Annotated in this window: 55 protein-coding genes, 2 tRNA genes and 1 pseudogene (2 of these 58 only partly in view); 33 read left to right on the forward strand and 25 right to left on the reverse strand. The window is 59.9% G+C overall.

The genetic code is table 11. The features are described from left to right. The 3 genes in view from PFLQ2_RS05475 to PFLQ2_RS29095 are tightly spaced (at most 34 nt apart) and all read right to left on the reverse strand, a layout consistent with a single transcriptional unit that may run on beyond the window. On the reverse strand, positions 1-552 hold the 5' portion of the coding sequence (locus PFLQ2_RS05475; protein WP_003185301.1) for an SOS response-associated peptidase. 72 nt of this gene lie to the left of the window's left edge; 552 of the gene's 624 nt are visible here — the first part of the coding sequence; it begins with the start codon at positions 550-552; the stop codon falls past the left edge of the window. Between the two features lie 34 nt (positions 553-586). Beyond that, entirely contained in the window at positions 587-847 is a 261-nt protein-coding gene (locus PFLQ2_RS05470) for a putative signal transducing protein (protein WP_003185303.1), read from the reverse strand. A 10-nt stretch (positions 848-857) separates the two neighbouring features. Further along, entirely contained in the window at positions 858-1,040 is a 183-nt protein-coding gene (locus PFLQ2_RS29095; protein ID WP_003185305.1) for a CPXCG motif-containing cysteine-rich protein, read from the reverse strand. Between the two features lie 139 nt (positions 1,041-1,179). On the opposite strand from PFLQ2_RS29095, the gene PFLQ2_RS05465 reads away from it, so the two are divergent. Next, positions 1,180-2,346 carry a 1-acyl-sn-glycerol-3-phosphate acyltransferase gene (locus tag PFLQ2_RS05465; protein WP_033046273.1) on the forward strand — a complete coding sequence of 389 codons (1,167 nt, stop codon included), beginning with the start codon at positions 1,180-1,182 and terminating at the stop codon, positions 2,344-2,346. A 63-nt stretch (positions 2,347-2,409) separates the two neighbouring features. Here PFLQ2_RS05465 and PFLQ2_RS05460 read toward each other — a convergent pair whose 3' ends face one another. Further along, positions 2,410-2,694, reverse strand: coding sequence for a hypothetical protein (locus tag PFLQ2_RS05460; protein ID WP_033046275.1), 285 nt, complete (start codon positions 2,692-2,694; stop codon positions 2,410-2,412). A gap of 362 nt (positions 2,695-3,056) precedes the next feature. On the opposite strand from PFLQ2_RS05460, the gene PFLQ2_RS05455 reads away from it, so the two are divergent. Beyond that, positions 3,057-3,263, forward strand: coding sequence for a hypothetical protein (locus PFLQ2_RS05455; protein WP_003185312.1), 207 nt, complete (start codon positions 3,057-3,059; stop codon positions 3,261-3,263). A 127-nt stretch (positions 3,264-3,390) separates the two neighbouring features. Here PFLQ2_RS05455 and PFLQ2_RS05450 read toward each other — a convergent pair whose 3' ends face one another. Beyond that, entirely contained in the window at positions 3,391-3,975 is a 585-nt protein-coding gene (locus tag PFLQ2_RS05450) for a YajG family lipoprotein (protein WP_003185314.1), read from the reverse strand. Between the two features lie 205 nt (positions 3,976-4,180). On the opposite strand from PFLQ2_RS05450, the gene PFLQ2_RS05445 reads away from it, so the two are divergent. Continuing rightward, the gene (locus tag PFLQ2_RS05445; RefSeq protein WP_003185316.1) at positions 4,181-4,414 is read left to right on the forward strand and encodes a hypothetical protein; all 234 of its coding nucleotides are present in this window, start codon (positions 4,181-4,183) and stop codon (positions 4,412-4,414) included. 738 nt (positions 4,415-5,152) lie between these two features. After that, positions 5,153-6,658, forward strand: coding sequence for a malate dehydrogenase (quinone) (mqo, locus tag PFLQ2_RS05440; protein WP_003185318.1), 1,506 nt, complete (start codon positions 5,153-5,155; stop codon positions 6,656-6,658). Between the two features lie 59 nt (positions 6,659-6,717). Here the strand turns inward: mqo and PFLQ2_RS05435 are convergent, their stop codons facing one another. The 3 genes from PFLQ2_RS05435 to PFLQ2_RS05425 all read right to left on the reverse strand — a co-directional run bounded on the left by PFLQ2_RS05435 (position 6,718) and on the right by PFLQ2_RS05425 (position 8,202). Then, positions 6,718-7,179 (reverse strand): hypothetical protein, encoded by a 462-nt coding sequence (locus PFLQ2_RS05435; protein WP_003185320.1) that lies wholly within the window; start codon positions 7,177-7,179, stop codon positions 6,718-6,720. 188 nt (positions 7,180-7,367) lie between these two features. Then, complete coding sequence (locus PFLQ2_RS05430) at positions 7,368-7,655, reverse strand: PA4642 family protein (RefSeq protein ID WP_003185321.1); 288 nt, start codon at positions 7,653-7,655, stop codon at positions 7,368-7,370. Positions 7,656-7,716: 61 nt separating this feature from the next. Further along, positions 7,717-8,202 carry a hypothetical protein gene (locus tag PFLQ2_RS05425; protein WP_003185323.1) on the reverse strand — a complete coding sequence of 162 codons (486 nt, stop codon included), beginning with the start codon at positions 8,200-8,202 and terminating at the stop codon, positions 7,717-7,719. 326 nt (positions 8,203-8,528) lie between these two features. Between PFLQ2_RS05425 and dauA the strand changes: the two genes are divergently transcribed. Further along, entirely contained in the window at positions 8,529-10,271 is a 1,743-nt protein-coding gene (gene dauA, locus PFLQ2_RS05420; protein WP_003185325.1) for a C4-dicarboxylic acid transporter DauA, read from the forward strand. 123 nt (positions 10,272-10,394) lie between these two features. Here dauA and PFLQ2_RS05415 read toward each other — a convergent pair whose 3' ends face one another. Together PFLQ2_RS05415 and PFLQ2_RS05410 are read right to left on the reverse strand one after the other, a co-directional pair. After that, on the reverse strand, positions 10,395-10,868 hold the full coding sequence (locus tag PFLQ2_RS05415; protein WP_003185327.1) for a WbuC family cupin fold metalloprotein: 474 nt from the start codon (positions 10,866-10,868) through the stop codon (positions 10,395-10,397). Between the two features lie 3 nt (positions 10,869-10,871). Then, positions 10,872-11,429, reverse strand: a complete 558-nt coding sequence (locus tag PFLQ2_RS05410; protein ID WP_003185329.1) for a hypoxanthine-guanine phosphoribosyltransferase — start codon at positions 11,427-11,429, stop codon at positions 10,872-10,874. A gap of 162 nt (positions 11,430-11,591) precedes the next feature. Between PFLQ2_RS05410 and upp the strand changes: the two genes are divergently transcribed. Beyond that, positions 11,592-12,230: a uracil phosphoribosyltransferase gene (gene upp / locus PFLQ2_RS05405; RefSeq protein ID WP_003185330.1), complete on the forward strand. Its 639-nt coding sequence runs from the start codon at positions 11,592-11,594 to the stop codon at positions 12,228-12,230. A 2-nt stretch (positions 12,231-12,232) separates the two neighbouring features. After that, on the forward strand, positions 12,233-13,507 hold the full coding sequence (locus PFLQ2_RS05400) for a uracil-xanthine permease family protein (protein WP_003185332.1): 1,275 nt from the start codon (positions 12,233-12,235) through the stop codon (positions 13,505-13,507). A gap of 116 nt (positions 13,508-13,623) precedes the next feature. On the opposite strand, the gene hemH is transcribed toward PFLQ2_RS05400, so the two are convergent. Further along, entirely contained in the window at positions 13,624-14,649 is a 1,026-nt protein-coding gene (hemH, locus tag PFLQ2_RS05395; protein ID WP_003185335.1) for a ferrochelatase, read from the reverse strand. Between the two features lie 13 nt (positions 14,650-14,662). Further along, the gene (locus tag PFLQ2_RS05390) at positions 14,663-15,562 is read right to left on the reverse strand and encodes a TIGR01777 family oxidoreductase (protein ID WP_003185336.1); all 900 of its coding nucleotides are present in this window, start codon (positions 15,560-15,562) and stop codon (positions 14,663-14,665) included. Positions 15,563-15,758: 196 nt separating this feature from the next. Between PFLQ2_RS05390 and PFLQ2_RS05385 the strand changes: the two genes are divergently transcribed. The 6 genes from PFLQ2_RS05385 (at position 15,759) to PFLQ2_RS05360 (ending at position 21,508) form a co-directional block, all read left to right on the forward strand. Next, positions 15,759-16,745, forward strand: a complete 987-nt coding sequence (locus PFLQ2_RS05385) for an NAD(P)/FAD-dependent oxidoreductase (RefSeq protein WP_003185338.1) — start codon at positions 15,759-15,761, stop codon at positions 16,743-16,745. A 171-nt stretch (positions 16,746-16,916) separates the two neighbouring features. Beyond that, positions 16,917-17,879 carry a YbgA family protein gene (locus PFLQ2_RS05380; RefSeq protein ID WP_003185340.1) on the forward strand — a complete coding sequence of 321 codons (963 nt, stop codon included), beginning with the start codon at positions 16,917-16,919 and terminating at the stop codon, positions 17,877-17,879. Then, a complete protein-coding gene (locus PFLQ2_RS05375; protein ID WP_003185342.1) occupies positions 17,879-18,817 on the forward strand; it encodes a MerR family transcriptional regulator in 939 nt (312 codons plus the stop codon). The genes PFLQ2_RS05380 and PFLQ2_RS05375 overlap by 1 nt, the downstream gene beginning before the upstream one ends. 12 nt (positions 18,818-18,829) lie before the next feature. Continuing rightward, positions 18,830-20,281, forward strand: a complete 1,452-nt coding sequence (phrB, locus tag PFLQ2_RS05370; protein WP_003185345.1) for a deoxyribodipyrimidine photo-lyase — start codon at positions 18,830-18,832, stop codon at positions 20,279-20,281. 120 nt (positions 20,282-20,401) lie between these two features. Further along, on the forward strand, positions 20,402-21,175 hold the full coding sequence (locus PFLQ2_RS05365) for an SDR family NAD(P)-dependent oxidoreductase (RefSeq protein ID WP_003185347.1): 774 nt from the start codon (positions 20,402-20,404) through the stop codon (positions 21,173-21,175). 27 nt (positions 21,176-21,202) lie between these two features. Continuing rightward, positions 21,203-21,508, forward strand: a complete 306-nt coding sequence (locus tag PFLQ2_RS05360) for a YkgJ family cysteine cluster protein (RefSeq protein WP_003185348.1) — start codon at positions 21,203-21,205, stop codon at positions 21,506-21,508. 48 nt (positions 21,509-21,556) lie between these two features. On the opposite strand, the gene PFLQ2_RS05355 is transcribed toward PFLQ2_RS05360, so the two are convergent. From PFLQ2_RS05355 to hemA, 6 genes are all read right to left on the reverse strand, one after another. Then, positions 21,557-22,075 (reverse strand): acyloxyacyl hydrolase, encoded by a 519-nt coding sequence (locus tag PFLQ2_RS05355; RefSeq protein WP_003185350.1) that lies wholly within the window; start codon positions 22,073-22,075, stop codon positions 21,557-21,559. A gap of 114 nt (positions 22,076-22,189) precedes the next feature. Beyond that, positions 22,190-22,981 (reverse strand): glutamate racemase, encoded by a 792-nt coding sequence (gene murI, locus PFLQ2_RS05350; RefSeq protein ID WP_003185352.1) that lies wholly within the window; start codon positions 22,979-22,981, stop codon positions 22,190-22,192. Then, a complete protein-coding gene (locus PFLQ2_RS05345) occupies positions 22,974-23,729 on the reverse strand; it encodes a molybdopterin-synthase adenylyltransferase MoeB (protein ID WP_003185354.1) in 756 nt (251 codons plus the stop codon). Before PFLQ2_RS05345 ends, murI begins: the two co-directional genes overlap by 8 nt. After that, positions 23,723-24,553: a peptide chain release factor N(5)-glutamine methyltransferase gene (gene prmC, locus PFLQ2_RS05340; protein ID WP_003185356.1), complete on the reverse strand. Its 831-nt coding sequence runs from the start codon at positions 24,551-24,553 to the stop codon at positions 23,723-23,725. The genes PFLQ2_RS05345 and prmC overlap by 7 nt, the downstream gene beginning before the upstream one ends. Positions 24,554-24,567: 14 nt before the next feature. Next, positions 24,568-25,650, reverse strand: coding sequence for a peptide chain release factor 1 (gene prfA / locus PFLQ2_RS05335; protein ID WP_003185358.1), 1,083 nt, complete (start codon positions 25,648-25,650; stop codon positions 24,568-24,570). Next, the gene (hemA, locus tag PFLQ2_RS05330) at positions 25,647-26,936 is read right to left on the reverse strand and encodes a glutamyl-tRNA reductase (protein WP_003185360.1); all 1,290 of its coding nucleotides are present in this window, start codon (positions 26,934-26,936) and stop codon (positions 25,647-25,649) included. The genes prfA and hemA overlap by 4 nt, the downstream gene beginning before the upstream one ends. Before the next feature lie 172 nt (positions 26,937-27,108). On the opposite strand from hemA, the gene PFLQ2_RS05325 reads away from it, so the two are divergent. The 9 genes from PFLQ2_RS05325 to PFLQ2_RS05285 all read left to right on the forward strand — a co-directional run bounded on the left by PFLQ2_RS05325 (position 27,109) and on the right by PFLQ2_RS05285 (position 35,444). Continuing rightward, a complete protein-coding gene (locus tag PFLQ2_RS05325) occupies positions 27,109-28,833 on the forward strand; it encodes a tetratricopeptide repeat protein (RefSeq protein ID WP_003185363.1) in 1,725 nt (574 codons plus the stop codon). Between the two features lie 4 nt (positions 28,834-28,837). After that, positions 28,838-29,455 (forward strand): lipoprotein insertase outer membrane protein LolB, encoded by a 618-nt coding sequence (gene lolB, locus PFLQ2_RS05320; RefSeq protein ID WP_003185367.1) that lies wholly within the window; start codon positions 28,838-28,840, stop codon positions 29,453-29,455. Between the two features lies 1 nt (position 29,456). Further along, positions 29,457-30,308: a 4-(cytidine 5'-diphospho)-2-C-methyl-D-erythritol kinase gene (ispE, locus tag PFLQ2_RS05315; RefSeq protein ID WP_003185370.1), complete on the forward strand. Its 852-nt coding sequence runs from the start codon at positions 29,457-29,459 to the stop codon at positions 30,306-30,308. A 37-nt stretch (positions 30,309-30,345) separates the two neighbouring features. Then, positions 30,346-30,420: transfer RNA gene (locus tag PFLQ2_RS05310), tRNA-Gln, on the forward strand. 47 nt (positions 30,421-30,467) lie between these two features. Then, positions 30,468-31,409, forward strand: coding sequence for a ribose-phosphate pyrophosphokinase (locus tag PFLQ2_RS05305; RefSeq protein WP_003171603.1), 942 nt, complete (start codon positions 30,468-30,470; stop codon positions 31,407-31,409). A gap of 142 nt (positions 31,410-31,551) precedes the next feature. Next, the gene (locus PFLQ2_RS05300) at positions 31,552-32,154 is read left to right on the forward strand and encodes a 50S ribosomal protein L25/general stress protein Ctc (RefSeq protein WP_003185372.1); all 603 of its coding nucleotides are present in this window, start codon (positions 31,552-31,554) and stop codon (positions 32,152-32,154) included. Between the two features lie 166 nt (positions 32,155-32,320). Next, the gene (gene pth, locus PFLQ2_RS05295; protein ID WP_003185374.1) at positions 32,321-32,905 is read left to right on the forward strand and encodes an aminoacyl-tRNA hydrolase; all 585 of its coding nucleotides are present in this window, start codon (positions 32,321-32,323) and stop codon (positions 32,903-32,905) included. A 22-nt stretch (positions 32,906-32,927) separates the two neighbouring features. Continuing rightward, entirely contained in the window at positions 32,928-34,028 is a 1,101-nt protein-coding gene (gene ychF, locus PFLQ2_RS05290; protein WP_003185376.1) for a redox-regulated ATPase YchF, read from the forward strand. 207 nt (positions 34,029-34,235) lie between these two features. Then, a complete protein-coding gene (locus tag PFLQ2_RS05285) occupies positions 34,236-35,444 on the forward strand; it encodes an MFS transporter (RefSeq protein WP_003185378.1) in 1,209 nt (402 codons plus the stop codon). 89 nt (positions 35,445-35,533) lie between these two features. Here the strand turns inward: PFLQ2_RS05285 and PFLQ2_RS05280 are convergent, their stop codons facing one another. The 6 genes and pseudogenes from PFLQ2_RS05280 to PFLQ2_RS05260 form a co-directional block, all read right to left on the reverse strand. Beyond that, positions 35,534-37,597, reverse strand: coding sequence for a type I secretion target (locus PFLQ2_RS05280; RefSeq protein ID WP_003185380.1), 2,064 nt, complete (start codon positions 37,595-37,597; stop codon positions 35,534-35,536). 275 nt (positions 37,598-37,872) lie between these two features. Then, entirely contained in the window at positions 37,873-38,460 is a 588-nt protein-coding gene (locus PFLQ2_RS05275; RefSeq protein WP_003185382.1) for a hypothetical protein, read from the reverse strand. Between the two features lie 4 nt (positions 38,461-38,464). Beyond that, on the reverse strand, positions 38,465-38,908 hold the full coding sequence (locus PFLQ2_RS05270; protein ID WP_033046277.1) for a DUF3592 domain-containing protein: 444 nt from the start codon (positions 38,906-38,908) through the stop codon (positions 38,465-38,467). Between the two features lie 100 nt (positions 38,909-39,008). After that, positions 39,009-39,926: a methyl-accepting chemotaxis protein gene (locus PFLQ2_RS31070; protein ID WP_371261231.1), complete on the reverse strand. Its 918-nt coding sequence runs from the start codon at positions 39,924-39,926 to the stop codon at positions 39,009-39,011. Next, positions 39,921-41,183, reverse strand: a pseudogene (locus PFLQ2_RS31075) (HAMP domain-containing protein); the annotation flags it as partial. The gene PFLQ2_RS31070 and the pseudogene PFLQ2_RS31075, both read right to left, overlap by 6 nt. 612 nt (positions 41,184-41,795) lie before the next feature. Continuing rightward, positions 41,796-43,013, reverse strand: a complete 1,218-nt coding sequence (locus PFLQ2_RS05260; protein ID WP_003185389.1) for an MFS transporter — start codon at positions 43,011-43,013, stop codon at positions 41,796-41,798. Positions 43,014-43,345: 332 nt separating this feature from the next. Between PFLQ2_RS05260 and PFLQ2_RS05255 the strand changes: the two genes are divergently transcribed. From PFLQ2_RS05255 to PFLQ2_RS05215, 11 genes are all read left to right on the forward strand, one after another. Continuing rightward, positions 43,346-45,403, forward strand: coding sequence for a methyl-accepting chemotaxis protein (locus PFLQ2_RS05255; protein ID WP_033046612.1), 2,058 nt, complete (start codon positions 43,346-43,348; stop codon positions 45,401-45,403). Positions 45,404-45,506: 103 nt separating this feature from the next. Beyond that, a tRNA-Met gene (locus PFLQ2_RS05250) sits at positions 45,507-45,583 on the forward strand. 166 nt (positions 45,584-45,749) lie between these two features. Beyond that, positions 45,750-46,991, forward strand: a complete 1,242-nt coding sequence (locus PFLQ2_RS05245; RefSeq protein WP_003185392.1) for a tyrosine-type recombinase/integrase — start codon at positions 45,750-45,752, stop codon at positions 46,989-46,991. A gap of 282 nt (positions 46,992-47,273) precedes the next feature. Next, positions 47,274-48,113, forward strand: coding sequence for a hypothetical protein (locus PFLQ2_RS30730; RefSeq protein WP_003185394.1), 840 nt, complete (start codon positions 47,274-47,276; stop codon positions 48,111-48,113). Between the two features lie 101 nt (positions 48,114-48,214). Then, the gene (locus PFLQ2_RS05240; RefSeq protein WP_003185397.1) at positions 48,215-48,496 is read left to right on the forward strand and encodes a helix-turn-helix transcriptional regulator; all 282 of its coding nucleotides are present in this window, start codon (positions 48,215-48,217) and stop codon (positions 48,494-48,496) included. Continuing rightward, positions 48,493-48,798, forward strand: a complete 306-nt coding sequence (locus tag PFLQ2_RS05235; protein ID WP_003185399.1) for a hypothetical protein — start codon at positions 48,493-48,495, stop codon at positions 48,796-48,798. The genes PFLQ2_RS05240 and PFLQ2_RS05235 overlap by 4 nt, the downstream gene beginning before the upstream one ends. Before the next feature lie 528 nt (positions 48,799-49,326). After that, positions 49,327-49,617 (forward strand): hypothetical protein, encoded by a 291-nt coding sequence (locus tag PFLQ2_RS28195; RefSeq protein ID WP_033046280.1) that lies wholly within the window; start codon positions 49,327-49,329, stop codon positions 49,615-49,617. Next, positions 49,614-49,883, forward strand: a complete 270-nt coding sequence (locus tag PFLQ2_RS05230) for a DUF3077 domain-containing protein (RefSeq protein WP_003185405.1) — start codon at positions 49,614-49,616, stop codon at positions 49,881-49,883. The genes PFLQ2_RS28195 and PFLQ2_RS05230 overlap by 4 nt, the downstream gene beginning before the upstream one ends. Further along, on the forward strand, positions 49,880-52,774 hold the full coding sequence (locus PFLQ2_RS05225) for a DUF927 domain-containing protein (protein WP_003185406.1): 2,895 nt from the start codon (positions 49,880-49,882) through the stop codon (positions 52,772-52,774). The genes PFLQ2_RS05230 and PFLQ2_RS05225 overlap by 4 nt, the downstream gene beginning before the upstream one ends. Before the next feature lie 91 nt (positions 52,775-52,865). After that, complete coding sequence (locus PFLQ2_RS05220; RefSeq protein ID WP_003185409.1) at positions 52,866-53,708, forward strand: hypothetical protein; 843 nt, start codon at positions 52,866-52,868, stop codon at positions 53,706-53,708. A gap of 66 nt (positions 53,709-53,774) precedes the next feature. Then, entirely contained in the window at positions 53,775-53,963 is a 189-nt protein-coding gene (locus PFLQ2_RS05215; RefSeq protein ID WP_003185411.1) for a hypothetical protein, read from the forward strand. A gap of 198 nt (positions 53,964-54,161) precedes the next feature. Here the strand turns inward: PFLQ2_RS05215 and PFLQ2_RS05210 are convergent, their stop codons facing one another. Beyond that, positions 54,162-55,993, reverse strand: the 3' portion of a protein-coding gene (locus PFLQ2_RS05210) for a CHAT domain-containing protein (protein WP_003185413.1). It continues 1,987 nt past the right edge of the window; only the last 1,832 of its 3,819 coding nucleotides appear in the window; the start codon falls outside the window, past its right edge — the gene reads right to left on this strand; it ends in the stop codon at positions 54,162-54,164.

The raw sequence follows: 55,993 nt of genomic DNA on the forward strand, positions 1-55,993 counted from the left end.
CAATTGCGCCGGCTCGCTGGCCAGCAATCCTTGCAGTGCATGCAGCGGCGTCTCGGGGTCGAGCCACAGGCGCTGGCCCTCTTCGTCAAGGATCAACGGCCGGCGCTGACCCGCCGCCGGCTGGGTGATGACCGCCGTGCTCAGCCACACCTGCTCCTGGACCGGATACGCCTCCCAGATAGCGGCGAAGAACACTGACGAGCCCTCCCCCGGCGTCAGCCAATACGGCCGCTTGCGGGTGCCGCCGCGCCATTCGTAGAAGCCGTTGGCCGGCAGCAGGCAGCGACGCAGCCGCAGGGCTTCACGGAACATCGGCTGTTCGGCCACGGTTTCGGCCCGGGCATGGGCCGGGGTGCGGGACAGGTCGGTCAGCCACGGTGGCGTCAGCCCCCAGCGCGCGCGCGCCAGTTCACGCTGTCCCTCGGCACCGGCTCGCAACATCAGCACCGAATCGTTGGGCGAAATATTCCATTGGGCCTTCTGGTCGGCGGGAAAGCCGGGCAAGGCCGCGAAGGTCGGATTCCAGCGAAACAGGGCGTAACGTCCACACATGCGCAACACAACTCTTGATCAAACGGCCGCCAGCCTAGCAGACCAGCGTCCCGGGGTAACTGTCCGGCTCATCGCCAGGCAACGGCATCGCCGCATTGTACGCAGCGATCAACTCACGGGCGTATTGCGCCTGGTCGTCCTCCACTGCCAGTCCCAGCAAGCCCTGCATGGGCAACTCCCCTGCGCCACCCAGCAGATCCCGGCCCATCAAGTGCGCCGTGATGCCTTCGCTGGCGAGCATGCCTTGCAACAACTCGCCTTCCATCAGGTTTTCCAGCTCGTAGATTCGCTGCATGGGCGCCCCGTCATTCGTTTTCGCTGAAGACCTCAAGATGCCATTCCTCATCATGGACCTGCAGGACAAAGGTGATTGGCTTGCAACACACCTGACAATCCTCGATATAAGTCTGGTCGCCGCCGGACAGATCGACGCAAGTCTCCACTTCCTCACCACAATACGGACAATCATAAAGAGCAGTTTCCAGCATCGCGGTCTCCCAGGTGACTTGTGCGTATAATCGCCGGTCTATTTGCAGGGCTATTTTTGTCTGGCTTACTTTTCAGGCCGTGCCCCGTCGTTTTTTCGATCGAACCTTTACTTACCCTAGCCGTTTCCAACAAGAGAGCATGATGGGCGAATTCGATGCCATCCGACCTTACGACGACAGCGAAGTACCAGCGGTGCTGGCACGGCTGCTCGGCGACAAGGCGTTTCTAGATATCCTCACCCACTTCCGCTTCCCACGCCTGGCCGGCGCCTTCGGCTGGATGCTCAAACCCCTTATAGCGCAAAGATTGCGCCGTGAGTTTGCCGGTGTGACGTCGGTCGCCACCTTGCAGGACAAAGTGGAGTTCTACGTCGACCACACCATCGAGCGGGCCACCGATGGCGTCACCTACACCGGGGTTGAGCAATTCAAGTCAGGCAGTGCGTACCTGTTCATCGCCAACCACCGCGACATCGTGATGGACCCTGCCTTCGTCAATTACGCCGTGTACCACGCCGGCCTGCCGACGCCGCGCATCGCCATTGGCGACAACCTGCTGCAAAAGCCTTTTGTCAGCGACCTGATGCGCCTGAACAAAAGCTTCATCGTGCACCGCTCCATCACCGGACGGCGGGAGAAAATGGCGGCCTACCAGTTGCTGTCGGCGTACATCAATCATTCGATCCGCAACGATTGCGCCTCGATCTGGATCGCCCAGGCAGAAGGTCGGGCCAAGGACGGTGATGACCGTACCGAATCGGCGATCCTCAAAATGTTCCACATGAGTCGCAAGGATGAGCCGTTCGGTGAGGTGATCCAGTCACTGAACCTCACGCCGGTGTCGATCAGCTACGAATACGACCCGTGCGACCAGGCCAAGGCTCGCGAGCTGTACATCCGCGCCACCACCGGCACCTACACCAAGGCACCGGGCGAGGACGACGTGAGCATTGCCACGGGTATCACCGGTTATAAGGGTCGGGTCCATGTGAATTTCGCCGCGCCGATCACCGAGCTGTTCGAAGACACCAAGCAACTGGCCCTGGAAATGGACCGGCAGATCCTTGGCGGCTATCGGCTATTCCCGGTGCATTACCTGGCTTATGCCCAGTGGGCCGACGCCGACCCGCAATTGCAGGTTCCCACGGCAGGCGAAGTATTTGGCGCCGACGAACTGGCCAAGGCCGAGCAGGAATGGCAGCGCCGGCTGGACGCTTGCCCACCGGAACACCGGCCGTTCCTGGTGCTGCAATATGCGACACCGGTGCGCAATCAGTATCGGGTCAAGGCCGGGCTGGCACTGTAAGGCCTTTTCTAGAGGGGCTGCTTCGCAGCCCAGCGGGAGCAAGCTCCCTCGCCACGGGCTAGCTCAGCGGATCTGCGTGCTGATCCACGACACCAGCAACGCCAGCGCCAGGCAGCCGAAACCGAACCGGTAGAAAAACCGGTTCATCCGCTGGGTCGCCAGGTCCAGCAACGCTTCGAATCGTTCATTGCTTGCGCTGTTACGCGCTTCGAGGCAGGCCCGCGCCCGTTGTTCACGACGATGCGTCGCGTGCAACACCCAACCGCCAGGGCAGGCAAACAGCAACGCGAGCAGGTTGATCAGTTTGGCGGGGTGGGCAGCGAACAATGAAAACAGATGCAGCGACATCATGAACCTCAAGCGATAAACGGACACAACGCGCCCGGGACCTACGAACAGGGCGCGGATTCTACCGAAAGCCCGCCGCCCTGCCCTGCTTTTTCCGACCGGTAACGATCAGCTGGGGTAATGCCTGGTGACTTCGTGGCGAGGGAGCTTGCTCCCGCTGGGATGCGCAGCAGCCCCAAAAAACGACTTGCGCGATTAACCTGACACACCGAGACGCTAGCCGGGGCTGCTGCGCTGCCCAGCGGGAGCAAGCTCCCTCGCCACAGGGTCCGCAATCAAGCCTTGGGTTAATTTCGCCCGTCACGGTTTCGTCATCTGAATAGGCCACTCTGTCGCCCTTTCAAACCCGCACGGAACCCGACATGTTGCACGCCGAGAATCAGGATCGCCTCTACCTCATCAGCCCGAGCGACGAACAACAGAACCTCGTCGACAGCTTGTCCTTCAACGTCCAGGACCGGCACTGGCTGGTGTATTGCGCCCTCGGTGGCCATCAACATGCCGACCTGCCGGAAACCGACCTGCTGACCGGGATCAGTGTGCTGGAGTTCTACTCCCAGGCAGCCTAAGCATCCCCAAGAAACGACTGTGGGAGCGAGCTTGCTCGCGATGGCGGCGAATCAGTCGACATAAAAGTCACTGACATTGCGCTATCGCATGCAAGCTCGCTCCCACAGGTGGCAAGGGGCTCAGTGCTTACTCAGCCAGCACCTGACCAATGGTCGGGTCCTTGAACAGCCGGGTCAGGGCATCGCTCAACACATCGCTGACCAGCTTGGTATTGGTGTCCTGGTTGGGCGCCATACCGAAGCGCTGATCCAACGAAGCACCGTAACGACCACTGTAGCGGCGGCTGGCGTTCTGCACATCGGAGCGGAATGTCGCGCCAATGGTCGCCTCAGTCACGTACATGCCTTCCTTGGGCGACTGATACTTGAGCTCAGCCAGGGTCACGGTCAATTGCGGAGCGTTCAAGGCATTGGCTGTCGGGGTGAAGCCCAGCAGACGCACCGCTGCTTCGGCCTGGGCCTGCAACTTGGGCAGGATCTGCGCGCCCTGCACGGTGATCACGCTGGTTTCCGGATACAGGCCGCCACGGGTACCGAGCGTCGGCGACGGACGACCGTCCACCACCCGCACCACCACCGGCTGGCCACGGCCCACAGGCGCCAGTTGGGCGTTGAGCTTGGGCTCCGGGTTAAGTTGTTGCGGGCTGTGGGCGCAGCCGACGAGGGTCAGACTGGTCACAGCGATCAAACCGAACAACAGGCGTTGCAACATGCTCTTCTCTCCAGAATCGGGCACAAACAGGCCGGCAGTATAGCGGTGCGCCATCGCGTGGAACTAGCGCCTTGCGATGAATACTGAAATGTCTGACATGGGCCGTGGTTACCGGTTCCTGTCACTCCATTGTCACGGTCCTTACACCGGCATGTCATGGCCCTTTGTCAGGCTTACCACAAGCTCCCTGACCCGGTATCCGCTCATGCGCTTCCTTATTTCCCTGTTCACCCCGCGCCCGCATCACCGCAGCTTCGCCCTGCTCGACCGCAATGGCCGCTGCCAGGCCTTCAAGCAATGCAACCTGCAGCCCATGGGCGAAGGCTGGGTGGAAATCGAAGAGATCCGCCTCAACTGGCTGCACCAGCCGTTGCCTGCCAGCGCCCGCGTGCAGCCACTTCGCGCTCGCGCACGCAGCCGACAGTTGTTGACCATCTGACCGGACGCCTAATAAAAGTCATTAAACACGACCATTTCCCTGCGTTTCTTCGATACAATCTCCCCCCGATTATAAGGACGTCTCCTGATCGGGCCTCGCAACACCGCTGATGCGCTGGTATTGGCACTTCGCACCGCCCACAGAGAGCCGCCCACACAGATCGAGTGAAGCTGGCGCGCTTGCTGTTCTCTCAGGCAAATCACCACTTTTCGCGAATCTGCAGAGCTGTCATTACGCTCGGTCACTGAGCTGTCTGCCCGTTTTGCCTGTCATGTACTACATGGGGGCAACCAAACCGGGCGCAGTGCCAGGCTGGGACAGCCCTTTTTTGAGGTTCACGTCTTCAAAAGAGCGTGAAAAAACGGGTTTTCACAACTTCACGAGAGTGTGGCGAGCAAATGAAGAGTTTTGCGTCTGAACAAGCACCATTAGCGTCTGGAACAGCCCAACGACACAGGACCGGATATCGTTCAAGAACCGGCGCCTGAAGCCTGTCCGCTACGGATTTGGTTGCACGAACGGATGTCTCGGCCATAAGTCGAATTGCCGGCCCGGCGCTTAAATGAGTTCATAGGACTCTTGAGGCCAGGCTGCATGCATCCGCAGTAGTTGCGAAAAATTGCGAAGATTCGGACATGGCGATCCTGGCCATGGGTACCTGGGGCGCAACCGACCTGCCCCGTCACTCCTGGCCGCTATGCCGACAATTTGGTGCTGCAGATTTTGGAGACGCGTTAAATGGCGCATAACGAAGCAGTCGACGTAGTTCTGGTAGGGGCCGGCATCATGAGTGCCACCCTGGCCGTACTGCTCAAGGAGCTCGACCCCGCGATCTCGCTGGAAGTCGTCGAGCTGATGGATTCCGGTGCCGCGGAAAGTTCCAACCCATGGAACAACGCCGGCACCGGTCACGCCGGGCTGTGTGAGCTGAACTACACACCCCAGGCAGCCGATGGCAGTGTCGACATCAAGAAGGCCGTGCACATCAACACCCAGTTCGAGGTGTCGAAGCAGTTCTGGACCTACCTGACCAAAAAGGGCACGTTCGGCTCATCCAAGTCCTTCATCGCGCCGGTACCGCACCTGAGCTTCGTCCAGGGTGAGAAAGGCGTGTCGTTCCTGAAGAAGCGTTTCGAGCTGATGCGCCAGCATCATGCCTTCGCCGACATGGAATACACCGAAGACAAGGCCCAGATGGCCGAGTGGATGCCGCTCATGATGCCCGGCCGGCCGACTGATGAAGTCATCGCCGCCACCCGCGTCCTGAACGGTACCGACGTCAACTTCGGCGCCCTGACCAATCAGTTGCTCAGGCACCTGGGCAGCGCGCCGGACACCCAGATCAAATACTGCAAGCGCGTCACCGGCCTCAAGCGCAACGGCAGCGGCTGGACCGTCAGCATCAAGGACGTCAATTCCGGCAGCACCCGTGAAGTCGACGCCAAGTTCGTATTCCTCGGCGCCGGTGGCGCGGCATTGCCGCTGCTGCAAGCGTCGGGCATCGAGGAAAGCAAGGGCTTTGGTGGCTTCCCGGTCAGCGGCCAATGGCTGCGTTGCGACAACCCGGAAGTGGTCAAGCACCACCAGGCCAAGGTCTACAGCCAGGCCGCGGTGGGCTCGCCGCCCATGTCGGTGCCGCATTTGGACACCCGCGTGGTCGATGGCAAGAAATCCCTGCTGTTCGGGCCATACGCCGGTTTCACCACCAAGTTCCTCAAGCACGGTTCGATCATGGACCTGCCATTGTCGGTGCGTGCCGGCAACATCGGCCCGATGCTGGCCGTGGCCCGGGACAACATGGACCTGACCAAGTACTTGATCAGCGAAGTGATGCAATCCATGGAGCAGCGCCTGGAATCCCTGCGTCGCTTCTATCCCGAAGCGAAAGCCGAGGACTGGCGCCTGGAAGTGGCCGGGCAGCGGGTCCAGATCATCAAGAAAGATCCAAAGAAAGGCGGCATCCTGCAGTTCGGTACCGAGCTGGTGGCGGCCAAGGACGGCACCCTCGCCGCCCTGCTTGGCGCCTCGCCGGGCGCCTCGGTGACCGTCTCGATCATGCTGGACCTGATCGAGCGCTGCTTCCCGGACAAGGCCAAGGGTGAATGGGCCACCAAGCTGGCGGAGATCTTCCCGGCCCGGGAGAAAGTGCTGGAAACTGACGCGGCGCTGTATCGCAAGATCAATGCGCAGAACAACATCGCGCTGGAACTGGTTGAAGACAACAAGGCTCAAAGTTACGCCTGACACTGCGTACTTATAAAAAGCCTCCCGTGCAAACGAGAGGCTTTTTATTCTCCACGTGATTAGTTCATACTGAACTTGATGCGCGTTCCACCATGACGAACGTAATCGTCGTTATCTTCAACTTCAAATAACTCTGCGATACAGGCGCCTGCTGGTTTCGCTTCAACCCAGCGACGATAGGGCATTATCTGCTCATCACTCACCGACGCTTTAGCGATATGCCCGAAACTGAAATGACAAGTGCGGGCTCCTTGGGTGTAGGTAAATGACACCCGCTCGGCGCGCGACTGGGGCAGGTAATAGGTTAGTTCCTGGCTCTCACCGGGGCTTACCGAAAAGCTGTGGCCTGCATTTTCCGGGGCCAGAGACCACGTGAAATCGCTGTCCGGAACAATGACCGCTGAGGTTGCGTTGAATATCTCCACATTGACGATCTCATCGAACGCATTGGAAACCGCACTTGCAAGACAGCCAATCAAAGCCAATAAAACCCCGGCGATACATCTACTTTTATCTTCCATAATAAATAAAGCTCCATTTAAACGATTGAAATGAAACCACTTGGCCTCAACGCAAAAGTAATGGAAACCTGGATAAAACGAAACAGCCCGAATGGTGACATAACCTTTCGGGCCGAGTTGAATAAATCATTGGGATACTGCTAGAACATTCACACACCCCGAAGAGCGTGGACATTCACTCCATGCGCTCAGCCGCGCGCGTTATTGATCAACTCAATGTATTCCTCGGCGTTACGCTGGTCCTGGATCAGCGCAACGAAATCATTGCCGTGCTCGTCCTTGCCATTGAGGTCGTAACCGGCCTCGATGAAGAACACCAGGAACCGCTCGAAATCGTCGAGCCGCAGGCCACGATAGCCCTTGATCAGTTTGTGCAACGACGGCGACGTGGCATCGACCGGCTCGAAATTGAGGAACAGCTTGATCTGTTCATCGCCAATCTCATCACCAATCACTTGTTTCTTGTCTTTACGCATTGCCGGCTCCAGCTCGCACAGTTCACGGGGCGGGCAGTTTACCCCCGCCAGGCCCCAGGGCTCAACGCGGGCGTTCGGCGCCGGTGTGCAGGTCGGCCCAGATATGGCCATTGGCGTAGACGAGGAATTGCACGTAGACCGTATCATTGCGCAACAGATCGATGACCACCCGATACTGGGCCTGTGGATAAGACAGGGTCAGGGTCTTGCTCGCCTCGTCGAAGACCGGTTTCTTCAGGCTTTTGCTTTCGCCGTCGAAGTTGAGGATCACCTGGCTGATGGAGGCGCCCTTGTTCAGCGGCTTGCCCTTGAGGCGCACCAGCAACGGCGAAGTGACCGGTATCGGCTGCTGGTTGGACTGGCGCTGGTTGCCCAGCACCACCGAATACTCGGTCACTTGCAGCAACTGCTGCTGTTCAGGCTGTTCCTGGCGCACCACCAGGTCATCGGGCGGCAGGAACTGGCTGTGCATCGGCGCGGCCATGGTCGCCAGGGGCAGGCTGGATATCAGCAGCAAAGCGGCACAACGGCGGATCGATACACTCATGACAGGCTCCGGGGTCTTGGCCTGGCACTCTAGCATGAGCACGGACGATACAAATAAGCGATCCAGGTCAATACATCCACGCAGCGGGCGCGGCATACTCAGGGAGCCATCAGCCCCGCTGCAAGTCGCTGACACCTTGTGGCGAGGGAGCTTGCTCCCGCTGGGTGGCGAAGCCGCCCCAAAATGGGTTGACTCAGTTCTTCAGACGGAGTGCGTCAGCCGGTTTTACGACGGCTACGCCGCCGAGCGGGAGCAAGCTCCCTCGCCACAGGGGATTGTGCCCGGCAGATCCGAATGCAGTGTCCCGTTCATTTCGTGGAGTGCCCATGTCTTTCTCCGCCCCTCCGTTGTTCGCCGCCTGGCGCCAAGCCTGGCGCGCCGGTTATACCCTCGAGCGCCTGCGTGGCGATCTCGTCGCCGGGCTGACCGTCGGTATCATCGCCATTCCCTTGGCCATGGCCCTGGCCATCGCCGTCGGCGTGCCGCCACAACATGGGCTCTACACCGTGCTGGTCGCAGCGCCGCTGATCGCCCTCACCGGCGGCTCGCGGTTCAACGTAAGTGGGCCGACGGCAGCGTTCGTGGTGATCCTGCTGCCCATCACCCAGCAGTACGGCCTCGGCGGCCTGCTGCTGTGCACAATGCTCGCCGGGCTGATTCTGATCGCCTTGGGATTGATGCGCGCCGGGCGACTGATCCAGTACATCCCCTACCCCGTTATCCTGGGTTTCACTGCGGGGATCGGCGTGGTCATCGCCACCTTGCAGTTGAAGGACCTGCTGGGCCTGACCACCGCAGGCCAGGCCCGGCACTACATCGAACAATTGGGCGAATTGATCGTCGCCCTGCCCGGTGCTCGCCTGGGCGATGGCATCATCGGTGTCACCTGCCTGGCGGTGCTGGTTGCCTGGCCGCGCTGGGTGCCGAGGGTCCCAGGACATTTGGTCGCCCTGCTGGTCGGTGCGCTCCTGGGACTGGCGATGGAACACGGCGGATGGCCGATCGCGACGCTGGGCGAACGCTTCAGCTACGTTGTCGACGGCATCGCCTACCCGGGCATTCCACCATTTTTGCCAAGCTTCGATTGGCCCTGGAACCTGCCGGACGGTCAGGGGCATCCCTTGACGCTGTCCTATGACCTGATTCGCCAGCTCCTGGCGCCTGCCTTCGCTATCGCGATGCTCGGCGCCATCGAGTCGCTGCTGTGCGCCGTGGTGGCGGACGGCATGACCGGCAGCAAGCACGACCCCAATGCCGAGCTGATCGGGCAAGGCCTGGGCAACCTGGTGGCGCCCTTGTTCGGCGGCATCACCGCCACGGCAGCCATTGCCCGCAGCGCCACCAATGTGCGCAGCGGCGCCTCTTCACCCCTGGCGGCGATCATCCACAGTCTCGTGGTGCTGGTGGCGATTGTGCTGTTGGCGCCGCTGTTCAGCTACTTGCCCATGGCCGCGCTGGCCGCATTGCTGGTGATGGTCGCCTGGAACATGAGCGAAGCCGGGCACGTGCTGCACACCCTGCGTATCGCCCCACGCAGTGACGTGCTGGTGCTGCTGACGTGCCTGAGCCTGACGGTGCTGTTTGACATGGTCATGGCCGTCGCCGTCGGCCTGCTGCTGGCCGCCGGGCTGTTCATCAAGCGCATGAGCGAACTGACCGACAGCGCCGAGCTGCCGCGCCACTTCCACCAAGCCCTGGCGGACATGCCCGAGCATGTACGCTGCTACGGCATTCGGGGGCCGCTGTTTTTCGGTGCGGCAGAAAAAGCCCTGGATGTGCTGCGCAAATTCGATCCGGGCATCCGGGTGGTGGTGGTGGAAATGAGTGCCGTGCCCATGCTGGACATGACTGCATTGGCCGCTTTTGAAAATATCCTGAAGGATTACCGCAAGCAGGGCATCGGGCTGATTCTGGTGGCGACGGCGCCGCGGGTGCGCCTGAAGCTGCGCCGTGCCGGCATTCATCGGGAGCAGCGCCAGTTGGCCTATGTTCAGACTTTGGAGCAGGCGCGGGTCAAGAGTGAGCAGTGGCTGGCGGGTGGCAGCGCCGCTCATTCAAGACTTGCTTGAACCGTGGCGAGGGAGCTTGCTCCCGTTTGGGTGCGTAGCACCCACCTGCACATAGGGCTGCTGCGCAGCCCAGCGGGAGCAAGCTCCCTCGCCACGGGGAACTGCGGAGTATCCTAAAACCGCTCAGTCGAACTGAGCGCGCATCCAGGCGTGGTATTCGGCCACGCCCGGCTCGCCTTCGCGGGGCGCCCAATGGGCCAGTTCACCGTCGCCCACGGGCCGGTAAGGGCCGGCCTTGCACTCGAACATCAGGCTGTCGGCTTCCAGTACCACCAGGCCGTGATAGACGCCAGCCGGCAGGTCGACGCCCAGGCAATCGCCACCGGCCTGCAGGATGCGTTTATCTGTCACCGCACCGGTTTCATCGAAGATCAGCACCCCAAGCCGTCCCTTGAGCACCAGCAAGGTTTCGGCCTTGTCGGCGCTCAAATGGCGATGCGGAGGGATGTAGGTGGACGGTTGCAAACCCACCGCCATGCGGTGGCAGGGTTCGTCCATCTGATGGAAATTATGATGTTGCCGCCCACGGGGACTGGCCGCGGCGTTCCCGGCCAACTCGTCAAACAGCGCTTGATCCAGGAAGCTTGGCCGGGTCATCGATTACATTCCTTTAACGGCGAAGATACCGTTGGCGTTGCGCCAGTAGCCTTTGTAATCCATGCCGTAGCCGAAGATGTAGCGGTCGATGCACGGCAGGCCGACGAAATCGGCTTTCAGGTCGGGACGGGCCTTGCGGTCGTGGTCCTTGTCGATCAGCACGGCGGTGTGCACGGCGCGGGCACCGGCGTGCTTACAGAAGTCGATGATGGCGCCCAGGGTATGACCTTCGTCGAGAATGTCGTCGATGATCAGCACGTCGCGGTCAATGAACGAGACTTCCGGCTTGGCTTTCCAGAACAGGTCACCGCCGCTGGTTTCGTTGCGATAACGGGTCGCGTGCAGATAGGACGCTTCCAGGGGGAAGTTCAGATAAGTCAGCAGCTTGCCGGAGAAAATCAGCCCGCCGTTCATCACGCAGAACACCACCGGGTTGGTATCGGCCAGTTGCTCGTTGATTTGCGTACCGACACGGGCGATGGCCGCTTCGACTTCAGCTTCGGTGTACAGGCAGTCAGCCTCTCGCATGACTTGACGGATATGCTCGAGATCAGCGGACATGTCGCTCTCCAGGGTCGCAGGTTCGGAAAAGCGGGCAAAGGTACGCATCCCGCCCGGCCAGATCAAGCGTTTGTGGACTAACGTTCTGTATTGTCTATAGGACAACACCCTCGGATAGATTAATCTAGGCCGGTTTTTTTGCCCGCCGCCGGAGCCTTCCCCATGCCCATCCTCGAGATCCGCCATCCGCTGATCAGACACAAACTCGGCCTGATGCGCCGCGCCGATATCAGCACGAAGAACTTTCGCGAGCTCGCCCAGGAAGTCGGAGCCCTGCTCACCTACGAAGCCACCAAGGATTTGCCGCTGGAGTCCTACGAGATCGACGGCTGGGCCGGTACGGTCCAGGTGGAGAAAATCGCCGGCAAGAAGATCACCGTAGTGCCGATCCTGCGCGCCGGCATCGGCATGCTCGAAGGCGTGCTGAGCCTGATCCCGGGCGCCAAGGTCAGCGCCGTGGGCGTGGCTCGCAACGAGCAGACCCTGCAAGCCCACACCTACCTGGAAAAACTGGTGCCGGAAATCGATGAGCGCCTGGCCATGATCATCGACCCGATGCTTGCCACCGGCAGCTCCATGGTCGCTACCATCGACCTGCTGAAAAAAGCCGGTTGCCGGGACATCCGCGCCATGGTGCTGGTGGCTGCCCCCGAAGGCATCAAGGCCGTGCAGGACGCGCATCCGGACGTGACCATCTACACCGCATCCATCGACCAGAAACTCAACGAGCACGGCTACATCATCCCGGGCCTGGGCGATGCCGGCGACAAAATCTTCGGCACCAAGCAGAAGGACGCTTGAGCATGCAGGATGAGTTCAACGATCCGCTCTGGCGCCAGGTGCTGTCCGGCGCACAGATGCTGTTCGTCGCCTTCGGCGCGCTGGTGTTGATGCCGCTGATCACCGGGCTGGACCCGAACGTAGCGCTGTTCACCGCCGGCCTGGGCACGATCCTGTTCCAGATCGTTACCGGGCGCCAGGTGCCGGTGTTCCTCGCTTCGAGCTTTGCCTTCATCACCCCGATCATCCTCGCCAAGGGCCAGTTCGGCCTGGCGGCGACCATGGGTGGCGTGATGGCGGCCGGTTTCGTCTATACGTTCCTGGGCCTGGCGGTGAAGATCAAGGGCACCGGGTTTATCGACCGGTTGCTGCCACCGGTGGTCATCGGTCCGGTAATCATTTCCATCGGCCTGGCCATGGCGCCGATTGCCGCGAACATGGCGATGGGCAAGGCTGGGGATGGTACCGAGCTGATTCATTACCAGACCGCGATGCTGATTTCGATGCCGGCGCTGCTCACCACCCTGATCGTCGCGGTGTTCGGCAAGGGCATTTTCCGCCTGGTGCCGATCATTTCCGGCGTGCTGGTGGGCTTTGCCATGGCGTTTTTCTTCGGCGTCGTCGACACCGCGAAAATCGCCGCCGCGCCATGGTTCGCCCTGCCGAACTTCACCGCACCGGAGTTCAACTGGCAGGCGATCCTGTTCATGGTGCCGGTTGCCCTGGCGCCGGCCATCGAGCACATCGGCGGAGTGATTGCCGTGGGCAGCGTGACCGGTCGCGACTACCTGAAAAAGCCCGGCCTGCACCGCACGCTGCTCGGCGATGGCATCGCCACCACCGCCGCCGGCCTGTTCGGCGGCCCGCCCAACACCACCTACGCCGAAGTGACCGGTGCAGTGATGCTGACCAAGAACTACAACCCGAAGATCATGACCTGGGCGGCGATCTTCGCCATCAGCCTGGCGTTCATTGGCAAGTTCGGCGCGCTGCTGCAAAGCATCCCGGTACCGGTGATGGGCGGGATCCTGTGCCTGTTGTTCGGTTCGATTGCCGCGGTGGGCATGAATACCCTGATCCGCCACAAGATCGACTTGGGCGAGGCGCGCAACCTGGTGATCGTTTCGGTGACGCTGGTGTTCGGCATCGGCGGTGTGCTGGTGGGCACCGGCACCGGTCCGGACGACTTCGGCCTCAAGGGTATCGCGCTGTGCGCGGTGGTAGCGATCGCGCTGAACCTGCTGCTGCCGGGCAATGACGGCTGGAAGCAGAAGAAGGCGGATGAGCCGCTGCTATGAATCAGTAAGGTCTATGTGGCGAGGGAGCTTGCTCCCGCTGGGTTGCGCAGCGACCCCAAGCTTTGCGAGCGCTTCGCGCTCGAGCGGGAGCAAGCTCCCTCGCCACAGGCCCGGTGTTATAACGCAACCGGCGCCCGTTCACACAGCGTGCTCAACACCTTGGCCCACTGCGGCTCGGCGTTGAGACACGGCACCAACACCAATTCCTCCCCGCCCGCCGCACGGAACTGCTCGCGCCCGCGATCGCCGATTTCCTCCAGGGTTTCGATGCAATCGGCGACGAACGCCGGGCACATGACCAGGACTTTCTTCACGCCGCTCCTGGCCAGTTCATCCAGGCGCGCTTCGGTGTAGGGTTCGATCCACTTGGCGCGACCCAGTCGAGACTGGAACGACACCGACCAACTACCCTCTGCCAACCCCATCTGCTCGGCAAACAGTTGCGCGGTGCGAATGCACTGGGCGCGGTAACAGGTCGCCATGACTTCCGGCGGCGCGTTCTTGCAACAGTCGGCGTCCTTGAAGCAGTGAAAGCCCGTTGGGTCGAGCTTGGTCAGGTGCCGTTCCGGCAAGCCATGGAAACTCAACAACAGGTGATCGTGATCCTGTATCAGGTAGGGCTTGGCACTGGCGACCAGCGCATCGATGTATTCCGGTTGGTCGTAGAACGGCTGGAGAATCGAAAACTGCACATTGAGTTTCTTCTCCCGCACGACCCGCTTGGCTTCCTCGATTACGGTGGTGACCGTGCTGTCGGCGAACTGCGGATACAGCGGCGCCAACGTGATTTTCTTGTGTCCCCGGCTCGCCAGGCGCACCAGCGCCGTTTCAATGGACGGCTCGCCATAACGCATTGCCAGTTCCACCGGGCCCTGGGTCCATTGCGCGGTCATCGCCTGTTGCAGCCGGCGACTGAGCACCACCAGCGGCGAGCCCTCCTCCCACCAGATCGAGGCGTAGGCATGGGCCGATTGTTCGGGGCGCTTGATCAGGATCAGCGACACCAGCAGCCGCCGCACCGGCCATGGCAGGTCGATGACATACGGATCCATCAGGAATTGATTGAGGTAACGGCGTACATCGGCCACCGAAGTGGAGGCAGGCGAACCCAGGTTCACTAGAAGCAACGCGTGATCGGTCATGCAACGTCCTATTTCAGAAGCGGCTGGACAGATCGTCCAGGGCCGCAGGCAAATCGGTGAACCGGAATGTAAAACCCGCCGCCTGCAATCGGGCCGGCGTGGCGCGTTGGCCGCCCAGCAGCAACAACGACATTTCCCCCAGCGCGACTTTCAACGCGAGCTCCGGCATCGGCACCACGGCCGGGCGATGCAACACGCGCCCCAGGGCCTTGGCAAAATCACGGTTGCGCACCGGGTTCGGCGCGCAGGCATTATAAGGACCGCTGGCATCGAAGCGGTGCAGAAGAAAATCAATCAAGGCGATTTGATCGTCAATGTGTACCCACGGCATCCATTGCCTGCCATTACCGATACGCCCGCCCAGCGCCAGTTTGAATGGCAATAGCAGCCGCGACAAAAAGCCGCCCTCGGCGGACAGGACCAGGCCGGTACGAACCAGCACCACGCGCAGGCCCAAGGCTTCGGCCCGCTGTGCGGTTTCTTCCCAGGCGATGCACAGCTGGCTGGCGAAGTCCTCGCTGACCGGGCCCGACGCTTCAGTCAACTCGCGCTCGCCACCGTCGCCGTACCAGCCCACCGCGGAGCCGGAAATCAACACCTGCGGTTTCTGCTCGCAACGCTCCAGCCACGCCAGCAAGACTTCCGTCAGGGTGACGCGACTGCTCCACAGCAACATCTTGCGTTTATGGCTCCAGGGCCGATCGGCAATCGGTGCGCCCGCGAGGTTGATCACTGCGTCCACCGGCTCGTTGATTTCGTCGAGCCTGGCCACGCCACGCACCGACGCGCCACAGATTTTCCCGACTTCTTCGGGTCGACGACTCCAGACCGTCAAGCGATGTCCCTGCTCCAACCAGAGGCGGCAGAGCTGACGTCCGATCAAACCAGTACCGCCGGTCAGCAATATGTGCATGAGATGTTCCTCGCATCGCGTTTTACCCGGCCCATTAGTCTATTTTTATAGATAGGGATTTTCCGTATCGGACAGGGTCTGTGTTTAACAATAGGACAACCTGTCCAAACGCAAACGGTGAAACTTATACCAAAAACCATAATTGTACAGGTTTAAACGACGGCGTAGTCTGTACAGAAAGGTAAACGAGGCCCTCATGACTGTACCCATCGCAATCATCGGCACCGGCATCGCCGGACTTTCAGCCGCCCAGGCCCTGACGGAGGCCGGGCATGTCGTTCAACTCTTCGATAAAAGCCACGGCAGCGGCGGACGCATGTCCAGCAAACGCAGCGACGCTGGGGCATTGGACATGGGCGCGCAATATTTTACCGCCCGCGACCGGCGCTTCGTCACGGAGGTCCAGCGCTGGCAAGCCAACGGCTGGGCCGCCGAATGGAACCCGCAGTTGTATAACTTCCAGGGCGGACAGCTGAGCCCTTCGCCTGACGAGCAGACCCGATGGGTCGGCACGCCGCGCATGAGCGCCATTACCCGTGCGTTGCTCGGCAAGTTGCAAGTGCAGTTTTCCTGCCGGATCACCGAGGTGTATCGCGGCCAGGAACACTGGCATCTGCAAGATGCCGAAGGCTTCACCCACGGCCCCTTCGGCCAAGTTGTGATCGCCACGCCCGCGCCCCAGGCCACCGCATTGCTGGCGGCTGTACCGAAGCTGGCCGGGGTGGCCGCCGGGGTAAAAATGGACCCGACCTGGGCGGTGGCCCTGGCGTTCGAACAACCGCTGGATACGCCCATGGAAGGCTGCTTCGTGCAAGACAGCCCCCTGGACTGGCTGGCCCGCAATCGCAGCAAACCGGGGCGCGACAGCACGCTCGACACCTGGGTGCTACACGCCACCAGCGAATGGAGCCGGCAACACATCGACCTGCCCAAGGAAGCGGTGATCGAGCACTTGCACGGCGCTTTCGCCGAACTGCTGCACAGCGCCATGCCCGCACCGAGCTTCAGCGTGGCCCATCGCTGGCTGTATGCCCGCCCCGCAGGCAGCCATGAATGGGGCGCGTTGGCCGACGCCGACCTGGGCCTGTACGTGTGCGGTGACTGGTGCCTGTCCGGCCGGGTCGAAGGCGCATGGCTCAGCGGCCAGGATGCCGCCCGTCGTTTGCACGCCAGCTTGCAATAATCGCGTCATCTGCCTGTCATGCTGCTGTCGAAACAGACAGCAGCCCATCTGCAAAACACCCATCAAGGCGGCCTCGCGAGCAAAACCGGTTGACTTGTGCGGGTTCGGACCTATGATGAAAATTATACAAAATTACTTAACTGTATAAGATTTTGCTATCAGAGGTCGCCTATGCCCAGCGAAACCGTCGCCAAACCGAAAATCGCCGTCAGCGCCTGCCTGATGGGCGCTGAAGTTCGCTTCAACGGTGGGCACAAGCAATCGCCGCTGTGCAGCCGTACCCTGGTGGAATACTTCGATTTCGCGCCGGTATGTCCCGAAGTCGCCATCGGCCTGGGCATTCCTCGCGAACCTATCCGACTGGTAGGCAACCCCGATCACCCTGAAGCCGTCGGTACGGTGAACCGCGACCTCAACGTAACGCGACCGCTGGCTGATTACGGGCGCCGCATGGCCGACGAGCTGGACGATATCTGTGGCTACATTTTCATGCAGAAGTCACCGTCCTGCGGGCTGGAACGGGTCAAGGTCTACGACCATAACAGCGTGCCCCAGGACGGCGGCGGACGCGGTATCTATGCCCAGGCATTCTGCGAACGCCATCCCGACCTGCCGGTGGAGGAAGACGGTCGCCTCAACGACCCGGTGCTGAGAGAGAATTTTCTTACCCGGGTATTCGCCTATGCCGCTTGGCAGGATCTGTGCCGCCAGGGCCTGACCCGCCGCAACCTCATCCAATTCCACTCGCGCTACAAATACCTGTTGATGGCCCACAACCCGGTCCAATACAAGACCCTGGGTAATATGCTCGGCAACATGGGCAAGGCCGATCCCAATGAGCTGGGCCCGCGCTATTTCAGCGCACTGATGGCCGCCCTGAAAAAATGCGCCACGCGCCGCACTCACACCAATGTGCTGCAACACCTGAGCGGCTACCTCAAGCGCGCCATCGGCGCTGAAGACAAACAGGAAGTCCAGCATCTGATCGGCCAGTATCGCCTCGGCATCGTCCCGCTGGTGGTGCCGCTGACGCTGCTCAAGCATCACTTGCGCCAGCACCCCGATCCTTACCTGGCACAGCAGGTCTACCTGCAACCGCACCCGGAGAACCTCAGCTTGCGAAACGCCATTTGATGAAGAACGAACCCGATTCCAGCGCCAACGAAGACCTGGGAGCCGATTTTGCCCAGGCACTGGCGCAAGGCTGGCTGCCCATACGTGAAGTCGCCCGGTTGACCGGCGTCAACGCCATCACCCTGCGCGCTTGGGAACGGCGTTATGGCTTGATCGTGCCGCGCCGCACCCCCAAGGGCCATCGGCTGTTCAACGCCGAGCATGTGCAGCGGATCCAGAACATCCTCACCTGGATCAATCGCGGGATGGCCGTGAGCAAGATCAAGCCGCTGCTCGACACCCCGCAACCGCCAGCCGAGCCACTGGAAAACCCCTGGCAGCGCCAGCGCCACGCCTTGGTGCTGGCGGTGACGGAGTTGGCCGAGCGTCAGATCGATGACTTGATCAATCAGGCAATGGCGCTGTACCCGCCCAGGACCGTGTGCGAGCAATTGCTGCTGCCCTTGCTGGACGAGTTGCAGGTGCGCTGGCAAGGCCAGTTCGGGGCACAGCTGGAACGGGTCTTCTTGTATTCCTGGCTGCGCAGCAAGTTTGGCAGCCGGATCTACCACAACAACCGGCAACTGCGCGGTGCGCCATTGCTGTTGATCAACCATTCGGACATGCCCCTGGAACCGCGACTGTGGCTCACGGCCTGGCTGGCCAGCAGCGCCGATTGCCCGGTGGAAGTGTTCGACGGGCCGATACCGGCAGGTGAACTGGCCCTGGCGGTCGAACGGCTCAAGGCCCGGGGTGTCCTGCTGTACTCAAGCAACGCCATCAACCTGTCGCAACTGCCCAAGCTACTGGGAGGTGTCGACTGCCCGATCATCATCGCCGGCCCGGCCGCGTCGATCCACCACGCCCGGATATCCACAGGCGTTTCGATGATCGATGTGTCCTGGGCCGAAGACCCGCTATCGGCTCATCGTGAATTGAGCCGCAGAGAACTTCTTTAGAGGGATAACAGCTTGCAACTGATCTGGCTGCGCAGCGACTTGCGCCTGCGCGACAACACCGCCCTGGCAGCAGCCGCAGCCCAGGGCCCCTGCGTGGCGGTGTACCTGATAAGCCCGGAGCAATGGCGCGCCCACGACGACGCACCCTGCAAGATCGACTTCTGGCTGCGCAACCTCGCGTCGCTGAACGTAGCCCTTCAGGAACTGAATATCGCGCTGCTGATCCGTGAGGCGCCGCATTGGCGCCAGGCGCCGCAAGTGTTGCTGACGCTGTGCCGCGAACTGAATATCAGCGCCGTTCATGTCAACGAAGAGTACGGCCACAATGAAAGCCGTCGTGACGCCGAAGTTGCCCAGGCGCTGAAGAGCCAAGGCGTGGGGTTCCACAGCTACCTCGACCAACTGCTGTTCAAACCCGGCAGTGTGCTGACCAAGACGGGCAATTATTTCCAGGTATTCAGCCAGTTCCGCAAGGTCTGCTACAGCCGCCTGCATTACTCGCTGCCAAGCCTGGTCGCCACACCGAAGCGACAGGCCCCCACTGGCCTGGTCAGCGATCCGGTGCCGGGGCAAATCAAAGGCTTCGCCCCGCCCAGCCAAGCGCTACGCGACCTCTGGCCCGCCGGCGAAACCGAAGCCCGGCGGCGCCTGGATACATTTGTCGACCAGCACATCGATGCCTACCAGAGCGAACGCGACTTTCCCGCCAGGCCCGGGACCAGCCAGCTCTCGGCCTATTTGGCGGCCGGCGTCGTCTCGCCGCGCCAGTGCCTGCATGCAGCGTTGCAAGCCAATCAGGGGGAATTCGAAAGCGGATGTGTCGGTACTGTGACCTGGGTCAATGAATTGCTCTGGCGCGAGTTCTATAAACATATCCTTGTGGGCTATCCGCGCGTGTCGCGCCACCGCGCCTTCCGTCCGGAAACCGAGGCACTGGCGTGGCGCAAGGCTCCCGCAGAGCTCGAGGCTTGGAAACAAGCGCGCACTGGCCTGCCGATTATCGACGCGGCCATGCGTCAGTTGTTGGAGGCCGGTTGGATGCATAACCGCTTGCGGATGGTGGTGGCGATGTTCCTGACCAAGAATCTGTTGGTCGATTGGCGTGAAGGCGAGCGCTTCTTCATGCAGCACCTGATCGACGGCGATTTGGCTGCCAACAATGGCGGATGGCAGTGGAGTGCTTCCACCGGCACAGACTCGGCGCCTTGGTTCCGGATATTCAACCCGCTGAGCCAGTCGGAGAAATTTGACCGCGAGGGCCTGTTCATCAAACGCTGGCTACCTGAACTGAACGACCTGGAGAAGCAGCAGGTCCATAGCCCAAATACCCAGGGCGGCTTGTTCGGTGCCTTGGACTATCCTGCGCCGATTGTCGATCTCGGCCAGTCAAGGGCGCGCGCGCTGGCAGCGTTCAGAAACCTGCCGGCGCGGCAGGACGTAGCCGCACACGAGACGGGCGATTAGCGCACACGAAATGTTGCGGCTCGGGATGCATGATGGGTCCGTTGTCCCTATAGTCCTACTCATCGCGGGGACTCCAGAAGCTGCGCACCAAAGCATCGCCAGATGGAGGGGGAAGTTGGTATGGGTCTAGAACTGCCACGACGCTATTGGCTCACCGGCGTCGGCAATGGAATCGGCGCTTCCTTGGCCGAAGCGATACTCAAGACCGGCGCGCACCTGGCCGTCAGTACCCGCTCGATCCAAGCGTGCGAAGCCCTTTCGGCCCGTTATCCGGGACAAGTGCTGGCGGTGCCCGGAGATCTGACCGACAGCCAGACCGTACGTGAAATCGGCGAGCAGATTGCCCGGCTGTGGGGTTCCCTGGACGAGGTCATCCTCAACGCCGGAACAACGGAATACACCGACGAGAACCATGCGGGCCACACGATGATCGAGCATATCGTGCGCAGCAACCTACTGGCCGCCAGCTTCTGCATCGAAGTGGCCAAGCCCTTGTTGCGTGCCGGGAGCAAACCTCATCTGGTGGGCATTGCCAGCCCGGCAACTTACCTGCCGCCGTCCCGAGCCGAAGCGACTGGCGGCGGCATGCACCATCTGTTCGCATCGACCCGCCTGGAACTGGCCGCCGAGGGCATCGATGTCACGCTGGTACACCCGGGTTTCGATAGCCCACCGTCGGGCGCCGATGATTGTCTATCCGCGCCGGTTCACTGGTCGGCGGCCGAAGCGGCGCAGCATGTCCTGGGCCGCCTCGCCGAGCGCCCGCCAGAAATGGCACTCCCCATCGCATCCGTAGCCGTGCTCTGGCCCTTGCCTTCGTCGGCCGAAACCCCATCAACGTACGTCGACTCATGCCAGGCAAATAAGGGTTATTCGATCAAGGGACAACCCTGAGCTGCCGATTGCCTTACACTGCTGGCCATGAAAACCATCCCCCTCCATGAAATCGTCACGCCAGCTGTCACCTGCTCGACATGCGCGGCGTGCTGTTGCCAGCTGGAAGTGATGCTGATCACCGACACCGGCGTACCGGAGCGTTTCATCGACACGGATGATTGGGGTGGGGAAGTCATGCTCCGGCTGGACGATGGCTGGTGCGCGGCGCTGGACCGCGACAGCATGCTCTGCACCATCTACGAAAAACGCCCGCTGATCTGCCGGGAATTCGAAATGGGTGCGCCGGAATGCATTGAAGAACGCCGGGGAATTGCGACGGCGTATCGGTAGTAAAAACATGTGGGAGCGAGCTTGCCCGCTCCCACAATTGTTGGGGTATTACAACGGCATTGTGTAGTGCAGCGCGTAGCTTTCCACACCGTCGTTGGTCGACTTGATGCCGGCGTTGGAGTAGTGAGTCGCGCGAATACCCACTTCATGGCCGCCGTTGAAGCGCAGGCCGAAACCGATGCGGTCTTCGAACTGGAACGCCGTACCCAACTTGTTGGATTCCACTTCGGTATTGGCAAACAACGCCACGCCAACACCAGCTTCAACGTAAGGTTTTACATTCTGACCGGAAAATTCATACACAAACACAGGCGAGAACGACAAGCTGTGGTTGCTGGAGGTTTCGTCCCCCTCCCAATAGGTGTACGCGCCGCTCCAGTAGCCGGTCAGACGACCGACGTCGGTCTGCCACCAACTTTTGTCCCAATCGAACTGCATGCCCAGGCGATAAGTCATCGTCGAATCGCTGGTCTGGCCCACCCCAAACTCCACACCCGCTGCCTGCGCAGTATAAGTGTGCCCCAGCAACGCAGCCGCAAGCGCGGCAAAGCAGAATAAGCGCTTCATTAGAAACATCCTTTCCCGAACAGATTTAATTAATTTTGTTACAGACAGACAAAGCTATAGAAATCTGCGCCAAAACAGAAGTTCACCCCGTTTTACAGATTTTTCACGTTTTTTTTACAGACCAAAGCTTCGCACAACGCCGGAAGAATGCCATAGCGTCGGTAGGATTTTTCCGAAATGTATCGGGTCAGCGCTACTCCAGAACTGCGTATCGCGGGCGGGGCCGCCAGCCAACAGCGCCCGCTCGGCCAACAGGCGTTGCAGTTGCCGCGCCACGGCGGCCCCAGTGTCGATCAGGCTGATGTGCGCCGGGATCATGTCCTTGAGCAGCGGCTTGAGGAAGGGGTAATGCGTGCAGCCCAGGATCAGCGTGTCGCAGCCGGCAGCCAGCAAGGGCTCGACGTAGCCTTGCAGCAAATGATGCAAGGCCGGGCTGTGCAGGTCACCCGCCTCGATCAACTCCACAAGTCCCGGACACGGCTGAGTGATCACTCGCACATCAGTAGCGAATCGATCGAGCAAAGCAGCGAACTTGGCGCTCTGCAACGTACCGGTAGTGGCCAGCACACCGACAATACCGCTACGGGTGGCGGCGGCGGCGGGCTTGACCGCCGGTTCCATGCCGACGATGGGCCAGTGGGGGTAATCACGCCGCAGATCGGCGACCCCGGCCACCGTCGCCGTATTGCAAGCGACCACCAAGGCCTTCGCCCCTTGGCGCTGGAAAAAGTCGGCGATGACCGCGCAGCGCTGGCGGATGTAATCCGGGGTTTTCTCGCCATAAGGAATATGCCCACAGTCGGCAACGTAGAGCAGCGACTCGTTGGGCATCAGTTGGCGGATCTCCCCGAGCACCGACAGCCCGCCGACACCTGAATCGAACACGCCGACCGGGGCTTCACTCATGTGGGCGACCACAGACGCTGCAACCCGGATCGCGCTTGACCCGCAGCTCACGGAACCGTGTGCCCAGGGCGTCGATCAACAACAGGCGCCCCACCAGCGGCTCACCAAAACCGACCAACAGCTTCAAGGCTTCGAGGGCCTGCAGGCTGCCCACCAACCCCACCAACGGCCCGAGCACGCCGGCTTCGCTGCACGTCAGCTCGGCGTCGCTGCCATGGCCGTAGAGACAGTGGTAGCAAGGGCTTTCGGCGCGGCGCGGATCGAACACCGACAACTGCCCTTCCAGGCGAATCGCCGCACCGCTGACCAGCGGTTTGCCGGCCATGACACACGCCGCGTTCACCGCTTCGCGGGTCGAGAAATTGTCGGAACAGTCCAGCACCACGTCCACCGTCGCGACCACGGCAGCCAGGCTGTCTTCGTCCATGGCCGTCGGGTGGGGAACCAAACGAATGTCGGGATTGATCGCCGTCAGGCGCCGCATCGCCGAATCGACCTTGCTCAGGCCGACGCTGTCGGTGTCGTGGATGATCTGGCGTTGCAGGTTGGTCAGGTCGACCGTGTCGAAGTCCGCCAGGTGCAGTTCGCCAACGCCGGCGGCGGCCAGGTACAACGCCACCGGGGCGCCGAGACCGCCGAGGCCGACAATCAATACACGGCTTCGCTTGAGGCGCAATTGGCCGTCGATGTCGACGTGCTGCAACAGAATCTGCCGGCTATAGCGCAACAGCTCCTGATCGTTCAGCACGGCAGGCACCCCAGGCTGATCCGCTCATGGCCGCCAAGATCCTTGCGACTGTGGACTTCGGCAAAACCCTGGGTTTGCAGCTGGTCACGCACCGCCTCGGCCTGATCGTATCCATGCTCGAGCATCAGCCATCCGCCCGGCTCGAGGTGAGCCGGTGCCTGGGCAATGATCTGGCGCAGGTCATCGAGCCCATCCTGGCCGGCAACCAGGGCACTGGCCGGTTCGAAACGCACATCGCCTTCAGCCAGGTGCGGATCGGTTGCGGCAATGTAGGGTGGGTTGCTGATGATCAGCTCGAAACGCTCGCCCTCCAGCGCGCTGAACCAGTGGCTGCTCAGCACCGTGACGTTGCGCAGGTCCAGGCGCTGGCGATTGCGTTCGGCCAAGGCCACCGCTTCCAGCACACGGTCGACCGCCGTGACCTTCCAGGCCGGGCGTTCGCTGGCCAATGCCAAGGCAATCGCACCGCTGCCGGTGCCTAGGTCGAGAACTCTGGCCGGCGTGGCGGGCAACAAGGCCAGTGCGGTTTCAACCAACAGCTCAGTATCGGGACGCGGGATCAGCGTATGGGGCGCGACTTCCAGGTCGAGTTTCCAGAAGCCCTGCTGCCCGAGGATATAGGCCACCGGCTCGCCGGAGCGGCGGCGACGCAGGGATTCGGAGAACAGCAGCGCCGCCTCGCTCGGCACAATCCGCTCGGGCCAGGTATGCAGGAAACTGCGGGACTTGCCCAGCGCAGCCGCCAGCAGCAACTCGGCATCCAGCCGTGGCGTGGGCGAATCGGGAAGCTCGGCGGCGCGTAACAGACTGGCGATGATGGTCATTTTTTCACCTGTGCTTACTCGCCAATCGCAGCCAACTGGTCGGCCTGGTATTCGGCCAGCAGCGGCTCGATGACCGCATCGACCCCCCCGGCGAGAATTTCGTCGAGGGAATACAGGGTCAGGTTGACGCGGTGGTCGGTGACTCGCCCTTGGGCGAAGTTGTAGGTACGGATTCGTTCGGAGCGGTCGCCCGAGCCCACCAGCAATTTGCGCTCGCTGGCAATGGCGTTGGCGGCGGCGCTGGTCTGCTGGTCATTGAGCTTGGCCGACAGCCAGGCCATGGCCCGCGCGCGGTTCTTGTGCTGGGAGCGTTCTTCCTGGCACTCCACCACGATGCCCGAAGGCAAGTGAGTGATGCGGATGGCCGAGTCGGTCTTGTTGACGTGCTGGCCGCCGGCGCCGGAGGAACGGTAGGTGTCAACCCGCAGGTCCGCCGGGTTGATCTCGATGGCTTCCTGTTCGTCCGGCTCGGGCAATACCGCCACGGTGCAGGCCGAGGTGTGGATACGACCCTGGGATTCGGTGGCCGGCACACGCTGAACGCGGTGGGCGCCGGATTCGAATTTCAGCTTGCCGTAGACATTGTCGCCCTCGACCCGGGCAATGACTTCTTTATAGCCGCCGTGCTCGCCTTCGTTCTCCGACAGGATCTCCACCCGCCAGCCGCGACGCTCGGCGTAACGCGAATACATGCGGAACAGGTCGCCGGAGAAAATCGCCGCCTCGTCGCCGCCGGTGCCAGCGCGGATTTCGAGGAACACGTTGCGCCCGTCGTTCGGGTCCTTGGGCAGGAGCATGCGCTGCAGGCTGCTTTCCAGTTCAACCAATTGCTCCTTGGCTTCGCGGACTTCCTCCACGGCCATTTCGCGCATGTCCGGATCGCTGTCCTTGAGCAGCGCCTGGGCACCTTCGAGGTCGTCCTGCACTTTGAGCAGCTGTTTATACGCGGCGACAATCGGCTCGACTTCCGCGTACTCCTTGGAATACGTGCGGAATTTATTCTGGTCGCTAATGACTTCGCCATCGCCCAGTAACGCGGTCAGTTCTTCGAAACGGTCCTGGAGAATGTCCAGTTTATTGAGCAGTGACGCTTTCATTGCGGTTTTTTATCCGAAAAGCTATCCGGTGAACCCTCACCGAGGGCAAACAATTCTTGAGCCATGGCCAGCGCGTCAAGACGGCCCTCGGCGGTCAGCTTCTTGAGCTGGACACTGGGAGCGTGGAGCAATTTGTTGGTCAGGCCGCGGGCCAATTGCGCCAGCACCTCTTCGGCATTGCCGCCGTTGGCCAGCAGGCGCTGGGCCTTTTGCAATTCTTCGTCGCGCAGGCGCTCGCTTTGCTGACGATACGCCTTGAGCACATCCACGGCCGCCAGTTCGCGCAGGCGCACCATGAAATCGTCGGCGCCGACGGTGATCATCTCTTCCGCCGCCTGGGCTGCGCCTTGTCGACTCTTGAGGTTCTCGGCGACGACTTCGTGCAGGTCATCGACGCTGTAGAGATAAACGTCGTCCAGCTCGCCGACTTCCGGCTCGATGTCACGGGGAACGGCGATGTCCACCATGAAGATCGGCTTGTGCTTGCGCAGCTTCAGGGCGCTTTCCACCGCGCCCTTGCCAAGGATTGGCAACTGGCTGGCGGTGGAGCTGATGACGATGTCGCTGTGCACCAGCTCGGCCGGGATGTCCGACAGCAGCACCGCGTGGGCACCGAATTGTTCGGCCAGGGTGCTGGCGCGCTCCAGGGTCCGGTTGGCGACAACGATGCGCTTCACGCCCAGGTCGTGCAGATGGCGCGCAACCAGGGTAATGGTTTCGCCGGCACCGATCAGCAGCGCCTGGCTGCGTTGCAGATCACTGAAAATCTGCTTCGCCAGGCTGACGGCGGCAAACGCCACGGACACCGGGTTTTCGCCGATGGCGGTGTCGGTGCGCACCTGCTTGGCGGCGTTGAACGTGGCCTGGAACAGCCGCCCCAGCAGCGGACCGACGGTGCCCGCCTCGCGGGCCACGGCATAGGCCGATTTCATCTGGCCGAGAATCTGCGGCTCGCCCAGCACCAGCGAGTCGAGCCCGGAGGCGACGCGCATCATGTGACGAACGGCCGCATCATCCTCATGCACATAGGCACTGGCGCGCAGCTCTTCAAGGCTCAGGCTGTGATACTCCGCCAGCCAGCGCAGTACCGAATCGGCCGAAACGTGATCCTGTTCTATATATAGCTCGCTGCGGTTGCAGGTGGAGAGGATCGCAGCTTCGCGGCTGTCGGTAAGTCGGCAGAGCTGCTGCAGGGCCTCAACCAGCTGCTCAGGCGTAAAGGCCACGCGCTCGCGGACGTCTACTGAAGCAGTCTTGTGGTTAATACCAAGTGCAAGGAAGGCCATTCAAGGTCGCTGATAGTGACGTGAAGCCGGCAATTGTCCTACTTCGCCAGATCCAGAACAACCACTCGATCTCTATCGTCTTGCCCTGCGTGGTAAATCGACGGGGCGGTTATGTTTGACCGAAGGCTTGTGTCATGATGATCCGACCGCAGGTTAGTCGTCCTCTTCCTATATGAATAGATCTTCCGCGTTGCTCCTCGCTCTTGCCTTGCTCAGTGGCTGCCAGTCCATGGCTCCCGTTTCGACGGACGGTACGCCGCCGGTCGAAGACAGCGCGCAGGCCCCTGAAAAACCCAAGGTCTACGGCTCGTTCAGCGAAGAAACCATCTTCAGCCTGTTGAGCGCCGAACTGGCGGGCCAGCGCAATCGCTTCGACATTGCGCTGGATAACTACGTGACCCAGGCCATCAATACCCAGGACCCGGGCATCTCCGAGCGGGCGTTTCGCATCGCCGAATACCTGGGGGCCGACCAGCCTGCGCTGGATACGGCGCTGATCTGGGCCAGAAATGCCCCGGACGACCTCGAAGCGCAGCGCGCCGCTGCCGTGCAACTGGCGCGGGCCGGGCGCTACGACGATTCCATGACCTATATGGAGAAGGTCCTGCTGGGCAAGGGCGACACCCACTTCGATTTCCTTGCGCTGTCCGCCGCCGACACCGACCAGGAAACCCGCAACGGCCTGATGAAAAGCTTCGATCGCCTGTTGCAGCGTCATCCGAACAACAGCCAGCTGATTTTCGGCAAGGCTTTGCTGCTGCAACAGGACGGCGACACCCAGGGCGCCCTTACCCTGCTGGAAAACAACCCGCCGGAAGCCGGTGAGGTAGCGCCGATCCTGCTGCGCGCCCGTCTGCTGCAAGGCCTGGACCGTGGCGACGAAGCCCTGCCGCTGTTGGAAAAAAGCATCAAGAAGTACCCGGACGACAAGCGCCTGCGCCTGACCTACGCCCGCATGCTGGTAGAAAACAACCGCATGGACGACGCCAAAGTCGAATTCTCCAGCCTGGTCCAGCAATACCCGGAAGACGACGAGCTGCGTTATTCCCTGGCACTGGTGTGCCTGGAAGCCAAGGCCTGGGACGAGGCCAAGGGTTATCTGGAAGACTTGATCGCTCGGGACAGCCACGTCGACTCGGCCCACTTGAATCTCGGGCGCATTGCCGAAGAACGCAACGACCCGGAGAGCGCGCTGATCGAGTACGCCCAGGTCGGCCCGGGCAATGACTACCTGCCGGCGCAATTGCGCCAGGCCGATATCCTGATCAGCAACGGCAAGACGGCCGAGGCCCAGAGTCGTCTCGCCGTGCAGCGTGATTCCCAACCGGACTACAGCATCCAGCTGTACCTGATCGAGGCCGAAACCCTGTCAGCCAACAAGCAGGGCGACAAAGCCTGGAATGTCCTGCAACAAGCCTTGAAACAATACCCGGATGACCTGAACCTGCTGTACACCCGCGCCATGCTGGCGGAAAAACGCAATGACCTGGCCCAGATGGAGAAAGACCTGCGCCTGATCATCCAGCGCGATCCGGACAACGCCATGGCCCTCAATGCCCTCGGCTATACCTTGTCGGATCGCACCACTCGCTACGACGAAGCCAAGGCGCTGATCGAACAGGCCCACCAGATCAACCCGGAAGATCCGGCCGTACTCGACAGCCTCGGCTGGGTGAATTTCCGCCTGGGCAATCTCGACGAGGCCGAACGCCTGTTGCGACAAGCCCTGGAGCGTTTCCCCGACCAGGAAGTCGCCGCTCACCTGGGCGAAGTCCTGTGGGCCAACGGCAAACAGCGCGAAGCCCGGCAAATCTGGAGCCGATTCCTCAAGGATCAGCCCGACAGCCCCCTTTTGCGCAGCACTATCAAACGCCTGACCGGATCCGAGACTCTTTAAGATTATGTTTTTGCGCCATTTCATCGTCTTCAGCTTCATCGCCTTGCTCGCCGGTTGCGCGGGCTTCGGCGCCCGTGAATCCGTCCAGGGCCAGGGCAACCAAGTCCAGTGGCGCGAGCATAAGGCGCAACTGAGCGGCCTGGATGGCTGGCAAATCGATGGCAAGATCGGCATACGCGCACCCAAGGATTCGGGCAGCGGCACGCTGTTCTGGCTGCAACGCCAGGATTACTACGACATTCGCCTCTCCGGCCCGCTCGGTCGCGGCGCGGCACGCCTCACCGGCCGACCGGGACAGGTCTCGCTGGAGGTCGCCAACCAGGGCCGCTACGAGGCGCCCACCCCGGAAGCGTTGCTGGAAGAACAATTGGGCTGGAAATTGCCGGTATCGCACCTGAACTGGTGGATTCGCGGGCTGCCGGCGCCGGACAGCAAGAGCCGCCTGACCCTCGACGCCGACAGTCGCCTGTCGAACCTGGAGCAGGATGACTGGCAGATCGAATACCTCAGCTATGCCCAGCAGAACGGCTATTGGCTGCCCGAGCGCATCAAGCTGCACGGCAGCAACCTTGACGTCACCCTGGTGATCAAGCAATGGCAGCCGCGCAAGCTGGGGCAATGACATGACCGCTCCACGCCTGAGCTTGCCCTCCCCGGCCAAGCTCAACCTGATGCTGCATATCCTCGGTCGTCGTCCGGACGGCTATCACGAGTTGCAGACGATTTTTCAGTTCCTGGACTACGGCGACGAAATTACCTTTGCCGTGCGTGACGACGGCGAGATTCACCTGCACACCGAGTTCCAGGGTGTTCCCCACGACAGCAACCTGATCGTCAAGGCGGCAAAAAAACTCCAGGAGCAATCCGGGTGCACGCAGGGCATCGACATCTGGATCGAGAAAATCCTGCCCATGGGTGGCGGGATCGGCGGCGGCAGCTCGAATGCGGCGACGACTTTATTGGGACTCAACCACCTTTGGCAACTTGGCTGGGACATGGATCGCCTCGCGGCCCTGGGCCTGACGCTGGGTGCCGATGTGCCGGTTTTCGTGCGTGGCCACGCGGCTTTCGCCGAGGGAGTCGGGGAAAAACTCACCCCGGTAGAACCCGAAGAACCCTGGTACCTGGTGCTGGTGCCGCAAGTATCTGTAAGTACAGCAGAAATTTTTTCAGATCCACTGTTGACACGTAACTCTCCTCCCATTAAAGTGCGCCCCGTTCCCAAGGGAAACAGTCGAAATGACTGCTTACCGGTGGTAGCAAGGCGTTATCCAGATGTTCGTAACGCATTGAATTTGTTAGGTAAATTTACCGAAGCAAAACTCACCGGAACTGGAAGTTGTGTGTTTGGGGGCTTCCCAAGCAAAGCTGAAGCTGATAAAGTCTCGGCCCTTCTGACAGAGACCCTTACAGGGTTTGTAGCAAAAGGAAGCAACGTTTCGATGTTGCATCGCAAGCTTCAAAGTCTGCTCTAAACGGAATCGAGTGCTGGGCACTCGCAGCAACAGATACAGGGGCGTCGCCAAGCGGTAAGGCAGCAGGTTTTGATCCTGCCATGCGTTGGTTCGAATCCAGCCGCCCCTGCCATTTTCCTATACTCATCCAGGTATACCCTCAGCCTTCAGGTACTGCGCGTGTCCAAGATGATGGTCTTTACGGGGAACGCCAACCCCGATCTGGCTCGACGTGTCGTACGTCAGCTGCATATCCCGCTCGGTGACATTTCTGTCGGTAAGTTTTCCGACGGCGAAATCACTGCCGAGATCAATGAAAACGTTCGCGGTAAAGACGTCTTCATTATTCAGCCGACTTGCGCTCCGACCAACGATAACCTGATGGAACTCGTCGTGATGGCTGATGCCTTCCGCCGCTCCTCAGCAACTCGTATCACTGCTGTTATTCCTTACTTTGGTTATGCCCGTCAGGATCGCCGTCCGCGTTCCGCACGCGTGGCAATCAGCGCGAAAGTCGTCGCTGATATGCTCACCGTAGTCGGCATCGACCGTGTCCTCACGGTTGATCTGCATGCTGACCAGATTCAGGGCTTCTTCGATATTCCGGTAGATAACATCTACGGCTCCCCAGTTTTGGTGGATGACATTGAAGATCAGCGCTTCGAAAACCTGATGATCGTGTCCCCGGACATTGGCGGCGTTGTGCGTGCACGGGCCGTTGCCAAATCCCTGGGCGTGGATCTGGGTATCATCGACAAACGTCGTGAGAAAGCCAATCACTCCGAAGTGATGCATATCATCGGCGACGTCGAAGGGCGTACCTGTATTCTGGTCGACGACATGGTCGATACCGCCGGCACCTTGTGCCACGCGGCCAAGGCCCTGAAAGAGCATGGCGCTGCCAAGGTCTTTGCCTACTGCACACACCCTGTGCTGTCGGGTCGAGCGATCGAAAACATTGAAAATTCCGTGCTGGACGAGCTGGTGGTCACTAACACCATCCCGCTGTCCGCTGCAGCACAAGCCTGTGCGCGTATCCGTCAGTTGGATATCGCACCGGTTGTTGCCGAAGCGGTTCGCCGCATCAGCAATGAAGAATCGATCAGTGCGATGTTCCGCTAAGGGCCCTGCCCTTCCCGTGACATCTCATTGACGAAAAGCGCCCCGCCCCGGCATTCACTGCCGGGGCGGGGCTTTTTTGCCCATACCGTGCCTGGCGCTGGTCGCAAACGCCACTCGGTCATGGCTATTTTGGAGATACAACATGAACGATTTTACTCTGAATGCTGAAGTGCGTTCCGACCTGGGGAAAGGTGCGAGCCGCCGCCTGCGTCGTCTCGCAAGCCTGGTTCCAGCTGTAGTCTACGGTGGCGAGAAAGCCCCTGAGTCCATCAGCATGCTGGCCAAAGAAGTTGCCAAACTGCTCGAAAACGAAGCGGCCTACAGCCACATCATCGAGCTGAACGTTGGTGGCACCAAGCAAAACGTCGTGATCAAAGCCCTGCAGCGTCACCCGGCCAAAGGCCACGTGATGCACGCTGACTTCGTCCGCGTTGTTGCCGGTCAGAAGCTGACTGCTGTTGTTCCAGTGCACTTCATCAACGAAGCTGCTCCGGTCAAGAAAGGCGGCGAAATCTCGCACGTGACTTCGGAAATAGAAGTTTCCTGCCTGCCGAAAGACCTGCCTGAATTCATCGAAGTCGACCTGGCTGACGCCGAAGTCGGCACGATCATTCACCTGTCCGACCTCAAGGCTCCTAAAGGCGTTGAGTTTGTTGCTCTGGCACACGGCGATGACAAGGCTGTTGCCAACGTCCACGCTCCACGTGTTGCTCCAGAAGCTACCGAAGAAGGCGCTGCAGAGTAATTTCACTCTGTCGCCGGAGTGACCGGAAACATCGCGGACTGGAACGTAGCGAGACAGCGGGCGAGAACGCGAAGTTTACTTAACGGTAGATCCGCCATTTTTGTCCGCTGTCGCAACACCGCCTGATTGCGACTTTGTTATCCACACTCCAGGAAGGGCCCCTATCGTGACTGCCATCAAACTGATCGTTGGCCTGGGAAATCCAGGCGCTGAATACGAACAGACCCGGCATAACGCAGGGGCCCTTTTTGTTGAGCGCATCGCGCACGCACAAGGCGTCAGCCTGGCGGCCGATCGCAAATATTTCGGCCTGACCGGACGCTTCTCGCATCAAGGTCAGGATGTTCGTCTGTTGATTCCCACCACCTACATGAACCGCAGCGGCCAAGCCGTGGCGGCACTCGCCGGTTTCTTTCGCATCAAGCCGGAAGAAATCCTGGTGGCCCATGACGAACTCGACCTGCCTCCGGGCGTTGCCAAGCTCAAGCAGGGCGGCGGCCATGGCGGTCATAACGGGTTGCGCGACATCATCGCGCAGCTGGGCAATCAGAATACCTTTCACCGCCTGCGGCTCGGCATCGGCCACCCGGGCGTTGCCAGTATGGTCTCAAACTTTGTCCTGGGTCGTGCGCCTCGCGCCGAACAGGAAAAACTCGATGCCAGCATCGACTTTGCCCTCGGCGTGCTGCCGGATATCCTCGCCGGTGAATGGAACCGTGCGATGAAAAACCTGCACAGCCAGAAGGCCTGACACTTATCCGAGGGGAAACACCATGGGATTCAATTGCGGCATCGTCGGCCTGCCTAACGTCGGCAAGTCCACCCTATTCAACGCCCTGACCAAATCCGGTATCGCGGCCGAGAACTTCCCCTTCTGCACCATCGAGCCGAACAGCGGTATCGTGCCGATGCCGGATCCACGCCTGGACGCACTGGCAGCTATCGTCAACCCCAAGCGCATCCTGCCGACCACCATGGAATTCGTCGACATCGCAGGGCTGGTAGCGGGCGCGTCGAAAGGCGAAGGCCTGGGCAACAAGTTCCTGGCCAACATCCGCGAAACCGATGCCATCGCCCACGTGGTGCGCTGCTTCGAAGACGAGAACGTGATTCACGTTTCCAACAGCGTCGACCCGAAGCGCGACATCGAGATTATCGACCTGGAACTGATTTTCGCCGACCTCGACAGCTGCGAGAAGCAACTGCAGAAAGTCGCCCGCAACGCCAAGGGTGGCGACAAGGACGCCGTCGTCCAGAAAGGCCTTTTGGAGCAGCTGATTGCCCACTTCACCGAAGGCAAGCCTGCACGCAGCCTGATGAAGAACATGGGTACCGATGAGAAGCTGGTGATCAAGGGCTTCCATCTGCTGACCACCAAACCGGTCATGTACATCGCCAACGTCGCTGAAGACGGTTTCGAGAACAACCCGCACCTGGACGTGGTCAAGGCCATCGCCGAAGAAGAAGGTGCCATGGTCGTTCCGGTCTGCAACAAGATCGAAGCGGAAATCGCCGAGCTGGACGATGGCGAAGAAAAAGACATGTTCCTCGAGGCCCTGGGCCTGGAAGAGCCTGGCCTGAACCGCGTAATCCGCGCTGGCTACGAAATGCTCCACCTGCAGACCTATTTCACCGCCGGTGTCGAAGAAGTCCGCGCCTGGACCGTCCGCGTTGGCGCTACCGCGCCGCAAGCCGCCGGCGTTATCCACACCGACTTCGAAAAAGGTTTCATCCGTGCCGAAGTCATCGCCTACTCGGATTTCATCCAGTACAAGGGCGAAGCCGGCGCCAAGGAAGCTGGCAAATGGCGCCTGGAAGGCAAGGAATACATCGTCAAGGACGGCGACGTGATGCACTTCCGCTTCAACGTCTAAGCCGCCCTGCTGCACCGCTTCGACGCAGCGTTCAAAAAGCCCCGCTATCGCCCCGCGATGCGGGGCTTTTTTGCGTTAAGGCATTTCATTGCAATTTCAGAACCGTCCGACATCAATCCGTCGCCCGATCCCCCAGGCTGCACTTGCTTGAACAGCAGTGACGTGTACCGTGGTGTCCAGCCAGCGCCACATGATAAAGGAAGCATCATGGCAAACCCCTACCGCGAACTTTTCTCCGCCCCGGGCGCCATCGGGTTAGTAATCACGAGCGCTATTGCCCGCCTGCCACAGGCAATGATCGGCATAGGCATCATCACCATGTTGGTTCAGCAGACAGGACTTTATTGGCTGGCAGGCGCGGTCGCCGGTACTTATACCCTGGTGACTGCGCTTATCGGTCCACACGTGTCGAAACTTGTCGACCGGCGAGGACAGCGCCAGGTTCTGCCCCCGTTGGCAGCCTTCAGTATCAGCATGCTGCTCGCGTTGATCGTTGCCGTGTACCTGAGCGCTCCCGCCACGCTGTTGTTTATTCTTGCGGCATTGGCGGGCACGATGCCAAGCATGCCCGCCATGATAAGGGCACGCTGGATGCAGCTTTTCCGTGGCAAGCCACTGCTACACACCGCCTTTTCCCTGGACACAGTGATAACTGAACTGGCCTTCGTTATCGGTCCACCGCTTGCCATCGGTTTGAGTGTCGGTTTTTTCCCTCAAGCCGGGCCGCTGGTCGCAGTCTTGTTGCAGGTGGTCGGCGTGGCGGCGTTTCTTATGCAGCGGCAGACAGAACCGAAGGTGGTCGTGAGCACAGGAAAGCGCGCGGGGTCGACCTTGCTGATTCCCGGCGTTCCAACCATTGTGCTGGCGCTATTGGCGATGGGTGTGATTGGCGGATCAGTCGATGTGGCGGTTGTCGCCTTCGCCAATGCACAAGGCTGGCCGGCATCTGCCAGTTTCATCTTGGCCGCCTATGCCCTCGGTTCACTGATCGCGGGCCTCACGTTTGGCGCTTCAAGACTGTCCATACCGATTGACCAGCAGTTTTTCATCGGGGCGCTGGTCATGGCAGTCACTGCTGCGTTGCCCATTTTTTCACCAGACGTCTACGTTCTTTCCGGGATGCTGTTCGTGGCAGGTATGGCGTTTGCACCAACGATGGTCGTCATCATGAATCTCGGTACGATGATTGTTCCGCCATCCAGGATCACTGAAGGATTTACGTGGATGTCGACCGGCGTCAGTATCGGCGTAGCGCTCGGTGGCGTATTGGCAGGCCTGGTCACCGACGCCTATGGCGCGCAGGCGGGGTTCGGTGTCGCGATTGTCGCGGGGCTGATCATGGTGCTGATTGTGCTCAACGGGCTGCGTACATTACGGGCCTCATCTGCAACCAATCACGAGATTACCTACCATTGATGTGCATTGCGGATCAGCAGTGAGCCACGACTGCGATCTGGTCCATCGCGTGGCAACGACTGCCTGCCACGCGACTTCGCATCTAGCCGTCAGGTTAATAGATGCCCCGGATCAACCTCTGGGGCCACGCCAATCAGCCCCACCTCCTGGTCGGGCGCAAAGACCATGTCGTCTTCGCTAAGGTTCTCCCGCCAGTCCCCAGCCAGCGCAATCTGGAACCAATGGCCTTGTGCGTCTGCTTCTGCATCCCTCAGATAAGTGCGGTCCAGATCCTGGTTGTAAACCATCTCCAGCGTCGTGCCCGTACCGTCTCCGAAGCCGGTATAGCCCAGGGTCGATACATCGATCCTGTCGTCAACCGTGAAGCCTTCGATCAGGTCGCTGAAGCTCTGGCTGTCAGTACGGTAGCTGTCCTCGGTGGAGAGGTAGCGGAACACATCGTCGTTTTGGTGGTTATCGGTCCAAAGCGAGATGTCCGCCCTGTCTCCACCGTTGAGGCGGTCGGCACCTGCGCCGCCTATGATGACATCAGCGCCAGCGCCGCCATTGATGAAGTCATTGCCGTCCAGGCCATAGATGACTTCCGACAGCGCAGAACCGGTAATCGTCTCTTTGCCAGACGAGCCTTCAATGGTCGGCGCGGTGAAGACCAGGTTGCTGCTGTCCAACTGCCCAACCAGGTTGCCATCCAAGACCAGTTCAAACCGTTGTCCAGAGGCATCCGCATCGTAGCTCTTGAGGTAGGTGCGAGTACCGTCTTCGCTGGCCGAGATTGCCAAGGTGCCGTCATGGCCGTTGCCAATGCCGGTGAAGCCCAGGGCAATCAGGTCAATCCGGTCCTGGGAAACGTCGAAGTCCTGGACTCGGTCGCTGTTGTTTTGCGTAGCGGTGCGGAAGCTGTCGCCCAATTCAGTAAAGCGCAAGATATCCGCGCCAGCGCCACCTTGCAGGACGTCGCGCCCGCCGTTGCCCTGGAGCACATCATCCCCCGCCAAACCGTGGATGATTTCAGCGGCATCGCTACCCAGCAGGATTTCCGCACCGGCGTATCCGTCCACATGGAGCTTGCCGTCCTGGCTGCCGAAGCTGGAATCCACACTGCCATCCGCGTTCAAGCGGATGACACTGAAATCCCCGCTGTTCGTGCCGGCGGCGAGAATCTTGCCATCGGCTTGTATCGTCAAAGCCACCGGCGTGCCAGCCTCGAAGGTCACCCTGCCATCAGCGCCAAAGCTGGAGTCAAACGAACCGTCGGCGTTGAGCCGCGCCACGGTCGTCAAGGTATCGCCGTTGCCATGGCCCATCACGATGATCTTGCCGTCAGCCTGCACGGTGACCACTGAGTCTTCGCCAAAACCCATGGCGGAGCTCAAGTGAAGGATTCCGTCATCACCGAAACGGGTGTCCAACTGACCGTCGGGGTTGAAGCGCTGCAGGGCGTAAATCAGGTCACCGATGCCGGCGGCATTGTAGGCAGCGCCGACTACAACGCCTCCATCGGCCTGCACCGCCGTGGAAATACTTCCGTTGTAGAACTCGTCGGTGGGAATGCTGACGGTCAGCACGCCATCGTCGCCAAAGCCATCGACGTAAGTGCCGTCATTGTCGATTTTGGTCACTGACGCCTGGTCAAACCCGCGGGCGCTGACCTGAAATGTGCCGTCCGTGTTGGCCGTCAGGTCGATGTCCTTGAACTCATGGTTAATGTTGACTGTAACAGCGCCGTTTTGGCCAAAGGTTGTGTCACGCGTCCCGTCGCTGTTGAAACGCTCCACTCGTACGTCGGTATTGAGCGCTATGGCGACAAGCATCTTGCCATCGGGCTGCACCGCCGTCAGCTCGTAGCGCGACTCTGGGGCTGTCGTGGTCGGTATGATGTCGACGCCACCTTCATGGAAGCTGGTGTCCAGACTGCCATCGGCATTGAGGCGGATAACGGAGTAGTTCTGTTCGTAGCCGTAGCTTTCCTCGCCTGGCGCCCCGGGGTATCCCCATGCCAGGTACTCGGTATAGCCGACGACCAATACCTTGCCGTCCGGCTGGATAATGATGCTCTGGTTATCATCGAACTGGCCGGTGAGATCGACTTGGACAGTGCCCGGGCCAGTTCTCACGGTATGGGTACTTGCCATCATGCTATCGGTAGTTGCCATGGGTTAATCCTTTAACGGATGTTGGATCCGTCACTTTAGTAGAGCATTAAGGATTTGCACGCCTCACCACCGTTGGAGCGGACAGAGATCGACCAATGGTTTTGTTATTGCCGCTTGGCTTCGCTGTTGAACTAAGGCACACACACATAACAGCCCCGTTAGTTGTGCAGCTCAGCCAACCTTTATTAAATATGTAACGTTACCGCCATGAAAAAGCCGCGATAATTCGCGGCTTTTTCATGAGTGCTAGTTGTCGGGCGTGTTCTAAAGCCTGGCTAGAACAAGTACCCAATGTAGATCGCACCACCCCCGCCCGCCTGCAGGCCAGCGTTCATGCCAGCCATGACCAGCGCCCCCTTGGCCGATTTCGCCAACTGCCGGTTGACCGTGGTGGACGCAATCAACGAAGTGGCCGGGTTGGCACTCAAGGCCACCGACAACGCCAGCAACTTGGGATCGAGCCCGAACAACAGCGCCGTGGCTGAAGCGCCGACCACCAGGCCACCTGCCACCTCGGTGTACATGCACGGCCCGGTGATGTCATCGCTGGTCAGGTCGCGACTGGCCAAGGCATCGCTGACAAACACCTTGCCGAAGCTCGGAAAAGCCTCTGCCGCACCGGCGGCCCCGACGCTCTTGCCCTTGACCTGGATATTGATCTTGCCGAAACGCGGCAACCGCGCGCCGAATCCAGCCCCCACCCCAACGCCGCCGTAGCGGTAGCTGACGTCCTCGCCTTGGGGGGAACGCAGGATGATCGAGCCGCCACTGCCCGCCACCATGACCACGGTCAGGCCGCCGCCGCTGGCGGTCTGGTACTGCCAGCGACTTTCGTTGACCGGCAGGGGAATGTTGAAGCTCATACGTTCAAAGTCCTTTATGTGAATGAACCGCACCGTGACCGCGATGGCGAATGGCTTTTGCCAGACCGGCGAAGGTAAACAACAGGCCAAGGCATCCCAGCAGCCCGGAAGGCCCCCACAGTGCCCCCGCATCATCGACGACAGCTGTGCCGGCCGGTTGCTCTGGCAAGTAATGCACGCGGACCGACTGGCCCTGTTGATAGCCGAAGATCAAGCCGCCTTGGGGATAAGAGATATTTTCGCCAGTGCCGGTGGTGAAGGCGATTTCAGGATGCGAACCGCCGGCATTCAAATGGCTGACAGAGCCATCGGCGGTCTGTGCGTGAGTCAGGAAGTCGCGTCGGTCCAGCGTGAGGTTGAGGGCAATGCCCAACAAGCCGATACCGATCAGGGCAAAAAGCACGCCCAGCAATAGTTTCCCGAGGTGTGACGGGGTGTCGTTGGCCATGACTGTCTCGGTATTCGTCCATGAAAAAGGGTGGGCAGGATAGCAAGAAGCTTCGCCGTGCCGCACCCTCAAGTGAAACTTATCCGTGCGTTTCCTGCCGCTACGCGGCGCTTCGGCCTGCCTTGACCTTGAAGCGTCCCAACACGCGCTGCATCAGCGAGGCTCGCGCAGAGAGATCCTTGGCGGCCACCGCACACTCTTGGGAGCTCGACTGGTTTTTCTGGGTCACCTCATCGATCTGCTCAAGCCCCAGGCTCGCCTGCTGCAAACCCGAGGCTTGCTCGCTGGAGGCTTGGTAGATCAGCGAAACCAGGCTGGAGACCGCATCGGTGCCACTGACGATGTTCTTCAGCGACTCAGCGGTCCGGCCGGCAATGACCATGCCGCGCTGGGTCTTGCTGGAGGAGTCGGCGATCAGTGCGGCCGTCTGCTGGGCGGCCTCGGCGCTGCGCGCGGCCAGGCTGCGCACTTCGTCGGCCACCACGGCAAAACCACGCCCAAGCTCGCCCGCCCGGGCCGCTTCGATGGCCGCGTTCAAGGCCAGCAGGTTGGTTTGCGCGGCGATGTTATCGATGGTGGTAATGATCGCCGTGATGTCCTTGCCGGAATTATCGATTTCGGCCATTGCGGCTATCAGTTCGCTCATCAGTTTGTCGCTCTCCCCCGCATCGGCGCGTGAAGCCTGGGATTGCTCATCGGCTTTCTTGGCGTTGGCGGCATTGTCCCGGGTCTGGGCGGCCATTTGCGTCATCACTGCGCTGATTTCGGTGATGGACGAAGCCGAATTGGACGCGCCGTCAGACAGCGACTGGCTCAGATCTGTCACTTGTGCGGAGCTGCCGGTGATCTGCGTGGCGCTGGCCTGGACCTCGGAAATCAGTTGGTTCAGATTGCTGACCATCTTTTCCAAGGACTTGCCGAGAGTGTCGTGGGGCGAAGACAAGCGGACCTCCAGGTCCAGGTCGCCTTCGGAAATACGCTCGGCCACCCTCACCTGCCGCTGCAGGCTTTCAGACATGTCGTTGAGGGCCACGGACAACTGCCCGACTTCATCTTCGGACTTCTGCACCAAGCGCCGGGAAAAATCCCCCAGGCTGATGTTGGCAGCCAAGGCTGCGGCTTCGCGGATCGGCCCGACGATTTTTGCGGCAGCGAACCACAGGGCGGCCAAGGCCAATAGGGAGATGACGATTCCTACCGACACCTGCCAGATGCTGTTGTCGAGGCTGCGCGCCTGCAGCTCTTGCTCCAAGGCGATGGCCTGGCTCATGACCACGGCCTTGGGCAGGCGAATCAACACAGCCCAGGGTTTGCCGGTACGGCCAAGGCTAATGGGCATCAGTACTTCGATATCCTGCGTTTGCGGATTGAGCACCCCATCGCCGCGACCGCCCTGGATGTCGCCGAGCACTTTTTCCCAGGATTCAGGCAACACGGCCTTGATGGGTTGACCAATCAGGTCGGTGCGCCGGCTGTCCGCGACCACCAGCCCTTGGTTGCTGAGGATCGAAACCGTGCCTTTACCGCCATAGAGATCGGCGGACATCTGCTCGCTTAGCTTCTGGATAAAGGCGATATCGAAGTCGGCCCCGACCACGCCGTAGAACTTGCCGTTGGCGACAATCGGCACCGACAAGGTGGTCAGCCAGACGTTTTTGCCCTGGACCACATAAGGAATGGGATCGAGCACGCTTTCCTTCAGGGTGTCGCGTGGTCCACTGTACCAACCGCCCTTGGGCACGCCATTGGGATGCCGGTCCGCCGAGTCATATTCCACTAACGGCTGCACCGCGACATGCCCATCCGCGCTGCGCGTCCAGTAAGGCGTGAAACGACCCGTCTGGGGATTATTGCCGTCTTGAGCATTGCGAAACGCGAGATCTTGCCCGTCCAGCGCATTCGGCTCCCAGCAGGAATAAGTGCCGTTGAAGTCGGGATTGTCCTTGAGGACGCCGAACAACACGCTGTTGATCTGCTCACGTCCCAGTGCCAACGGACTTTGCGCGGCCTTGCTGGCGGCAAAGGTATTGGCCATGGTGCGGGCCGCATCCAGTGCATTCTGCAGCTTGGCCTGGATGGCGTTGGCACGGGACTCGGCCAGGTTCTGGATTTCCCGGATCGTCGATTTTTCAACCAGCGCCGAGACTTCTCCGGCCACGTATTGCTCATTGGCCCTAGCGGTAAAGAGCCCGTAGACCACCAGGCTGATGGATGAAACAAACAGGCAAATGCCTGCCGTGACACAAATGCGTGCCTGCAATGACTTGAACTTCATATCATCCCCTGCCTGATTCTTGTTTATTGCCAACGTTAAAGACGACGGTGTTTAACTCATGCACGACGCGGCGAATAACAATCGATCACGGCTATTTACGCTGGCCACAAGACACTCGCCTTGAAGGATTCAGCGATACAGCTGCTTATTGATATTTGAAGCATGGCAGGTTGGCGTAATCCCTCTATCTGCCTGAAAAGCAGTAAAGGTGTCCAAATCAAGAACCAGGGGCCTTATGTGCCAAGACAATAAGGGTGATCGCTGGAAAGAATACGAAACGTGCTAGTCCAGTAACCACAGGGTTACCCTTGAGTAATGCCGCAGAATCCATTCAGACCAAGAACCACAACCGCAAATTAACACGGTCGACTTTTATACAAAATCGAACTTAGGCGTTATACAAAATAGTACTTTGGTCGTGATTTCAGCGGGCGCATCAAATAGTGATTATCTATCCGGTCATGAACCTGTGGCGAGAGAACTGGCTCCCATCTGCTGGCGAAGCTGCCCCAGGCATCTATGGGCTGAGGCAAGGAACCTGGGCCTGCTTCGCAGTTCAGCGGGAGCAAGCTCCTCGCCACGATGATTTTGGCTAACAGCATCACGCCCGAATCAGGCTTTTTTGGTCCTGGGCAGGAAAATCGCCAACACCCCAAACAGCGGCAAGAACGAGCACAACCAATACACGTACTCGATGCCACGGATGTCCGCCAAATGCCCCAGCAACGCGGCGCCGATGCCGCCGAAGCCGAACATCAGGCCGAAGAACACCCCGGCGATCATCCCGACATTGCCTGGCACCAGTTCCTGGGCATATACCACGATGGCGGAGAACGCCGAGGCCAGGATGAAGCCGATCACCACGCTGAGGATGCTGGTCCACAGCAGATCAACGTGAGGCAGGATCAGGGTGAACGGCGCCACGCCTAGGATCGAGAACCAGATCACCGCCTTGCGCCCGATCCTGTCACCGATAGGGCCGCCGAAGAACGTGCCCGCCGCCACCGCGCCGAGAAACAGGAACAGGTGCAACTGCGAGGAAGCCACCGACAGGTCGAATTTCTCGATCAGGTAGAAGGTGAAGTAGCTGGTGAAACTGGCCATGTAGAAATACTTGGAAAACACCAACAGCCCCAGCACCACCAGCGCACTGGTCACTCGTCCCTTGGACAGGCCGTGGGTGGCCGCCTGGCCTTGCTTGAGCTTGAACAGGTTCAGGTGATTGGCGTACCAGCGGCTGATGCGGTACAGCACGAACAGCGCAAACAGGGCGAACAACCCGAACCAAGCGACGTTGCCTTGTCCGTAGGGAATGATGATCGCCGCCGCCAGCAGCGGGCCGAAGGCCGAGCCGGCATTGCCGCCGACCTGGAACGTCGATTGCGCCAGCCCGTAGCGACCGCCCGAGGCCAGTCGCGCCACCCGTGACGCTTCCGGGTGGAAGGTCGACGAGCCGATACCGATCAAAGCAGCCGCCACCAGAATCAGGGCAAAACTGCCGACCATGGACATCATCACGATGCCGATCAGCGTGCACACCGTCCCGGCCGGCAGCAACCAGGGCTTGGGGTGTCGGTCAGTGTGATAGCCGACCCAGGGTTGCAGCAGGGATGCCGTCAACTGGAAGGTCAGCGTGATCAGCCCGACCTGGGTAAAGGTCAGGCCATAACTGTCCTTGAGCATCGGATAGATCGAAGGCAACACTGCCTGGATCAAGTCGTTGATCAAATGCGCCAGGGCCACGGCACCAATAATGCGCATGACCAAAGGACTGCTTTGCGATGTGGCAGGTATGGACGGCGCGTCGACCTGGGTATTGCTGATAGCCATTGAAGTTTTCCATGCGACAAAGGGTGCACGCGGGCAGGTGCGCCAATGTGCCATTTTTCAGTGCGCCAAGGCTATCCCCTTAGCTTGCTATCGACCGTGAAAGTTGTCGGAAACCAAGGTGATAGCGCAACGCCATGGTCTGAATCTTGCCTTGTAAACCACCTACAACGCGGCCTCTTACAAAGGGGACCGAGAATGGGAAGTTTCGCTACAGAGCTGGCCTACAGAGCCGATTTGGACAGAACTTTCGAGGCCTTTTAAAAGGGCACCTGTGTCGGCACTTGTGTAGATACGCACAAAAACAGTGCAAAGGTGTTCAGGGGAGTATGGGCATGCAGGCTTTTTTATCACCGGGCATCAGATTGTTGGGACGTTTCGGCTTCGCCCGTAAATTCCAGCTACTGTTCCTGCTTTTCATCCTGCCGCTCATGGGCAGCCTGTGGCTGATCGGCCAAGACTATCGGGACAAACTCAGCCTGGTTTCAGGAGAACGCGCCGGGGTCCGCCAATTGCTGGCCCTGGATAACCTGGACAACCTGCTCACCGCCCAGCGCAACCGTGCCGCACGCTGGCGCGCCACGGAAACCAATCGCCAACCGACCCCCGCGACCATTGCTGCAATGGCAGCGTTCGACGCTGTACAACCGGCGCTCAACCAGGCGGCCATTGACCTGGGCAGCACCTTGCAAGCCGAAGGCGCCCAAGCCGATACACTCGCCCGCTATCAAGCCTTGCAAACCAGCCTCAATGGCCTGGATTCCAAAAGCCTGGGCAGCGTCGGCTGGTGGCCGGATGGCTACGACCGCTTCACCGCCGCACTCAGTGCCCTGCAAGCCTTGCGCGAGCAGATGGTCATGGACAACCGCCTGACGCTCGCCTCTTGGCTGGAGACTTATCTACTGACACAGATTTCGACCCAGCAAACGCCGGACCTGATCGAACGGGTCGGTCGCCTGGCCAGCGTCGGCCAGGCCTCCGTGGTGTCGGGCCAGTTCACCTTGCAGAGTCGCCTGCAACTGCGCGACCTGCGCAGCCGGATCGGCGACGCGCGCGATCAACTGATCAAGACCGGTGCGCTGCTGGAAACACGCCTGCCCAGCGAGCTGCAAGCCTGGGCCGGACAGTTCCGGGGCAGCCTCCAGCATCTGGATGCCGGCCTGAAAGTACTCGATGATGGCGTCTTCGGTGGCTCGATCAGTCTCAAGCCGGAGGACTTCGAGAAACACATGGATGCCCTGCTGGGCGACCTGGCGACCTTGCGTCAGCAGTCGCTGGTGGCACTGGATACCCGACTCGACTATTACCACGGCTCAGCCGTCCGCCAGTTCACCCTGGTGGCGACGGTGCTTGGCTGCCTGTTGCTCGCGGCGCTCTACCTGTTTATCTGCCTGCAAGCGTCGATCCGGCGCAGCGCCAGCGGTATCACCCTGTTGGCCGAAGCCCTGCGTGACGGCAATCTCAGCCTGCAAGTGCCAGTGCAAGGGCGCGATGAACTCGCCGCTATCAGCACCGCGCTGAACGTCGCTGTGGTGCAACTGCGCAACAGCCTGCTGGGGGTGGATCACGAAACGCTGCAACTGAGCAATGCCGTACGCACCCTGAATACACACTCCAGCGGCGCCCTGAGCGAAGTCGAGGCCCAGCAGATGCAGATCAGCCAGATTGCCGCCGCCGCGACGCAACTGGCAGCGACCTCCCAAGGTGTCGCGAAAAGTTGTGAGCAAGCCTCCGACAGCGCCCAACAGACCCGGCGCATCGCCACCGACAGCAGCCGTGACAGCCAGCGCACCACGGCCAGCATCCAGCAGCTCAACCAGCGACTCAACGAGACCGCCGCCGCGCTCGGTCGGGTCAGCGAACAAGGGCAGCAGATTCAACTGGTGGTCGACACCATCCGTGGCGTGGCCGAGCAAACCAACCTGCTGGCCCTCAACGCCGCCATCGAAGCGGCCCGTGCCGGTGAACAAGGCCGTGGTTTCGCGGTGGTGGCCGATGAGGTGCGCAGCCTGTCGCAACGCACCCAGTCCTCCACGCAACAGATTGCCGGCACCGTTGATAGCTTGCGCGCCACCGTCAACGAAGCAGTCAGCCTGATGGAAGCCGCCTGCGGCCAGGCCCAGGCCGATGCGCAATCGGTCACCGGGCTTGGCGAGCGGCTGGGAGAAATCGCCAGCGCCGTGCAAAGCGTCACCGATACCCTGGCGCAAATCGCCACGGCAGTGGACGAACAGGCCAGCACCGCCGACGAGGTCAGCGGCAACATCCAGCAGGTCGACCAAGCGGCAGTGCGCTTGCTCGAAGGCGCCCGCGCCGTGAATCTGGCGGCCAACACCCTGAGCCAGGGAAGCCAGGCATTGAGTGCCAACACGGGAAGATTTCAACTCGGCTGAAAGAGTTTTGTGGTGAGGATTGTTAAGCGGTTGAAAGCGCAGAGAAATATTTCAGATTTACGCTTGACACATCTACGTTACCAGCGAATAATGCGCGCCACTTGGCTACATAGCTCAGTTGGTTAGAGCATAGCATTCATAATGCTGGGGTCCGGGGTTCAAGTCCCTGTGTAGCCACCAAGTACCGATCCATAGATGTCTACAGCAGTCTATGAATCACCTCAAGAAGCCCGCCTCGTGCGGGCTTTCTTGTTTCTGGCTGTCCACCTCTATCTACCCCTATCCTTCCCCACCGTGTATGCCCACGTGTATGCTTCAGAACTAATTGAACTGGAGGCATACACAGATGAAGCGCGCCGATATCAAGCGACGTCCTCTCGCTGATACAACACTTTCCAGCCTGGAGCCTGAGGCCGGGGCATACCGCGAACTAGACAGTCCTGGGCTGTATTTCAGAGTCAAACCAAACGGCCAAAAATCTTGGGAATTACGCTACAAGAAACCGGACGGCAAATGGTCTTGGCTAGGTCTCGGCGGCTATCCAGAAGTAAGCGGCGCCTTCGCTCGACAGAAAGCGGCAGAGCTAAGAGCTGACGCCTCAGAGGGCAAGAACCCAATCATCTCCAAGAAGGCTCGTCAGGCGGCTGACATTGACGCAGCCAATGACACCTTCGAATCACTAGCCAGGGAATGGCATACGTCTCGCCTCAGCGGCTGGGATGCTGGTACTGCCAAAAGGATACTCGGCGCACTCGAACGCCACGTGTTCCCCTCGCTCGGTAAACGTCCCTATACCTCGATCATGTCTATGGAGTGGATGGAGCTATTGAGAGGACTTGAGCGCCAGGGGATTTTGGAACAGATGAGTCGCGTGAGGGCTTACTGCAAAGATATCTATGACCTGGCTCGCGTGACTGGCAGAGCCGTCAACAATCCCTTGGAGGGCGTGCATAAATTTCTGTCATCAGGAAAGGCAGAGAACTACGCTCATGTTTCTCCTGGCGAGCTCCCTGGATTACTTCGAGCTATACGCTCCTATCCGCATGCCAAAGATGTTCAGCTTGGCCTGCGGCTGTTGACTCTGATGGCAGTCCGTCCCAGCGAACTTCGCGAAGCTCATTGGGTGGAGTTCGACTTCGACAAGAAACTGTGGACAGTGCCTGTCGAACGTAAGGGACGTAAAAAAGGCCGCGAACATCTGGTGCCGCTATGCACTCAAGCCGTAGATGTCCTATTGGAGCTTCGGCAACTTACCGGTGCATACCCTCTCCTATTTCCAGGTAGAAGCGACCGCACCAAACCCCGAAGCGACACCGTGTTTCTCATGGCACTCAGGCGTCTTGGTTACGAAGGCCGCCAGACCGGTCATGGCTTCCGCCACATCGCCAGCACCATCCTCAATGAGCATGGTTACCCCGCTGACCATATCGAGGCCCAACTCAGTCACAAGGCACAGGGCGTCCGGGGTATCTACAACAAAGCCCAGTACCTGGAGCAGCGCGTAAAGATGATGCAGTGGTATGCGGATCACCTTGATGCACTTGAAGCCGGGAATGTGATCCAAGGTCAGTTCGGTAAGGCTGTATGAGCACCGGCTACCATTACCCTCTCAAAATCCATGTTACGGGTGTTACTCGTGTAACTAACCTCGCCAAACGCCCGTATTCATTGGATTTCGCGGCTGTTACACGCCTGCGCAATAACCGGTACACCGCGTGTGACGCCGCCTTAATGTGTAACGCATCTATCACCCCAAGCTCACTGCAGGCTGGCGTTAGACGTGTCTGGTCATCGAGCGACTCACGCTGGTTTCACTTGCGACACAAAGGGCGTGGGATCGAGCGCGACACAACGCCTGAGATGCTCGCCCATGGCTGATCATCAATCCCTAGTAGATACCGCGTTTACCGCCGGACTGATGAGTTTTCTCTCGGCGCAGCCGCTATACGAGCTCTGCCGTGAACAGATTCATGACGTGTGCTATCTAATCGAACAATGCTGTCTTCGCGTTCGCGACGATAGCAACGACCTCGCTCCCAGCAGCCTGTGCATCAAGACGACAATGCATGAAGAGACAATTTTTCAGTATGCCTCCACCGACACCAGAGCACGTCTCGCCCACTGGGTTCGTCAATACAGTGAGTGTGAAACGGCTTCGGATCGCGATACCCACGCCGCCTACATCATGGCTTGTGCTGTGAAAGCTCTGGGGGAGCTAAACGACTGGATGCGGACAACAGATCAGAAGGCTTGGTCTCATCTTTCAGAGCCTCCGACCGACTGGCCGTGGGAACTCTATTGTCAGTTTGTAGAGATGCAGGCCAATCCAGATGAGCGTATTGAGGCGCTCGATCAGTACGTCCTGCACCTGGAGCCCATCATATCCCTGCCCTGCTTGATTGATGATGAACTGACGCCCGTCGCTGATCGAGCGATCAAGAATGCGATTCGCAAAAAAGGCGGCATCATAAGCGGCATGGAGCGTAGCAAGGACACCAGTGCCCGAGATGCTGCAATTGTTAAGCAAGGCATACACTACCTGGCGAAAGGCATGCCTGAGCGAAACATCCCAACCGCCGTGCATGCTTGGCTGGAACGTGAAGTTGCTAGACCGCTAAAACAGCGTCCCGAGTGGATCCCCCTCGAAACTCAGAAGGCACTCACGCGCAAAAGCGTAGAGGCCATCCTCAAACGCAAATTTGTTCTGTAACTGAAACTTCAATCGAATTTCAATTGGAAGTGAACTGCTCACCGCATTTCATCGCCTAGATCATTGCTCTCGTCAGTCCAAACCAATCGAGAGCAATACCTATGAATACCTCAATCACCAGCCTTTCCCGAAAGGCTCCTGCAAATTCCCCCTCGCTGTTTGATGCCACCTCGACGTTGATCCGCATGCGTGAAGTCGAAGGCATCGTAGGGATGAAACGGTCCACCATCTACAAGCTGATGCAGCGTCCTGACTGTGGCTTTCCCCAGCCCGTCAAACTGAGCAACAGCAATGCTCGCGGTGCGCCGGTCGCCTGGGTTCTATCTGAAGTCCAAGCATGGGCACGCAGCCGCATCGAGGCCCGTGATCAGGTGGCCGCATGAGCCGCAAGATCGCCAACAAAGCGCTGATGCACCCGTTCTCCGTTCTTCGCCAGATCGGCTTTTCGCCTCGCCTCATGCAACGCCTGGAGCGCTACCGCAGCCAGCAGGACAAACAAGGTCGTGTGGTCAGCGTACTCAGCTGGGCCGACGGCACCTGGTGCGCGCTCTCCCTCCACTGCGAAAAGACCGGAGCCGTGATTGTCGACGAGGGCCAGCAAGCGGAAGCCTATGAGGATGCCCGCTCGATGCTCCAAAGCGGCTTCCTGCCCCTGCTTTCCCTGCGCTTCGACTTTCATGCCTGAAACGAAAACGCCTCCGGGGGCGATCCGGAGGCGTTGAGGTGAATCTACATGCCCGAACAATTTATGCCACGCCTGAAAAATCCGCAAGCCACCCGCCTAGTTGCACTTTTCAAAAACGGACGGTACTCTCTGGCCGTCGCTGCAAAATCAGCGACCGGGCTTGGTAACCCGTTGAACAATAGGCGCAACAGCGCCCATATTTCTTTTGCAGGCGCTTTTTTTGCGTCCGCAATTCCGTTTTATGGCGGCTGTGCGTGGGAGACCTTCGGGTCTGCCGGGTTCCTATTGTCCCGGTTTACCAACCTGCGCACAGCTGCCACCCATTCGCTTGGTAACGAACGTGGCAGCTCCTCAACAATAGGAGTTTCGCCCCATGCAAGCCCTCAATCCGTCCAAAATCCGCGCCGCTGCACACCGTGCAATGGCTCTCGCCGCTCTACACGCCAATTCCAGCCTCGCTACTCGTCTTGCCCGTTACAACGCCCATATGGTCAAAGCTCGCGCTCTCGAAGCCGCAGGCGGTGCCCAATGAATTCCTCCCTCAGCTTCGCCTTGCCCGAAGATCTGCTCTGCGTCAGCAAAGACATCGAGAAGGGTGTTCCGATTGATGCAATCACCTGCGCGATTAATCGCGCAGAGTCCGTGCTGATGTTGCTTGAGGATCATTTCGAAAGCGAAAGCGACAGACCACGCCTAGCCAATCATGTCCTGGCCGCTGTTATTTGGGATGTCCGGGGCACCTTGGGACTGATCAAAACCCTGACCCTGCACGGTGACACCACGTCCGTTCCAATGGATCAGAAAGGCGGTGCCGTATGAGCGCTCAAACCACACTAGGCCGAGCGTCGTTTTTCAATAAAATCTCCGGCCAGGGCGTGTTTCGGGTGAATGCGGGCATTCCTATTGAGGACGCGCTCGAAACGGTTTCGCTCCTCCAGCATTACGCCAATCAACTCTCCCTCGATGCCGCCATGAGCGATAAGGGCGAACGCTACAGCTGGTGCGCGCTCTACCTCGGCGAAATGGCAAAAGCCCTGATCGATGACGTGAACGATGCGATGTTTATGCCGGGGGCCGATACATGACCCAGCGCATGAGCAAACCAACAAAACGCCCCAGCTTTGCCGACGTGAAAAGCGCTGCACTCAAGGACATTGATCGCGTCCTTGCGCACTGGCTGCCCAACGGCAAACGGGTCGATGGCGGCAAGGAATACACCGCCCCTAATCCGACCCGTACGGACAAACGCGCCGGATCACTCAAGGTCAATTTGAGCAAAGGCACCTGGGCGGACTTTGCTACCGGTGACAAGGGCGGCGACCTGATCGACCTGGTGCGCTACCTCGACGGCGGCACAGACGTCGAGGCCTGCAACAAGCTGGCGGATCTGCTGCGGGTATCAGCAGGCGCCGCACAGTCCAAGCCAACACCGAGCCAAAGCAAAGCTCCGGAATGGATTGCCATTCAGCCGATCCCGGTCGAGGCCATGAACAAGTGCCCGGCCAAGCATCGGCAACACGGCTCGCCCACCAAGGTCTGGATCTATCGCGATGCCCAAGGCCAGCCCCTCATGGCGCTTTATCGCTTTGACCTTGGGCCTGACGAAGATGGCAAGCCAAGGAAAGTCTTTGCTCCATTGACCTGGTGCCAACGCGCCGACGGCCAAACCCCTCAATGGCGTTGGCAAGGTCTGCCCGATCCGCGCCCCCTTCTGCGCCTGGACGAACTATCGCAACGGCTCGATGCCCCGGTCGTATTGTGCGAGGGTGAGAAAGCCGCCGACGCCGCTGCCGAGCTGATGCCAAGCTACGTGGCGACCTGCTGGCCGAACGGTTCCAACTCTTGGCATAAGGCAGACCTGACGCCGCTCAAAGGGCGTTCTGTCTTGTTGTGGCCGGACAACGACGCCAGCGGTCAGAGCTGCATGGAGGCCGTCTCGGAAAAGCTGCGTGAAATCGGCGCCGCCTCAGTGCAAGCAATCGCCCTGGACGTCTTCAAACGCAAGCCCACGCTGAAAAATGGCACACCGACCTTTGCCAAAGGTGGTCAATGGGACGATGGCGACGATGCAGCCGACGCACTCGCCAAGGGCTGGACATCGGCCCACCTCGTCGAGCTGGAACGCACTGGCGAGCTGTTTGGCTCGGCGCCCGCCCCCGCTCCGGCCGGAGAAACCGAAACCAAGGTGCAGCCCAAACCCAAGCGGCCAGCCAAATCAAAAAACGACCTGCTGCCCGGTGGTTTTCGCCTGACGCCGGAAGGCGTGTTTTATTCCGGCGACGATGGCGAAGCGCGGCCTGTGTGTTCGCCTCTGGAGATCCTCGCACGCACCCGTGACGACAAGGGCCACAACTGGGGCTTGCTGGTCGAGTTCGACGATCCGGACGGCCAGAAAAAGCGCTGGAACATTCCGGCCCGTACCATGACCGGCGACTTCGGCAAGGATGTACTCGGCCCCCTTGTGGACATGGGTCTACGTCTGGCGGGCAGTCGCTCGGGACGTAACGCACGCAACGACCTGCAGAGCTATTTGCAGGGTTTTGACAGTGCGCAACGGGCTCGTTTGGTCACTCGGCTGGGCTGGCACGGGAATGCCTTCCTATTGCCCGAACGTCAGATCGGATCGCATGACGAGCACCTGCACTTCTATGAAGCCGGGGCACAACTCCCACCGATCAGCGAGTCCGGCACGCTGGAGCAATGGCAGGAGCAAATCGGCGCACTGTGCGTTGGTAACCATCGTCTAGCGTTCGTCGTCAGCGTGGCCTTTGCGGGACCGCTGTTGAATATGCTCGGTCACGAATCGTGCGGGTTTCACCTCTACGGCGACAGCTCCGGTGGCAAGACCACCCACCTGCAAGTGGCCGCCTCGATCTATGGCGGGCCACGTGTAGTGCGTTCCTGGCGCTCGACAGACAACGCCCTGGAATCCATCGCCGCAGCGCATTCGGACGGGCTCCTGGTGCTGGATGAAATCGGCATGTGCGACCCGCGCATCATCGGCGAAACGGTGTACATGCTTGGCAATGGCACCGGTAAGGCTCGCGCCAATGATCGAGGACAAGCGGGCCGACAGGTACAGGAGTGGCGCTTGCTGTTTCTCTCGACGGGCGAGAAGACTTTGGCGCAGCACATGGCCGAAGCCAACAAGGAGCTAAAAGCCGGTATGGAGGTACGCATGCTCGCCGTACCAGCGGATGCCAGCAAAGGCTTGGGGATGTTCGACGTGTTGAGTGGCTTCGATGACGCAGCGGCCCTCTCTGACGCGCTCAAGGCTCGGGTAGCCAAATACTACGGCACGCCACTCACCGCGTTCCTGGCGGCCCTTTGCGAGCCCGGCAAGATGCACGGGTGGTCAACCATCCTGCGCCGTACTCTGGAAGGTTTCGTTGCCAAAGCCCTCCCTGCCTCGGCCAGCGGACAGGCACATCGAGCCGCTGCACGTTTTGGATTGGCCGCCGCAGCTGGAGAGCTGGCGACCGCTCTCGGCATCACCGGTTGGCCCGACGGCACCGCGACCACAGCGGCACGGGTGTGCCTTAGCGCGTGGCTGAATGAGCGTGGCGGCGCCGGAAACCTTGAAGGTGATGCGATCTTGGCCCGCTTGCGCCAGATCATCGAGCGCTTTGGTGAAAGCCGCTTCACGCGCTGGGAGACCGCCGCCGCGAAGATCGATGAGCACGGGCCACGCACCATTGATCGCCTGGGCTTTCGCAAGACGCTGGAGCACGGCATGGGCGACACCATGCACACCACCCACACCTACTACGTGCTGCCCGAGGCGTGGCGATCCGAGATATTCCGGGGCATGAACATCAACGCCGTGAACAAGGAGCTGCTGCACCGAGGTGTGTTGGAACCTGGTAGCGATGGCAAGGCATCGAGCTTGGTCCGGTTGCCCGGCCTAGGGCCGCAACGCTGCTACATCGTGAAGACGATTCCGGGAGCGGATGAGAGCGAGGCTCGGGCTGCCTGACGGCCTCCCTACTGATCGAGGTAGTGCCGGCTCATTCCCGGCCTCGCCAGCCGCTCAACCCAATCCAATCGAATTACACAGAGACGAAACAATGAACGACATCCAAAAACTGAAAGACCGCCGTGAACAACTGACCTCCGAAGTGGAACGCCTGCGAGTCGAACTCTTGCACTATGAGACCGCTCTAGCCGCCCCCGAGTCTATCCAGCGAGGCCGGGAGCGGGACGTGCAGGATCAGTACGCCGACCGGAAAAGAAAATGTGATTCACTGGACTTTGAAATTGATCGGTTGAGTCAAAAAATTCTTCGACGCGAAAACATCGCCAATCACGAAACCCTGATGGCGGGCTACCGCGACGCCATGGCGACGTGGAAAGCCGACGAGCACGAGCTCAACGAAAAGCGGCAGAGTGTCAGCACCCGCCTGAATGAAATCCGTCAGCAAGCCACAGACGAAATGGCGAAGGCACGTCAGGCCGAGACAGAAGCGGCGACTGCCTATGCCCAGGCTGTCGCGTGGGGCGACACCGAGGGCGAGAAGACTGCTAATGCTGACGCTCAAAAAGCCGCTAAAAACCTCGCGACTGTAGCCGAGCACAACCGTCGTCAGCATTTGATCATCAGCGCTCTGGAACAAGAGCTGGCCACCATCGATCAGCACATCGCTGAAGCGCAGCAAGAACACCAAAAAATCGAGAACAAGGCGCTGCACCTCGCCAACGCGGTGCTTGAAGAGAAGTGGAATGAGGCGGCTCAGGCTTTGCTTGATGTGGGCGGACAACTTTGCGCGGCGCGTCGAATGATCGACCGGGATCCCGTTGCGCTGCTCAAGCTCAACGTTCCAGAGCAAGGGGAAAATTTCAGCAGTTGGGACTGGAGTGACCTGTCGGAGCGCTCAGTGCGGTACAAGGTGCAAGACGTGCTGGCTCTGTAACGACCTGCCCCACCTGAAACAGCCTACGCGTGTGGGCTGTTTAAACACCGCCCAAGGATCAGCACTATGAACACTGCCACGCAGAACAGCCCCAGTCGTACCGAAACACTGAAGGCAAGGAAAACCCATCTGAGCGGCCTGCTCAAGCTCATGGGCTCTCGCTGGGGGAAAAACACAGCAATACAAAGCCTCACCGCCAATGCGATCAAAGCGGAACTGAGTCTCATCGATCAGCAATTGAAGCACCGAAGTTAGGGTGCGGTGGAGGACCTAGCCGGCTTCCACTGCCTGCTCTATAGGTAGTTGCTGGAGCCGACAGGTTTAACTGTTCAGTCCCACCTTCGCATTGATTTGAAAGGGCAGCTTTCGGCCAGAAGCTGCCAGTCATCCCAAGCCAGTGCTAGCCAGGCCCCAACCAGGTGGTAACGTCATACCTAGACCTCACCTAATCGTTCACTTAGTAAGCAAAACATCTCCATATGCAGTCATTCCAAGCGAATATTGCGGACGCTCACCTAGCCTATGGGCGACCTCCTCGTTAGCCTTTTTTGTCGCTTGAAGAACTGTCGAGCCTGCTTCCCACTCCCGAAGGAATGGCTCAAGCCAGTTGTAGGTCACTTTTACATCCAGTGGCCAAGGCGAAGCGATAACTACACGGCAGCCTTTGTCCAAAAGCAGCTTGGGCAGACCTACAGTTGTATTTCCCCACGGATGCTTGTCAATTCGGCCTCCGCTGCATACGAAGAGAATCACCACCTCCACCCCTGCAAGCGCAGCGGCGAGTGCTGTAGGTGTCTCGAAGAGGCGATCCTCATCCCGAATACTGTGGATGTACCGCCCCTCTGCGGTCAGTCCGCCATGCGCAGTAATCACCGCAAGCTTTGCATCAGACATGTCAGGCGGTAACTGCCGTCCAATGTCGACGGTGAATCCAAACTCATCGAAGGTGCCGCCAAGTCTTTCCAGCGCCCTGCCCAGTGTACCGTTTGCCTCAGGGCCTTCTTGAGTAGAGATCCAAGCTCTATAGGCTGTTTTGCCACTGCGGTCACTGGCCCTGACCATTGAGAGCCAGGTAAGCGAAGGCATCATTCCTACCGCGGTTGTGGTGCCCAAGAGATATGGGAATTCCCCATCCTTGGGCGTTACTAGTCCGAGATTCATCGTCAATTGCTGTAACAAAGGCTCTGCTATCACTAGGAGCGATTCGGGGGCAGGAAGCCGCACATCTAACCGCTCCATAGTGATAAAGAACTCATCATCTCCGTCCTCGGCATCAACATAGCCATATTGACGAGGATATTCCTCCAGCCACCTCAGCATCCGCAAACGGAAGGAATGGTCATGGCGAGGTTGCTCAATGGACTGAACGAGTCCGTTAGAAACGTGGGTTACGACCAGCTCGTCGGCACTGTCCAGCCCCAGGAAAACCACATCTATTCCCGCGTCGTTAAGCGATTTCGAGTAGTAGACCGGCCAACCGGCTTGAATGGCAGGCGGGGGCTCTGGCAATGCAACAGCGTGATCGGCGAGAATCTCGACGGCTAGCGCTTTATCCTCAGCAGAGGCAGGTTGTCCTACCTGGTCGTTCAATAAACGACGAGCCGCCACACCAACATTCTCAAAATCACCGGCGGCATCCGCTGCATAGAGCGCTCGCTGTACTTGATTGAACATCGCGGTTACGTTCGCTGCAGATGGCGCGTCAGTTGCGACAGTGTCCACCAATTGAGACGCCTGCCGTCCTAACAACGCGAGCCCGCTCTTCAGCAGTTCAAGAGTGCTTTCGTCCACATGTACAGCTGCTGCTTTGGCTTTCTGAACCGCCTGTCCCAACATGACTATTAAGGGAAGTAGCAAGCTTCGGTCATTCATGGCGCGCCCACAACCGCTAGACAATCCACTCACAATCGCTGCGATTTCTTCACTCTGGTTGCTACTGACCTCCATTAGTCGGAGGCTCATTTCAGCTGCGACGATTCGCGGATCGTTCTCCGCATCAAGGCCCAGATCGCTAGCTAGCTTTCTCAGTGTTGGCACAAAATCATGTGCTATTTGGAATAGCCCAAGGTCACGTAGAACGCGGATTGCAGCATAAATCTCTTGCCATAGATCGGCCTTGCTCACCGGAGCATCAGTTGCCAAGGCACATGCGAGTCCGACTAATGCCTCTGTCATATTGCGGCAGCGGTGATAGGTATCTGCGAATCCCAGCCAAGCCAGCCTCTGGCGGAGCGCATTTCCCTGCCCTATCACTAGAATTTGCTCGGCTAGATTTCGAGCTCGTT

It is taken from the genome of Pseudomonas fluorescens Q2-87 (assembly GCF_000281895.1).
Lineage (GTDB): Bacteria > Pseudomonadota > Gammaproteobacteria > Pseudomonadales > Pseudomonadaceae > Aquipseudomonas > Aquipseudomonas fluorescens_S.

Excerpts from the sequence above, each read along its gene's own strand:
- PFLQ2_RS05465 (WP_033046273.1), top strand. The coding sequence starts at position 1,180 with ATGATGGGCGAATTCGATGCCATCCGACCTTACGACGACAGCGAAGTA.
- PFLQ2_RS31070 (WP_371261231.1), bottom strand. The coding sequence starts at position 39,926 with ATGTCTGAAAGCCTGCAGCGGCAGGTGAGGGTGGCCGAGCGTATTTCC.
- upp (WP_003185330.1), top strand. The coding sequence starts at position 11,592 with ATGCCCATCCTCGAGATCCGCCATCCGCTGATCAGACACAAACTCGGC.
- PFLQ2_RS05460 (WP_033046275.1), bottom strand. The coding sequence starts at position 2,694 with ATGTCGCTGCATCTGTTTTCATTGTTCGCTGCCCACCCCGCCAAACTG.
- PFLQ2_RS30730 (WP_003185394.1), top strand. The coding sequence starts at position 47,274 with ATGGCTGATCATCAATCCCTAGTAGATACCGCGTTTACCGCCGGACTG.
- PFLQ2_RS05300 (WP_003185372.1), top strand. The coding sequence starts at position 31,552 with ATGAACGATTTTACTCTGAATGCTGAAGTGCGTTCCGACCTGGGGAAA.
- hemA (WP_003185360.1), bottom strand. The coding sequence starts at position 26,936 with ATGGCCTTCCTTGCACTTGGTATTAACCACAAGACTGCTTCAGTAGAC.
- PFLQ2_RS05355 (WP_003185350.1), bottom strand. The coding sequence starts at position 22,075 with ATGAAGCGCTTATTCTGCTTTGCCGCGCTTGCGGCTGCGTTGCTGGGG.
- hemH (WP_003185335.1), bottom strand. The coding sequence starts at position 14,649 with ATGACCGATCACGCGTTGCTTCTAGTGAACCTGGGTTCGCCTGCCTCC.
- PFLQ2_RS05215 (WP_003185411.1), top strand. The coding sequence starts at position 53,775 with ATGAACACTGCCACGCAGAACAGCCCCAGTCGTACCGAAACACTGAAG.
- PFLQ2_RS05415 (WP_003185327.1), bottom strand. The coding sequence starts at position 10,868 with ATGACCCGGCCAAGCTTCCTGGATCAAGCGCTGTTTGACGAGTTGGCC.
- PFLQ2_RS05255 (WP_033046612.1), top strand. The coding sequence starts at position 43,346 with ATGCAGGCTTTTTTATCACCGGGCATCAGATTGTTGGGACGTTTCGGC.
- ispE (WP_003185370.1), top strand. The coding sequence starts at position 29,457 with ATGACCGCTCCACGCCTGAGCTTGCCCTCCCCGGCCAAGCTCAACCTG.
- PFLQ2_RS05220 (WP_003185409.1), top strand. The coding sequence starts at position 52,866 with ATGAACGACATCCAAAAACTGAAAGACCGCCGTGAACAACTGACCTCC.
- PFLQ2_RS05275 (WP_003185382.1), bottom strand. The coding sequence starts at position 38,460 with ATGAGCTTCAACATTCCCCTGCCGGTCAACGAAAGTCGCTGGCAGTAC.
- PFLQ2_RS05455 (WP_003185312.1), top strand. The coding sequence starts at position 3,057 with ATGTTGCACGCCGAGAATCAGGATCGCCTCTACCTCATCAGCCCGAGC.
- PFLQ2_RS05400 (WP_003185332.1), top strand. The coding sequence starts at position 12,233 with ATGCAGGATGAGTTCAACGATCCGCTCTGGCGCCAGGTGCTGTCCGGC.
- PFLQ2_RS05270 (WP_033046277.1), bottom strand. The coding sequence starts at position 38,908 with ATGGCCAACGACACCCCGTCACACCTCGGGAAACTATTGCTGGGCGTG.
- PFLQ2_RS05410 (WP_003185329.1), bottom strand. The coding sequence starts at position 11,429 with ATGTCCGCTGATCTCGAGCATATCCGTCAAGTCATGCGAGAGGCTGAC.
- PFLQ2_RS05240 (WP_003185397.1), top strand. The coding sequence starts at position 48,215 with ATGAATACCTCAATCACCAGCCTTTCCCGAAAGGCTCCTGCAAATTCC.
- PFLQ2_RS05360 (WP_003185348.1), top strand. The coding sequence starts at position 21,203 with ATGAAAACCATCCCCCTCCATGAAATCGTCACGCCAGCTGTCACCTGC.
- dauA (WP_003185325.1), top strand. The coding sequence starts at position 8,529 with ATGTCTTTCTCCGCCCCTCCGTTGTTCGCCGCCTGGCGCCAAGCCTGG.
- PFLQ2_RS05235 (WP_003185399.1), top strand. The coding sequence starts at position 48,493 with ATGAGCCGCAAGATCGCCAACAAAGCGCTGATGCACCCGTTCTCCGTT.
- PFLQ2_RS05280 (WP_003185380.1), bottom strand. The coding sequence starts at position 37,597 with ATGGCAACTACCGATAGCATGATGGCAAGTACCCATACCGTGAGAACT.
- PFLQ2_RS05230 (WP_003185405.1), top strand. The coding sequence starts at position 49,614 with ATGAGCGCTCAAACCACACTAGGCCGAGCGTCGTTTTTCAATAAAATC.
- PFLQ2_RS05470 (WP_003185303.1), bottom strand. The coding sequence starts at position 847 with ATGCAGCGAATCTACGAGCTGGAAAACCTGATGGAAGGCGAGTTGTTG.
- PFLQ2_RS05430 (WP_003185321.1), bottom strand. The coding sequence starts at position 7,655 with ATGCGTAAAGACAAGAAACAAGTGATTGGTGATGAGATTGGCGATGAA.
- murI (WP_003185352.1), bottom strand. The coding sequence starts at position 22,981 with ATGAGTGAAGCCCCGGTCGGCGTGTTCGATTCAGGTGTCGGCGGGCTG.
- PFLQ2_RS05225 (WP_003185406.1), top strand. The coding sequence starts at position 49,880 with ATGACCCAGCGCATGAGCAAACCAACAAAACGCCCCAGCTTTGCCGAC.
- PFLQ2_RS05245 (WP_003185392.1), top strand. The coding sequence starts at position 45,750 with ATGAAGCGCGCCGATATCAAGCGACGTCCTCTCGCTGATACAACACTT.
- PFLQ2_RS05375 (WP_003185342.1), top strand. The coding sequence starts at position 17,879 with ATGAAGAACGAACCCGATTCCAGCGCCAACGAAGACCTGGGAGCCGAT.
- ychF (WP_003185376.1), top strand. The coding sequence starts at position 32,928 with ATGGGATTCAATTGCGGCATCGTCGGCCTGCCTAACGTCGGCAAGTCC.
- PFLQ2_RS05380 (WP_003185340.1), top strand. The coding sequence starts at position 16,917 with ATGCCCAGCGAAACCGTCGCCAAACCGAAAATCGCCGTCAGCGCCTGC.
- PFLQ2_RS05435 (WP_003185320.1), bottom strand. The coding sequence starts at position 7,179 with ATGGAAGATAAAAGTAGATGTATCGCCGGGGTTTTATTGGCTTTGATT.
- PFLQ2_RS28195 (WP_033046280.1), top strand. The coding sequence starts at position 49,327 with ATGAATTCCTCCCTCAGCTTCGCCTTGCCCGAAGATCTGCTCTGCGTC.
- prmC (WP_003185356.1), bottom strand. The coding sequence starts at position 24,553 with ATGACCATCATCGCCAGTCTGTTACGCGCCGCCGAGCTTCCCGATTCG.
- mqo (WP_003185318.1), top strand. The coding sequence starts at position 5,153 with ATGGCGCATAACGAAGCAGTCGACGTAGTTCTGGTAGGGGCCGGCATC.
- PFLQ2_RS05260 (WP_003185389.1), bottom strand. The coding sequence starts at position 43,013 with ATGGCTATCAGCAATACCCAGGTCGACGCGCCGTCCATACCTGCCACA.
- PFLQ2_RS05450 (WP_003185314.1), bottom strand. The coding sequence starts at position 3,975 with ATGTTGCAACGCCTGTTGTTCGGTTTGATCGCTGTGACCAGTCTGACC.
- PFLQ2_RS05325 (WP_003185363.1), top strand. The coding sequence starts at position 27,109 with ATGAATAGATCTTCCGCGTTGCTCCTCGCTCTTGCCTTGCTCAGTGGC.
- PFLQ2_RS05390 (WP_003185336.1), bottom strand. The coding sequence starts at position 15,562 with ATGCACATATTGCTGACCGGCGGTACTGGTTTGATCGGACGTCAGCTC.
- PFLQ2_RS05285 (WP_003185378.1), top strand. The coding sequence starts at position 34,236 with ATGGCAAACCCCTACCGCGAACTTTTCTCCGCCCCGGGCGCCATCGGG.
- prfA (WP_003185358.1), bottom strand. The coding sequence starts at position 25,650 with ATGAAAGCGTCACTGCTCAATAAACTGGACATTCTCCAGGACCGTTTC.
- PFLQ2_RS05365 (WP_003185347.1), top strand. The coding sequence starts at position 20,402 with ATGGGTCTAGAACTGCCACGACGCTATTGGCTCACCGGCGTCGGCAAT.
- PFLQ2_RS29095 (WP_003185305.1), bottom strand. The coding sequence starts at position 1,040 with ATGCTGGAAACTGCTCTTTATGATTGTCCGTATTGTGGTGAGGAAGTG.
- PFLQ2_RS05445 (WP_003185316.1), top strand. The coding sequence starts at position 4,181 with ATGCGCTTCCTTATTTCCCTGTTCACCCCGCGCCCGCATCACCGCAGC.
- PFLQ2_RS05385 (WP_003185338.1), top strand. The coding sequence starts at position 15,759 with ATGACTGTACCCATCGCAATCATCGGCACCGGCATCGCCGGACTTTCA.
- lolB (WP_003185367.1), top strand. The coding sequence starts at position 28,838 with ATGTTTTTGCGCCATTTCATCGTCTTCAGCTTCATCGCCTTGCTCGCC.
- PFLQ2_RS05425 (WP_003185323.1), bottom strand. The coding sequence starts at position 8,202 with ATGAGTGTATCGATCCGCCGTTGTGCCGCTTTGCTGCTGATATCCAGC.